Annotated in this window: 55 protein-coding genes and 1 pseudogene (2 of these 56 cut by a window edge); 34 read left to right on the top strand and 22 right to left on the bottom strand. The window is 70.9% G+C overall.

Going from position 1 to position 55,829, the window contains the following annotated elements:
• On the bottom strand, nt 1-112 hold the 5' end (the start) of the coding sequence (locus OG430_RS04530) for an AraC family transcriptional regulator (RefSeq protein ID WP_327351087.1). The gene continues 653 nt to the left of window position 1, outside the view; 112 of the gene's 765 nt are visible here — the first part of the coding sequence; the start codon lies at nt 110-112; its stop codon lies off the left edge, out of view.
• A 55-nt stretch (nt 113-167) separates the two neighbouring features.
• Between OG430_RS04530 and OG430_RS04525 the strand changes: the two genes are divergently transcribed.
• A complete protein-coding gene (locus tag OG430_RS04525; RefSeq protein ID WP_327351086.1) occupies nt 168-752 on the top strand; it encodes a class I SAM-dependent methyltransferase in 585 nt (194 codons plus the stop codon).
• A gap of 12 nt (nt 753-764) precedes the next feature.
• Here the strand turns inward: OG430_RS04525 and OG430_RS04520 are convergent, their stop codons facing one another.
• The 5 genes from OG430_RS04520 to OG430_RS04500 all read right to left on the bottom strand — a co-directional run bounded on the left by OG430_RS04520 (nt 765) and on the right by OG430_RS04500 (nt 5,525).
• Nucleotides 765-2,120 carry a tetratricopeptide repeat protein gene (locus OG430_RS04520; RefSeq protein WP_327351085.1) on the bottom strand — a complete coding sequence of 452 codons (1,356 nt, stop codon included), beginning with the start codon at nt 2,118-2,120 and terminating at the stop codon, nt 765-767.
• Nucleotides 2,121-2,203: 83 nt separating this feature from the next.
• Nucleotides 2,204-2,410: a cold shock domain-containing protein gene (locus OG430_RS04515; protein WP_327351084.1), complete on the bottom strand. Its 207-nt coding sequence runs from the start codon at nt 2,408-2,410 to the stop codon at nt 2,204-2,206.
• A 219-nt stretch (nt 2,411-2,629) separates the two neighbouring features.
• Complete coding sequence (locus OG430_RS04510) at nt 2,630-3,661, bottom strand: ABC transporter substrate-binding protein (protein WP_327351083.1); 1,032 nt, start codon at nt 3,659-3,661, stop codon at nt 2,630-2,632.
• Between the two features lie 131 nt (nt 3,662-3,792).
• Nucleotides 3,793-4,809: a D-alanyl-D-alanine carboxypeptidase family protein gene (locus OG430_RS04505; RefSeq protein WP_327351082.1), complete on the bottom strand. Its 1,017-nt coding sequence runs from the start codon at nt 4,807-4,809 to the stop codon at nt 3,793-3,795.
• Nucleotides 4,810-5,096: 287 nt separating this feature from the next.
• Entirely contained in the window at nt 5,097-5,525 is a 429-nt protein-coding gene (locus OG430_RS04500) for a phospholipase (RefSeq protein WP_442816689.1), read from the bottom strand.
• A gap of 188 nt (nt 5,526-5,713) precedes the next feature.
• Between OG430_RS04500 and OG430_RS04495 the strand changes: the two genes are divergently transcribed.
• The 5 genes from OG430_RS04495 to OG430_RS04475 all read left to right on the top strand — a co-directional run bounded on the left by OG430_RS04495 (nt 5,714) and on the right by OG430_RS04475 (nt 9,755).
• Nucleotides 5,714-6,460, top strand: a complete 747-nt coding sequence (locus OG430_RS04495; RefSeq protein ID WP_327351080.1) for a dienelactone hydrolase family protein — start codon at nt 5,714-5,716, stop codon at nt 6,458-6,460.
• A gap of 336 nt (nt 6,461-6,796) precedes the next feature.
• Nucleotides 6,797-6,958, top strand: coding sequence for a hypothetical protein (locus OG430_RS04490; RefSeq protein WP_327351079.1), 162 nt, complete (start codon nt 6,797-6,799; stop codon nt 6,956-6,958).
• Nucleotides 6,946-8,766 (top strand): FUSC family protein, encoded by a 1,821-nt coding sequence (locus tag OG430_RS04485; RefSeq protein ID WP_327351078.1) that lies wholly within the window; start codon nt 6,946-6,948, stop codon nt 8,764-8,766. The genes OG430_RS04490 and OG430_RS04485 overlap by 13 nt, the downstream gene beginning before the upstream one ends.
• Nucleotides 8,767-8,802: 36 nt before the next feature.
• Nucleotides 8,803-9,285, top strand: a complete 483-nt coding sequence (locus OG430_RS04480; RefSeq protein ID WP_327351077.1) for a MarR family winged helix-turn-helix transcriptional regulator — start codon at nt 8,803-8,805, stop codon at nt 9,283-9,285.
• Nucleotides 9,282-9,755: a MarR family winged helix-turn-helix transcriptional regulator gene (locus OG430_RS04475; protein WP_327351076.1), complete on the top strand. Its 474-nt coding sequence runs from the start codon at nt 9,282-9,284 to the stop codon at nt 9,753-9,755. Before OG430_RS04480 ends, OG430_RS04475 begins: the two co-directional genes overlap by 4 nt.
• Nucleotides 9,756-9,829: 74 nt before the next feature.
• On the opposite strand, the gene OG430_RS04470 is transcribed toward OG430_RS04475, so the two are convergent.
• Nucleotides 9,830-10,399 (bottom strand): DinB family protein, encoded by a 570-nt coding sequence (locus OG430_RS04470; protein WP_327351075.1) that lies wholly within the window; start codon nt 10,397-10,399, stop codon nt 9,830-9,832.
• Nucleotides 10,400-10,713: 314 nt separating this feature from the next.
• Between OG430_RS04470 and OG430_RS04465 the strand changes: the two genes are divergently transcribed.
• Nucleotides 10,714-12,321: an MFS transporter gene (locus OG430_RS04465; protein WP_327351074.1), complete on the top strand. Its 1,608-nt coding sequence runs from the start codon at nt 10,714-10,716 to the stop codon at nt 12,319-12,321.
• Here OG430_RS04465 and OG430_RS04460 read toward each other — a convergent pair.
• Complete coding sequence (locus OG430_RS04460) at nt 12,239-13,099, bottom strand: helix-turn-helix transcriptional regulator (protein WP_327351073.1); 861 nt, start codon at nt 13,097-13,099, stop codon at nt 12,239-12,241. The genes OG430_RS04465 and OG430_RS04460 overlap by 83 nt on opposite strands.
• Before the next feature lie 242 nt (nt 13,100-13,341).
• Here OG430_RS04460 and OG430_RS04455 point away from each other — a divergent pair, with 242 nt between their 5' ends.
• The 3 genes from OG430_RS04455 (at nt 13,342) to OG430_RS04445 (ending at nt 15,707) form a co-directional block, all read left to right on the top strand.
• Nucleotides 13,342-13,824: a hypothetical protein gene (locus tag OG430_RS04455; protein WP_327351072.1), complete on the top strand. Its 483-nt coding sequence runs from the start codon at nt 13,342-13,344 to the stop codon at nt 13,822-13,824.
• A gap of 24 nt (nt 13,825-13,848) precedes the next feature.
• Entirely contained in the window at nt 13,849-14,751 is a 903-nt protein-coding gene (locus tag OG430_RS04450; protein ID WP_327358953.1) for an NADP-dependent oxidoreductase, read from the top strand.
• Between the two features lie 185 nt (nt 14,752-14,936).
• Complete coding sequence (locus OG430_RS04445) at nt 14,937-15,707, top strand: NPP1 family protein (protein WP_327351071.1); 771 nt, start codon at nt 14,937-14,939, stop codon at nt 15,705-15,707.
• Nucleotides 15,708-15,817: 110 nt separating this feature from the next.
• On the opposite strand, the gene OG430_RS04440 is transcribed toward OG430_RS04445, so the two are convergent.
• Nucleotides 15,818-16,156: a hypothetical protein gene (locus OG430_RS04440; RefSeq protein WP_327351070.1), complete on the bottom strand. Its 339-nt coding sequence runs from the start codon at nt 16,154-16,156 to the stop codon at nt 15,818-15,820.
• A 156-nt stretch (nt 16,157-16,312) separates the two neighbouring features.
• Between OG430_RS04440 and OG430_RS04435 the strand changes: the two genes are divergently transcribed.
• Genes OG430_RS04435 through OG430_RS04420 form a run of 4 tightly spaced genes read left to right on the top strand, consistent with a single transcriptional unit; the run spans nt 16,313 to nt 19,729 of the window.
• A complete protein-coding gene (locus OG430_RS04435) occupies nt 16,313-16,972 on the top strand; it encodes a hypothetical protein (RefSeq protein ID WP_327351069.1) in 660 nt (219 codons plus the stop codon).
• Complete coding sequence (locus tag OG430_RS04430; RefSeq protein ID WP_327351068.1) at nt 16,972-18,195, top strand: sensor histidine kinase; 1,224 nt, start codon at nt 16,972-16,974, stop codon at nt 18,193-18,195. Before OG430_RS04435 ends, OG430_RS04430 begins: the two co-directional genes overlap by 1 nt.
• 34 nt (nt 18,196-18,229) lie before the next feature.
• A complete protein-coding gene (locus OG430_RS04425; RefSeq protein ID WP_327351067.1) occupies nt 18,230-18,907 on the top strand; it encodes a response regulator transcription factor in 678 nt (225 codons plus the stop codon).
• 48 nt (nt 18,908-18,955) lie between these two features.
• Complete coding sequence (locus OG430_RS04420; protein ID WP_327351066.1) at nt 18,956-19,729, top strand: SDR family NAD(P)-dependent oxidoreductase; 774 nt, start codon at nt 18,956-18,958, stop codon at nt 19,727-19,729.
• A gap of 121 nt (nt 19,730-19,850) precedes the next feature.
• On the opposite strand, the gene OG430_RS04415 is transcribed toward OG430_RS04420, so the two are convergent.
• The 3 genes from OG430_RS04415 to OG430_RS04405 all read right to left on the bottom strand — a co-directional run bounded on the left by OG430_RS04415 (nt 19,851) and on the right by OG430_RS04405 (nt 22,098).
• Nucleotides 19,851-20,603, bottom strand: coding sequence for a glycoside hydrolase family 16 protein (locus OG430_RS04415; RefSeq protein WP_327351065.1), 753 nt, complete (start codon nt 20,601-20,603; stop codon nt 19,851-19,853).
• A gap of 284 nt (nt 20,604-20,887) precedes the next feature.
• Complete coding sequence (locus tag OG430_RS04410; protein WP_327351064.1) at nt 20,888-21,505, bottom strand: dihydrofolate reductase family protein; 618 nt, start codon at nt 21,503-21,505, stop codon at nt 20,888-20,890.
• A gap of 47 nt (nt 21,506-21,552) precedes the next feature.
• Nucleotides 21,553-22,098, bottom strand: coding sequence for a dihydrofolate reductase family protein (locus OG430_RS04405; RefSeq protein WP_327351063.1), 546 nt, complete (start codon nt 22,096-22,098; stop codon nt 21,553-21,555).
• Between the two features lie 558 nt (nt 22,099-22,656).
• On the opposite strand from OG430_RS04405, the gene OG430_RS04395 reads away from it, so the two are divergent.
• From OG430_RS04395 to OG430_RS04385, 3 genes are all read left to right on the top strand, one after another.
• Nucleotides 22,657-23,427 (top strand): GbsR/MarR family transcriptional regulator, encoded by a 771-nt coding sequence (locus OG430_RS04395; protein ID WP_327351062.1) that lies wholly within the window; start codon nt 22,657-22,659, stop codon nt 23,425-23,427.
• A gap of 74 nt (nt 23,428-23,501) precedes the next feature.
• Nucleotides 23,502-24,497, top strand: a complete 996-nt coding sequence (locus OG430_RS04390) for an NAD(P)H-dependent flavin oxidoreductase (protein WP_327351061.1) — start codon at nt 23,502-23,504, stop codon at nt 24,495-24,497.
• 124 nt (nt 24,498-24,621) lie between these two features.
• Nucleotides 24,622-24,912, top strand: coding sequence for a hypothetical protein (locus OG430_RS04385; RefSeq protein WP_327351060.1), 291 nt, complete (start codon nt 24,622-24,624; stop codon nt 24,910-24,912).
• 168 nt (nt 24,913-25,080) lie between these two features.
• On the opposite strand, the gene OG430_RS04380 is transcribed toward OG430_RS04385, so the two are convergent.
• The gene (locus OG430_RS04380) at nt 25,081-26,217 is read right to left on the bottom strand and encodes a PQQ-dependent sugar dehydrogenase (protein WP_327351059.1); all 1,137 of its coding nucleotides are present in this window, start codon (nt 26,215-26,217) and stop codon (nt 25,081-25,083) included.
• A gap of 216 nt (nt 26,218-26,433) precedes the next feature.
• Nucleotides 26,434-27,639, bottom strand: coding sequence for an erythromycin esterase family protein (locus OG430_RS04375; RefSeq protein ID WP_327351058.1), 1,206 nt, complete (start codon nt 27,637-27,639; stop codon nt 26,434-26,436).
• Nucleotides 27,640-27,697: 58 nt separating this feature from the next.
• Here OG430_RS04375 and OG430_RS04370 point away from each other — a divergent pair, with 58 nt between their 5' ends.
• Nucleotides 27,698-28,429: a TioE family transcriptional regulator gene (locus OG430_RS04370; protein ID WP_327351057.1), complete on the top strand. Its 732-nt coding sequence runs from the start codon at nt 27,698-27,700 to the stop codon at nt 28,427-28,429.
• An 82-nt stretch (nt 28,430-28,511) separates the two neighbouring features.
• Here OG430_RS04370 and OG430_RS04365 read toward each other — a convergent pair whose 3' ends face one another.
• Both OG430_RS04365 and OG430_RS04360 read right to left on the bottom strand, forming a co-directional pair.
• Nucleotides 28,512-28,868 (bottom strand): hypothetical protein, encoded by a 357-nt coding sequence (locus OG430_RS04365; protein WP_327351056.1) that lies wholly within the window; start codon nt 28,866-28,868, stop codon nt 28,512-28,514.
• 100 nt (nt 28,869-28,968) lie between these two features.
• The gene (locus OG430_RS04360) at nt 28,969-29,541 is read right to left on the bottom strand and encodes a hypothetical protein (protein ID WP_327351055.1); all 573 of its coding nucleotides are present in this window, start codon (nt 29,539-29,541) and stop codon (nt 28,969-28,971) included.
• A 261-nt stretch (nt 29,542-29,802) separates the two neighbouring features.
• Between OG430_RS04360 and OG430_RS04355 the strand changes: the two genes are divergently transcribed.
• Complete coding sequence (locus OG430_RS04355) at nt 29,803-31,980, top strand: glycoside hydrolase family 3 protein (RefSeq protein ID WP_442816437.1); 2,178 nt, start codon at nt 29,803-29,805, stop codon at nt 31,978-31,980.
• A 209-nt stretch (nt 31,981-32,189) separates the two neighbouring features.
• Complete coding sequence (locus OG430_RS04350; protein ID WP_327351053.1) at nt 32,190-33,482, top strand: MFS transporter; 1,293 nt, start codon at nt 32,190-32,192, stop codon at nt 33,480-33,482.
• 6 nt (nt 33,483-33,488) lie between these two features.
• Here the strand turns inward: OG430_RS04350 and OG430_RS04345 are convergent, their stop codons facing one another.
• A complete protein-coding gene (locus tag OG430_RS04345) occupies nt 33,489-35,606 on the bottom strand; it encodes an FUSC family protein (protein WP_327351052.1) in 2,118 nt (705 codons plus the stop codon).
• Nucleotides 35,607-35,893: 287 nt separating this feature from the next.
• Between OG430_RS04345 and OG430_RS04340 the strand changes: the two genes are divergently transcribed.
• The 7 genes from OG430_RS04340 to OG430_RS04310 all read left to right on the top strand — a co-directional run bounded on the left by OG430_RS04340 (nt 35,894) and on the right by OG430_RS04310 (nt 43,585).
• On the top strand, nt 35,894-36,922 hold the full coding sequence (locus tag OG430_RS04340) for a LacI family DNA-binding transcriptional regulator (protein WP_327351051.1): 1,029 nt from the start codon (nt 35,894-35,896) through the stop codon (nt 36,920-36,922).
• Nucleotides 36,919-38,448 carry a sugar ABC transporter ATP-binding protein gene (locus OG430_RS04335; RefSeq protein ID WP_327351050.1) on the top strand — a complete coding sequence of 510 codons (1,530 nt, stop codon included), beginning with the start codon at nt 36,919-36,921 and terminating at the stop codon, nt 38,446-38,448. The genes OG430_RS04340 and OG430_RS04335 overlap by 4 nt, the downstream gene beginning before the upstream one ends.
• Nucleotides 38,420-40,393, top strand: coding sequence for an ABC transporter permease/substrate-binding protein (locus OG430_RS04330; RefSeq protein ID WP_442816436.1), 1,974 nt, complete (start codon nt 38,420-38,422; stop codon nt 40,391-40,393). Before OG430_RS04335 ends, OG430_RS04330 begins: the two co-directional genes overlap by 29 nt.
• A 64-nt stretch (nt 40,394-40,457) precedes the next feature.
• Nucleotides 40,458-41,357, top strand: coding sequence for a ribokinase (locus OG430_RS04325; protein ID WP_327351048.1), 900 nt, complete (start codon nt 40,458-40,460; stop codon nt 41,355-41,357).
• On the top strand, nt 41,354-41,743 hold the full coding sequence (gene rbsD, locus OG430_RS04320; RefSeq protein ID WP_327351047.1) for a D-ribose pyranase: 390 nt from the start codon (nt 41,354-41,356) through the stop codon (nt 41,741-41,743). Before OG430_RS04325 ends, rbsD begins: the two co-directional genes overlap by 4 nt.
• Nucleotides 41,744-42,089: 346 nt before the next feature.
• Nucleotides 42,090-42,830 carry a GAF and ANTAR domain-containing protein gene (locus tag OG430_RS04315; protein WP_327351046.1) on the top strand — a complete coding sequence of 247 codons (741 nt, stop codon included), beginning with the start codon at nt 42,090-42,092 and terminating at the stop codon, nt 42,828-42,830.
• Between the two features lie 47 nt (nt 42,831-42,877).
• Nucleotides 42,878-43,585: an ANTAR domain-containing protein gene (locus OG430_RS04310; RefSeq protein WP_327351045.1), complete on the top strand. Its 708-nt coding sequence runs from the start codon at nt 42,878-42,880 to the stop codon at nt 43,583-43,585.
• Nucleotides 43,586-44,273: 688 nt separating this feature from the next.
• Here the strand turns inward: OG430_RS04310 and OG430_RS04305 are convergent.
• Both OG430_RS04305 and OG430_RS04300 read right to left on the bottom strand, forming a co-directional pair.
• Entirely contained in the window at nt 44,274-45,671 is a 1,398-nt protein-coding gene (locus tag OG430_RS04305; protein WP_327351044.1) for a GntT/GntP/DsdX family permease, read from the bottom strand.
• A 40-nt stretch (nt 45,672-45,711) separates the two neighbouring features.
• Entirely contained in the window at nt 45,712-46,248 is a 537-nt protein-coding gene (locus tag OG430_RS04300; RefSeq protein WP_327351043.1) for a gluconokinase, read from the bottom strand.
• A gap of 149 nt (nt 46,249-46,397) precedes the next feature.
• Between OG430_RS04300 and OG430_RS04295 the strand changes: the two genes are divergently transcribed.
• Together OG430_RS04295 and OG430_RS04290 are read left to right on the top strand one after the other, a co-directional pair.
• Nucleotides 46,398-47,099, top strand: coding sequence for a FadR/GntR family transcriptional regulator (locus tag OG430_RS04295; protein WP_327351042.1), 702 nt, complete (start codon nt 46,398-46,400; stop codon nt 47,097-47,099).
• Nucleotides 47,100-47,264: 165 nt separating this feature from the next.
• Nucleotides 47,265-49,337 carry an InlB B-repeat-containing protein gene (locus tag OG430_RS04290; RefSeq protein WP_327351041.1) on the top strand — a complete coding sequence of 691 codons (2,073 nt, stop codon included), beginning with the start codon at nt 47,265-47,267 and terminating at the stop codon, nt 49,335-49,337.
• Between the two features lie 286 nt (nt 49,338-49,623).
• Here the strand turns inward: OG430_RS04290 and OG430_RS04285 are convergent, their stop codons facing one another.
• Nucleotides 49,624-50,295 (bottom strand): molybdopterin-dependent oxidoreductase, encoded by a 672-nt coding sequence (locus OG430_RS04285; protein ID WP_327351040.1) that lies wholly within the window; start codon nt 50,293-50,295, stop codon nt 49,624-49,626.
• Nucleotides 50,296-50,613: 318 nt separating this feature from the next.
• Between OG430_RS04285 and OG430_RS04280 the strand changes: the two genes are divergently transcribed.
• Entirely contained in the window at nt 50,614-50,967 is a 354-nt protein-coding gene (locus OG430_RS04280) for a hypothetical protein (protein WP_327351039.1), read from the top strand.
• 15 nt (nt 50,968-50,982) lie between these two features.
• Here the strand turns inward: OG430_RS04280 and OG430_RS04275 are convergent, their stop codons facing one another.
• Both OG430_RS04275 and OG430_RS04270 read right to left on the bottom strand, forming a co-directional pair.
• Complete coding sequence (locus OG430_RS04275; RefSeq protein WP_327351038.1) at nt 50,983-51,546, bottom strand: cysteine hydrolase family protein; 564 nt, start codon at nt 51,544-51,546, stop codon at nt 50,983-50,985.
• Nucleotides 51,547-51,626: 80 nt separating this feature from the next.
• A complete protein-coding gene (locus OG430_RS04270) occupies nt 51,627-53,075 on the bottom strand; it encodes a family 43 glycosylhydrolase (RefSeq protein WP_327351037.1) in 1,449 nt (482 codons plus the stop codon).
• Nucleotides 53,076-53,344: 269 nt separating this feature from the next.
• Here OG430_RS04270 and OG430_RS04265 point away from each other — a divergent pair.
• From OG430_RS04265 to OG430_RS04250, 4 genes and pseudogenes are all read left to right on the top strand, one after another.
• Nucleotides 53,345-53,626 (top strand): annotated as a pseudogene (locus tag OG430_RS04265) (formate dehydrogenase accessory sulfurtransferase FdhD); the annotation flags it as partial.
• 66 nt (nt 53,627-53,692) lie between these two features.
• Nucleotides 53,693-54,259 carry a GNAT family N-acetyltransferase gene (locus OG430_RS04260; protein ID WP_327351036.1) on the top strand — a complete coding sequence of 189 codons (567 nt, stop codon included), beginning with the start codon at nt 53,693-53,695 and terminating at the stop codon, nt 54,257-54,259.
• 85 nt (nt 54,260-54,344) lie between these two features.
• Nucleotides 54,345-55,301, top strand: a complete 957-nt coding sequence (locus OG430_RS04255) for an alpha/beta hydrolase (RefSeq protein WP_327351035.1) — start codon at nt 54,345-54,347, stop codon at nt 55,299-55,301.
• Nucleotides 55,302-55,311: 10 nt separating this feature from the next.
• Nucleotides 55,312-55,829, top strand: partial view of a helix-turn-helix transcriptional regulator gene (locus OG430_RS04250; RefSeq protein WP_327351034.1) — the 5' portion only. Its footprint extends 211 nt past the window's final position; the window shows 518 of its 729 coding nt (coding positions 1-518); its start codon is at nt 55,312-55,314; its stop codon lies beyond the right edge, outside the window.

Genomic DNA, 55,829 nt, shown 5'->3' with positions numbered 1-55,829 from the left:
AGGCCCAGGCGAGCTGGTGCACTCCGTGGGTGTGCCGACCGAACCGGGTCCCCGCCCGCATCGGAAACGTACCGACGAGGGCAAGCGGACCGCCGTGTCCGTTTCTCGACATGAGGTGGAAGCCTACTGCCTTCAGGACGCGGTCGTCGGTCCCTGGCGTTGCCGTCATGAACAACCACCACGCCGAACTGTGCGCGAGTCCGCAATGGGCCGCCCTTCTCCACGACAAAGTGCTGCCGGTCGCGGTCGCCGACGCAGACCTGGGAAAGGAACTCATCGAGGTCGGACCCGGGCCGGGTGCGGCAACGGAGTGGCTGCGCAGCAGAGTTGAGCGCCTGACGGCCGTCGAGATCGACGAAGCGGCCGCCGCGCTGCTCGCCGACCGCTATGCCGGAACCAACGTCGAGGTCCGCCAGGGAAGCGGGGCGGCCCTGGAGTTCGCCGACGACTCCTTCGACTCGGCGGCGTGCTTCACGATGCTCCACCACGTGCCGACGACGGCGCTCCAGAACCGTCTCCTCGCGGAGATCCTGCGCGTCCTGCGGCCGGGCGGCGTGCTCGTCGGCGCCGACAGCCTGGCGAGCAGCCCGCTGCACGAATTCCACGAGGGGGACACCTACAACCCGGTGGAGCCGGCCGCGTTCCTCGTACGCCTGCAGACGTTGGGGTACGTCGACATCACGCTCGGCGTGGGCACCGGCCTGACGTTCTCGGCGCACAAGCCGGAGGCGCGGGAGGAGGGGGAGGCCTGAACCGGGCGACCGCTAGGGAGCCGCCGAGGGGCCGACCACTGCCCGGGAGCGTTCGCGTACGGCCTGGGCCAGGGCATGGCGCGGAAAGCTGGCCAGGCTCGATCGCATCCGGGCGAGGGCCTGGTCGGCCTGGTCGGAGCGGAGTGCCGGGTACTGGTCGAGGAAGGTGTGCCAATGGGCGCAGGCCGCGTCCAAGTGGCCCAGGGCCAGGGTGGTTTCGGCGACCCGTGCCTCGGTCAGCGCGTGCGCCTTGCGCTGGCCGGCGCCGCGTGAGCGCAGGGAATCCTCGAAGGCGCGCAGGGCAGGTCCCGTACGGCCGAGGGCGAACAGGGCCTCGGCGCGCTGGTAGTCGAGTGCCGCGCGCGGGTACGCGGTGAAGGGCCCGGGCGGGCCGCCGGCCTGGTCGTGCCAGCGCTCCGCCGCGGCCAAGTCGGCCTCGGCGCCCCGGACGTGCTGTTGCGTGGCGTGGGTCAGGGCGCGCTGGGCCAGGACGTAGGAGCAGGCGGCCGGGTGGTCCGTGGGGGCCAGGGCGTCGGCGGCGGCCTGGGCGAGGTCCGCGGCATGGCGCCGTCGGCCCAGGGTCAGGGCCTGCACGCTCATGGCGCGCAGTGTGATGGCGAAGTTCGCACGGTCGTCGGCCTCGCGGGCCAGCAGGAGTGCCGTGTGGAAGTAGTGCTGGGCCAGTCCGTGATGGCCCGCGTCAGCCGTCATCGCGGCCAGAAGGTGGGTCAACTCGGCGGCCAAAGTGAACAGTTGGGGACGCAGGACGGCCGGGGCCGGGGCGTGCAGGAGGCGGCCCACGTCGTCGGACAGATAGCAGGCGAGGGCCGAGCGCGCGTGCGCCCCGCCATGGCTCCACGTGAGCAGCGCGAACACCCGCACCATCTCCTGCAGGGCGATGACATCGCTCGCGCCTGCGGGCCGCGCACCGCGGGGCGACGGGGGCACCGCGCTCCCGGTAGCGCGCCACAGCATGGTCTCGCCCGAAGTCAGGGTGTACACGGCACGGGCCAGGGCACCGCGCCGCACCGGGTCGGCGTCGTCCCGGCACAGCGCCACCAGGTGCCCCACGGCGTCGGCGTCACCGGGCGGACCGGGCAGCAACTCCTGCGCGAGCTGCGTCAGGCCCAGGTCCCCGGGTCTCAGTGGACGCCGGGTGCGGTTGCCCAGGACCCGGGCCACCAGATCGGGGACGGGCGCGCGGGGCCGTGAGCCCTGCAGCCAGTGGGCCACCGCGGTCCGGTCGTAGTGCAACTCGATGCCGGAGCGGGCACCTTCGGCGTTCACTGCCCGGGCCAGCTCGCCCGCGCTCCAGCGCGCCTCGGCCAGCACGGCGGCCAGAGCGCGGTTGGGAGTGCGGCGGGGCATGGCGGTTCCTTGCGGTGAGGGGCCTGTTGCGCACGGTAGTTGAAATGCGGTCCGACGTGCGCGCCAGCGCGAGAGGATCCCCCCTACGGGCGTACTTTCCGGGCCTCGAACCGGCCCTGGCCCAACTCCAGGCAGAAGGTGACCTGCTGGCCCTCGGAGAGCACCTGAGGCTGGTGCTCGATGTCCTCGCCGTGTACGAACACGGGATCTCGTTGTCCGACGGGCACGATGAAGCCGTATCCGTCCCGACGGTTGAAGAACTGGACGAACCCCGTGCATCGCGCGCTCACTGGACGGCCTCCTGTAACTCCTGGCGCTGCAGCGCCTGCGTCTGCCCTGTTCAAGTGGGGGTCTGCCCTGTTCAACAGGGGCTGGCAGCGGAGGGAGGCGCCCCGGTGCGTGAACGCGTTGAACGCTTGCGCGCTTGTGAACCCCCGGGGCGGGAGGAGGGGCCGGCCGCAAGCGGGTCCTGTGCGCCCGCGCGCGGTTCGGCGCCGCTGGGAGGAGGGTCAGGCCTTGAGCTTCTTCGACCGCTCGACGGCGGCGGCCAGTTGCTCGACGACAGGGGCGTAACCGGCGTAGCTGTAGCGCTCCTCCATCGACCAGGGGACGGTCTGGCCGGCTTCGACGGCTGCCAGACGGCGCCAAGTGGGCTTGGTCGCGAGCTGCTTGAGGGAGAAGGAGGCGGAGCGGTTGTCGACCATGATGAGGTCGGCGTGGTACTTGTCGGCGTTCTCCCAGCTGAGAAACTCCCAGAAGCCCCACTTGTCGCTCTTCTTGCCCTCGACGAACTCCACGCCGAGGTCCTTGAAGTAGTTGAGGTCGCTGTAGGAGTCCGGCACGGCGACGTAGAACTGGTCGTTGTCACCGGTGATGGCCATGACCTTCAGGCCCTTGTTGGCCTCGGCGGCGCCGCGCAGGGTCTCGACGGCCTTGTCGAAGCGCTTCTTGGCGTCGGTGACCTGCTGCGCGCGGAGGTCGGCGCCGAGGGATTCGGCCAGGGCGGCGGTCCGCTTCAGCGGGTTGAGCAGGGAGGTGCGGGCCACGTTGATGCCGACGGTCGGGGCGAGCGCCTCGACCTTCTTCCGGCTGTCCTCGGGCACGAACCACAGGTCGGGTGCGGGGAACATGTTGCTGATGAGCAGGTCGGGGTCGAGGGTCGCGTACTTCTCGATGTTGAACTGGCCCCATGCCTCGCCGACGCTGGTCAGCTTGGTGACGTCCATCGCGCCGGCCTGCGGGTTGGGCTTGCCGCCGACGGGCTTGCTGGGGCCGAAGATACCGGTGCACTCGATGCCGTAGTCGTAGAGCGCGGCGGCGGTGCTGACGAAGGCGACGATGTTCTGCGGGCGCCGGTCGCGCTCGACCGTACGGTTGCGGTCGTCCTTGAACGACCAGGCGCCGCCGCCCTTCTTGCCCTTGGCGTCCGGGGACTTGCTCTCGCCGCAGGCGGCGATGAGCGGGCCGAGGGCGAGGGCGCCGCCTGCCGCGAACAGGCCCCGGCGGGACAGATCGGGGGAGCGGTGCGGGCCAGAGCGCATGGCGGTGCTTCTCTCGGACAGGGGAGTGGTGGAACCCGGACGGGCAGGAAAGCGAGGTAAGGCTAACCTAATAATCCGTGTTCCGGCAGTCCGGAGGGACCCCTCGCCTGCGGTGATCCGGGCCCTGCCCCTCAAGCGGCGGCGAGGTCCTGGCCGTGCGCCTTACGGGGGTGGCGGGGTGCGACAGGGGTCGACTGTTCGGGCAGTACGGGGCCGTCCACCGACAGGCGTTGAACGGCCTGGACCAGTCGCCGGCTGTGCGCCCAGACCGCCGCCCGCGCCCGCACCGGCGACCGTCCGCTGCGCTGCGCGAGGACGGCGCCCAGGACCAACTGCCGGGCGCCGTACATGTCGGCGTACGCGGCCCACAGGACGTTGCCGCCCGCCGGGGTGCTGGTGCCGGTCTTCAGCCCGACGACGCCGTACTGGCCGAGCAGTCGATTGGTGGTGTGCCCCTCGCCCCGGCCCCCGGGGAGGGGGACGGACGGGGTGCCGACGACGGCCCGGAACACGTCGTCATTCATCGCCGCGCGCGCCAGGACAAGCAGATCGGTCGCCGTGCTGGTGTTCCCGAGGTCCATGCCGCAGGAGCCGGTGAAGGTCGTACGGGTCATGCCGAGATCGGCGGCGGCGTCATTCATCCGGCGCACGAAGGCCGCCTCGGAACCGGCACTCCAGCGGGCGAGGAGCCTGGCGATGTTGTTGCCGGACGGGATCAGCATGAACTCGAGCAGTTGCCGGAGGGGGAACTGCTGTCCCTCCATGACGGGTACGACCGACTCGACGGGCGAGCCCGACTCGTGGGCGGCGTCCCGGTCGATGCGGATCATGGGGCCGGACTCCTGCGGGCCCAGCGGGCAGTCCCGCAGGATCACGTACGCGGTCATCACCTTGGTGAGGCTCGCGATCGGCACCGGTGTCTGCTCGCCGACCGTGCCGAGGCTGCCGACCCCGGCTATCTCGACGCTCGCCTGACCCTCATGCGGCCACGGCAGTACGTTGGTCGACCCGATGCGGTGCGCCCGGGCGAGCGCGGCGTCGCCGAGCCGGCAGGCCGCGAGCCGGAGTCGCTCGGGGAGTTCGGCGGTGCGGCGCAGGAGCGGGCTCGCTTGTGCCCCGACATCATGCGGGTCGTCAGAGATGTTCACGATGTGCTCCTCGAGGGGCGGATGGGCTGCGTCGTTCTGCAACCATCCTTGCGGTCCCCACCTGCGTAAACATCCCCCTGGGAGCTGAACGCCGCCTCTGCCGAAGGGCACAGCCGACGTGTGTCGTCTCTGCCCTTCGGCAGACCCCGCCGCGGCGGGACTCGACTCTTGAGCGGGGGACTCCCCAGCGCCAAGAAGGCCGCATCCTGACAGCAGGGCCGGCATCACGCTCGGGGTCCGCACCGATCGGTGCGGACCCCGCGTCTGTTGAGGCCCCCGCGAGCCGCTCAGCCGAGGTTCTTGACGGCCTGGTAGTAGGTCCACGCCAGTGAGTTGCATGCGGCCTTCTTCGCGATGCTCAGGGGAGCGCAGACCCGCTTGAGGTCGGCGTAGAAGGCGCTGTCGAGCCGTGGCTTGTTGGCGTCGAAGGCGCCCAACGCCTTGTAGTTGCGGTAGCCGAAGTCGTGCCGCGCACAAGAGAGTTCGAACTTGAATCCGAGGGGATTGTCCGGCGACTTCGAGCAGAGGTCGGTGGTCCAGTTGAATCCGTAGGCCGCCCAGGCGCCTTGGTTGTTGCGGGCGGATATGAAGGCGTTGTAGCTGGAAGCGCTGGTCTGGGTCCAGGACGAGAGGACCTGCGCCTTGTCGGCGGGGGCGGCGGTGGCGGGTGAGCCGAGTGCCGTGGCGGCGAGCAGGGCGGTGGCCGAAACGCCGATGCCTCTGGCGATCTGACGATTCACGGGTACCTCCGGAATGAATGCGGCTCCTGACGGAGTTTCAGAAAGCCGCTCCAGTTTCGGAGGGGGGCACACAGGCGGGCCGGAGCGTGACTTGAGAGCCCCGCGGTTCTGCCGACGGTGAAGTCCGGCCCGACCGGCCTCGTAGATCACTACCGTTCGATCCCATGACGACAGTCACCACACGCACGGTCCATTACCCGGCCGACGGCCTGACGATGGTCGGGCACCTCGCGCTCCCCGCCGGCGTCGACCGCCGACCCGCGGTGCTGCTCGGACCAGAGGGCATGGGGCTCAGCGACGTCGAGCGCCGCAGGGCCGATGCTCTCGCCGAGCTGGGATATGTAGCGCTGGCCTTCGACCTTCACGGTGGGCGCTATTTGGCCGACCCCGAGGAAATGCTGGCCCGTTGCATGCCGCTGCTCGCCGACCCCGACCGGATGCGAGGCATCGGCCACGCGGCGCTCGACGTGTTGCACACCGAACCGCGGACCGACCCCGACCGGATAGCCGCCGTCGGCTACGGCACCGGGGGCGCCGTCGGGCTGGAACTCGGGCGCGATGGCGTCAACCTGCGCGCGATCGGGACAGTCAACGCAACCACCACGGGCCGACCGGGCGAGGCGGCGCGCATTCGCTGCCCGGTGTGGGCCGGGGTCGGGTCGGAAGACCCGATCATGTCGCCCGAGCAACGGAACGCGTTCACCGCCGAGATGCAGGCCGCGGGCGTCGACTGGCGCCTCGCGGTCTACGGCGGCGCCTTGCACGGCTTCCACCACCCGCCGGTCGACCACCCCACGGTCCCCGGCGTCGGCTACCACCCGCAGCACGCGGAGCGGGCGTGGCGCGATGTAGTCGGCCTGCTCGCCGAATGCCTGCCCGTGACACCGGCGCCTTTGAGCTCCGTGTCGTAGCCGATCCCGAACTTCGGGCGACGGTGCTGACCGTCAACTGGGCGGCGGGCGGGGCCGGGACGGCCGAACCGGCCCGCCCGCCGGCCTGGATGTTCGATCTCATACGACAGCTCCGGCCATGGCCTCGTGCTCCCGTACGTGACGCGTGCTCCCGTGCGCGATCGCGTACTCCCGTACGAGATCGCGCACTCCGCACCCCCCGACGCGAGGCCATGACCCGCCCCTTGCCGCGGGCGACGTGCCGATGCCGCCGCGCGGCGCCCATGTGAGCATGGCAGGACGGCGTAGGCGACCACCTTCTCCATCGCCCCCCGGACCACACAACAGGGAGCACGCATGGAAAGGGGACCCACCGGCGACCACCCGACGGCCCCGGCGAGCGGCCTGATGTTCACCTGTCCGGTGCGCCAGGACGCGGTCCATCCGGGCGGAACCGCCGAGGCCGCCCTCGACGAGGTGCGTACCGCCAAGGGCAGGGCGTACCGATGGCCGTTCTGAGGGCCCGTCTGCCGGAATGGATGCGGCACACCGCCCGCCTGCGCCCGGTGCCCGTCGACCGGGCGCTGGTAGCGCGCGGCGCCGTGGGCATGCTCGTGCCGCTGGCCATCGGCCAGTTCGCCGGCCGGCCCGACCTGGGGGCCGCAGCCGCCCTCGGCGCCTACGGTGCGGCCGTCGACGACACCGCCGCACCCTGGCGCACCCGCGCGCTGACGCTGGTCCTGCCCCAGTTCGCCGGCGCCATCGGCCTTGCCCTGGGACGGCTGACCGGCGGCGTGGCCTGGGCGCAGATCCTGCTGGTCGCCGTGGTCGCGCTGGCCTCCGGACTGGTGTCCACCATCGGCCGCATCAGTGACATGGCCACCTTGGTGCTGCTCCTTGCCACCGCCATGGGGCTCGGTCTGCCCACGGGACCGCCCTGGTGGCAGGTGCCGGGGCTGTTCCTGCTCGGTGGCCTGCCGCTGATGCTGCTTTCGCTCGCCGATGCCCTACGCCGTCCCGGGCGAGCCGAGCGGCTGGCCGTCGCCGAAGCGGTACGGGCCGTCGGGGGCCTCCTGGGCGCCACCGGCGACACCTGGACCGAGCGCCGCCACGCGTTGACCGCGGTGATGGACGCGGCGTACGACACGGTGCTGGTGAGACGCCTCTCGGCGCCCCGACCGGGCAGTACCGCGGCCCGGCTGACCGGCCACCTGGACCGCCTGATCGAAGTGATCGCCGCCGCCCCCGCCGTCCGAACACCGGGCGCGGAACCGCCCGTTGGATACGCCGACGCGGTCCACCGGATCGCCGACGCCATCGAGGCGGGCGGCGCGCCGCCGCCGATCCCGCTCCCCCCGGCGGCCGCCGGGGATCCGCACCTCCGCGCACTGCGCACGGCGGTCACCGCACTCGCCGCATCGCTCGGCGAGGCGACGGGCGAAGCGATCCGGCACGTCCCGCCGCGCCCTGTACCGAGCCGCCGCCTCGCCGGCGCACTGGCCGACCGGCTGCGCGATCCGGCCGCCCGGCGCTACGCGCTGCGGCTGGCCCTGTGCCTCGGCGCGGCCCAGGTCGTCGCCTCGTACAGCGGACTGCCTCGCTCCGGCTGGCTGGTGCTGACCGTCGCCCTCGTGGTGCGGCCGGGCCTCGGCACGGTGCCGGCCCGACTGCTGCTGCGCGGTGTGGGCACGATCGCGGGTGTCCTGGTCGGCCTGGCCGCGATCACGGTGCTGCCGGCGGGCTGGTGGCGCATCGCCGCGACGGTCGTCCTGACCGGTCTGCTCCAGGCCTACGCACGTCGCAACTACGCCCTGCAGACCTTCTTTCTCACCCCGGTCATGCTGTTGCTCGCCGATCCTCTCGGCCAGGCCGGATCCGCCGTTCCCGAGGCCCGTCTGCTCGACACGGTGATCGGCTGCGCGCTCGCCTTCGTCGTCGGCTATCTGCTGTGGCCCGAGGACACCCGGGCCCGGGTGCCGCACCGGCTGGCCTCCGCCCACGACTCGATCGCCGCCTACGCCGACGCCTTGGAAGGCCCCGGCGACATCACGGCCCTGCACACCCTGCGTCGCCGTATCCACGCTGACCTGGCCGCCGTGCACACCGAACTGGCCCGCCTGCGCACCGACCCCCGCCACCGGCACACGCTCCAGGACTGGCAGGACGACCTGGCCTACGCCGAAGCCGCCATCGCCCGCCTCACCACGCAGGCCGCCGCAGGCCACCACGACGGTCACAAGGTTCCCGAGGCGGCGACCCGCGACCTCTCCGCCCACCTGCGCCGTCGCGCCGCCCACCTGCGCGAGCATGGTGCGTTCAGAAAATAGTAGCCATGTACATAGTAGCTATGTACTGTATCTCTCGTGAGTTCACCAACTGAGCGCGCCACGGCGGGATTTCTGGTCTGGCGCCTGTCGATGAAGTGGCGGGTGGCCGTCGACCGGGCGGTCGCGCCGCTGGGCCTGACCCATGCGCAGTACTCGCTGATGGCATCCCTGAACGGCATGGGGCGCTCCGGGCTGCAACCCAGCCAGCGGCAACTCGCCGACCACACGGGGCTGGAGCCGCTGTACGTCTCCAAGCTCGCCCGCACCCTGGAGACCGCCGGACTCGTCGCCCGCACCCGGGACCCGAACGACCCGCGCGCCATGCAGCTGTCGCTCACCGAGCAGGGGAGCGACGTCACACGCCGCGCCATCAAGGTGGTCCAGGCCCTCCTGGACCAGTTGCTGGAGCCGCTGGGGGGCCAAGACGGCGCGCGCACAAGGCAGTTCACCCGCGAGCTGGCAACCCTGCTCGACGCACCTCTTGATCCGCCCACCGAGAACGACGAGGAGCAGTCATGACCACCACCACCGCACCCGCGACCGTCACCGCACCCGCGGCCACTACAAACGGCCGGGCGATAGCCCTGGCGCACTACTCGGCCCGCGCCCTCTTGGAGCGCGTGCTGACCAGCCACGGCATCACGTTCGAGCAGAGCGTGACGCTCCGGGCCGTCGTGGCCGCCGGCGAGTCCATCGGCTTCGAGGCGCTCGTCGGCGACGTCACCGGCTCGCTGAAGGCTGACGCGCCGGTCGTGCGCGGCGTCATCGAGGAACTGATCACCGCGAAGCTGCTGCAGGAGGACCCCGCGCAGGCGTCCCCGGTCCGGCTCACGGACGCCGGACGCGAGCTGTACGAGCGCACCTCCGCCGAGAGCGCCGAGATCTCCGCCCGGCTCTACGCAGACATCCCGGAAGAGGACCTTGCCGTCGCGGGCCGCGTACTGGCCCTGCTCACGGAGCGCGCGAACGCCGCACTGGCCGGCGTCTGAGGTTCTGCCCGTCGGCTGTCCCGTCCCGGCCGCAACCTGCATGCGCCTTCGGCGGGTTCAGGCTGCGGCCGCCGTCATTGGCCCACCCTGCCGTCGACGCACTCGCGCAGCAGGTCGGCGTGCCCGCAGTGACGCGCGTACTCCTCGATCCTGTGCACCATCAGCTCCCGGACCGAGATCTCGTCCTTCCCGAGGCGCTCGCCGAGATCAGGGTGCTCGGCCAGCGCGGCGTCGGTCGCGGCCTGCTCGCGTGCCAGATCGGCGTACGCGGCGTCGACCACGTCCTGCTCGGCGACAGCGCCGAGGAAGTCCGCGTCGCGCGCGCCGTACAGCTTCGGCAGTGGATCGCTCGCGTCGATCCAGTTGTGCCAGTCCCGTTCCACCTCGACGAGGTGCCGCAGCAGGCCGAGGAGCGACATCGTCGACGGCGGAACCGACCGACGGGCCAACTGCTCCGGATCCAGGCCCTCGCACTTCATCAGGAGGGTCTTGCGGTAGCCCGCCAGGAAGTCGAGGAGCGTCGCAAGCTCGCCCTCGGGACTGCCCTCGTCACTGTGACGGGGGTCGTCGGCCGGGTCTGCCCACATGTCGGGGTAGGTGGTCGCCTGGGTCCATCGCGTGGGTTGGTCGCTCATGCGTCGCATGGTCGTCGGTGCGGATCGGGCCCGCCACTGATTATTCCGACCGGTACGCGAACGGGCCTGTCCGCTACGCGACATCACCCCACCCCCGCGAGCCGAAGTTGTCCGCTGCGCGAAGCCGGCCGTCCTCAAACGCCATTTCTGTGGGGGCTGTTGGGGATCTAGCGTCATCAGTGCGGCATCCCCCGTGCACGGGTTCTCTCTCCGCAGCCGACATCCACGCCTGATTCCAGGGGGTTCCCATGTCCTCTACCGCTTCAACCGCTTCAACCGCTTCAACCGCGACGACTGAGCGCGGCCCGACGCCGGTTGACGCCGTGCCACGCAGACCCGGGCTCGTGCTGTTCATGGTCTGCGTCGCGATCTTCATGCTGATGCTCGACGCGATGGTGGTCTCCGCCGCACTCGGCGAGATCCGCGCGGACTTCGACGCCTCCATCGACGGGCTGCAGTGGGTCGTCGACGCCTACTCGATCCCGCTGGCCGGGGTCCTGCTGACCTTCGCCACGCTCGGCGACCGGTACGGACGCAAGCGCATGTACGTGGCCGGCATGCTCGTGTTCACCGCCGCGTCGCTGGCGATGACCCTGTCCGGCAGCATCGTGCAACTCGACGTCCTACGGGTGGTGCAGGGCATCGGCGCCGCCATGCTCTTCGCGACCGCGCTGCCGCTGCTCGCGGTCGCGTTCCCCGAGGCAAAGGCCCGGGCGAAGGCGATCGGCACCTACGGGGCCGTGATGGCGAGTGCGACCGTCCTCGGGCCGGTCATCGGAGGTGCGCTGGTCACCCAGTTCGGCTGGCGCTCGATCTTCCTCATCAACGTGCCGATCGGCATCGCCATCACCGTACTGGCCGTGATGAAGATGCCCGAGACGGCGAGCACTCCGGACCAACGCGCCGACTGGTCCGGGTCGTTGCTGCTCACCGGGGGCCTCGTGGCCGGGGTGTTCGCCCTGACCCGGAGCCACGCGCTGGGCTGGACATCGGGGACGGTCCTCACCCTGATCGTCACCGCGGTCGTCCTGCTGATCGCCTTCCTGGTCCGGCAGACACGCGCCCGGCACCCGCTCTTCGACCTGTCGATGGCGAAGAAGCCCGGCTTCGCCGGCACCGCGATCGTGTCGGTCGCGCACATGGCCACGCTGATGGCCGCGGCCACCTACCTGGCGCTGTTCCTGATGGGCGCACTCGGCCACACACCGCTGGAGATGGGCCTGCGGCTGCTGCCGATCAGTCTCTGCGCGATGATCGCCGCGCCCGTGACCGCCGTCTTCGCCAGGCGGGTGCCGCTCGCGGTCGGGACGACGGTCACGATGGGAATGGTCACCGCGGGCATGTACCTGCTGGGCAACTTCGGCCGCGACGACAGCTGGACCCACTTCCTGCCCGGCATGATCGTCGGTGGTCTGGGCATCGGCGCGCTCACCGCGCTCAACCAGGCCGCGTCCCTGACCTTCGCCTCGCAGGAGAACGCCGGTATGTCCAGTGCCACCTTCGGCACCCTGCGGCAGGTCGGCATGGCCATGGGCATCGCCGGGCTCGGCGCGATCTTCAGTCAAGTCGCCCAGGACAAGGCGGAGTCCGGGCTCGCGGCGGTCCCCGGCGCCGGTGCGGTGCCGCAGGACCTGAAGGAGCAGTTCGTCGACCAGGTCGGCTCCGGGTCCGGACACCAGGTGGTCGAGGCGGTGCCGGCACAGTTCCACGACGCCGTGCCCGCGCTGACCCGCGTCGCCGACAACGCCTCGATCGACGCGCTGAACGCCCTGGCGAACCTGGGCGCGCTCGTCGGCGCGGTCTCCGTGGTCATCGCGGCGATCGCCTTCGCGGTCGACCGCGGCCGGGTCAGCCGCCGGCGGTCGGCGTCGGAGCAGAAGCAGGAGGTGACGCAGGATCCGGCCCAGGATCCTGCGCCGGTGTCTGTGTGATCACCGATGGGGCACCACTTCCGCGGAAGTACGCCGCGGGAGTGGTGCCCACTTCACGGCGGAACGCGGTGATGAAGGCGCTCGCGTTCTGATAGCCGACCGCGCGGGCGACCCGCGCGACCGGTTGTCCCATGCCCAGCAGGGGCAGCGCCGCGTTGAGCCGTTCGTTGGTCCGCCAACTGCTGAAGCTCACCCCGGTCTCGGCGCGGAAGCGGCGCGAGAGGGTGCGGGGCGAGGCGCCGACCTCCCGGCCCCAGTCCTCCAGGTCCCGGGGGTCGGCGGGGTCCTCCTTGATGGCGAGGGCGATCCGGAGGGCCAGGGGATCGGTGGGCAGGATGGTCGGGATCGTGGCGATCGACAGGGGCTTCATCAGGTCCCACAGCACGGCCGTGGCCCGGACGCGGTGGTCCGCGGAACCTGCGCCGAGTTCGACGAGGTGGGACAGCAGCGGACCCATCAGTCCGGTCGCGTCGACGACGGTCGGGGCGCTCCAGCGCAGTGGGCAGTCGTCCGGTTCGAAGTACAGCGAAAGCATCGAGGTGGACGAACCGGGGACGACGCCGTGATCCACACCGCCGGGAATCCACAGGGCGCGTGAACGCTGCACCACCCAGCGCAAGTTGTCGACCGTGACCGTGAGCGGGCCGTCCGGGGCCCAGGTCAGCTGGTGCTGCGGGTGGCTGTGCGAGGGGATGTCACCCCCTGGCTCCAGCGGGATGACCATGCTCGCCACGGCGAAGGCCGGCGAATCGACTGCGAAGTGCGTTTCCCCCGTCACGGGCCCCAACTCTACTGTCGGTCCTGGCCGATGGGCCGCGACTGCTCGCCGGCCGGTCAGTCGTATCGGTCGTTCCGGTCGCGTACGGCAGCGCACTGCCGGAATCAAAGACAGCAGACCCATCGAACGAAACCAGCAGGCCGTACGTCTGGGCATGGACGGGCCCGCATCTCCTGCGGGCAAGCCCTCAGCACCCGGGTGCACCATCGAACTCGTCAAGCCTGCGACTCATCGGGGGAAGCGTGACGCGCAACGCGAACAGGGCCCGGCGGCTGTTGCTTCTCGCCCTGCCCGGTGTGCTGACCATCAGTTGCGGGAGCGGCATCGGCGACGAGCCGCACCTCTGCACGAAGATCGGCGGCGAGACAGGCGTCTCCGTGAAATGGACCCCGAGCGACTTCACCGACTCGGTCAAGGGCGGCTCGGCCTCGCTCGTCGCGCGACTGTGCGCACAAGGGATCTGCGAGAGCCGGACCACCTCGAAGAACGTGGACACCTCGGAGCAGTTCATGAACGTGGCGCTCGGTGACGACTTCGACAAGAGGACGGCGTCGGTGCGGTTCACCCTCACCGCGCGGGGCGACAGCAAGCGCGTCCTCTTCGACGAGCGTACGGACGTGGACATGCGCAAGATGGTGCCCAACGGGAAAGGCTGCCCGCCCACGTTCTACTACGCCGGTCTCTCGGCAGACCCGGAGCGGGGGCTGACCGACGAGCCCACCTGACGGAATCGAGACCGGAGGTCAATGATGAAGGCAGCCCGCTTCAGCCGGTTCGGGGGCCCGGAGGTCCTTGAGATCGTGGACCTTCCGGATCCGCATCCGGAGCCCGGCCAGATCCGGATCTCGGTGCGCGCGGCCGGCGTCAACCCGAGTGACTGGAAGAAGCGCGCGGGCCTGATGGACGAGGAGCTCCCGCAGACCATGGGCCACGAGGCGGCGGGCGTCGTCGACGAGCTCGGCGAGGGCGTCACGGATGTGGCCGTCGGCGACCGTGTGTTCGGCCTCTCCGCAGAGGGGGCGGCCCAGGCCGAGCTGGCGGTCCTTGACCACTACGCGCCGATCCCGCCTTCCCTCGACTTCGCCGGTGCGGCCGCGCTGCCGGCCGCCATCGAGACGGCCACGCGCGCACTCGACCAACTCGGCGTCGGCAGCGGCAGCTCGCTGCTCGTCAACGGGGCCTCCGGAAGCGTCGGCAGCGCCGCGGTTCAGCTCGCCGTGGCGCGCGGCGCGCACGTGATCGGCACCGCGAGCCCCGCCAACCACGACTACCTGCGCTCGCTGGGGGCCGAGCCGGTTGCCTACGGCGAGGGCATCGTCGAGCGGGTTCGCGCGCTCGCGCCTGAGGGCGTGGGCCTGGCGCTCGACGTCGCGGGGAGCGGCATCCTGCCCGAGCTCATCGGCCTCGCGGGCAGCCCGGAACACGTCGTGACGCTCGCCGACTTCGCCGGCGCCCAGAAGTACGGCGTGCGGTTCAGCCGCGGGGACGCCGGTCGTGCGGTCCACGTGCTCGGCGAGATCGGCGACCTGATCGAGGCCGGGCGCTTCGCGCTCCCGGTCGCGGAGACTTACCCGCTCGCCGAGGTCGCCCAGGCGCACCGGGCCGGCGAGGCCGGGCACGTACGCGGGAAGCTCGTGCTGCTGGTCGGCTGATGCCGCGACAACTGTGGGGCCGGGCACGGACAGTGCCCGGCCCCTTCGCAGGCCCGCCGGTGCCAGACCCCAGAGCAGGTCCGCCGCTCAATGTTCAGCGGGCGGTCGGGCAACGACTGCCAGAGATGTGATCTGGGCATGACACTCCTGGTCGCGTACCCCACACCGCGACGTATCAGGAGGACATGGTGAAGAAGAGATCGCTCACCCGCAGAGCGTCGTTCGTGCTCGGCAGCGCCGTCGTGCTGGTCATCGCCCTTCCGGGCAGTGCCCTCGCGGAACCGCCCAAGGCGCTGCCCGCCAACGCGGACGGACTGGAGCAGACGTTCCAGCCGGCCTTCGACTACGACACGGACGGCTGCTACCCCACGCCCGCCATCGGCCCCGACGGCACCCTCAACGGCGGCCTCAATCCGTCGGGCGCGCTCAACGGCCAGTGCCGGGACTCCTGGGACCTCGACAACACCAACGGGTACGCCCGGTACAAGTGCAACAACGGCTGGTGCGCCATCCTGTACGGCCTGTACTTCGAGAAGGACCAGGCCGTGGCCGGAAGCGGCCTCGGCGGGCACCGGCACGACTGGGAGCACGTGGTGGTGTGGGTGCAGAACAACGAGGCGCGCTACGTCTCCACCTCGGCCCACGGAAACTTCAACGTCTACGGCCGCGACCAGATCCGCTGGGACGGCACGCACCCCAAGGTCGTCTACCACAAGGACGGCATCAGCACGCACTGCTTCCGGCCGGCCAACTCCAACGACGAACCACCGGAGAACCACGACCACACCTGGCAGTTCCCCGCCCTCGTCGGCTGGAACGGCTACCCCGCGGGCGTACGGGACAAGTTGAGCCAGGCCGACTTCGGCAGCGCCGTCTTCGGACTCAAGGACGGCAACTTCAACTACCACCTGGAGAAGGCCAAGCCGGCCGGCATCCCGTTCGACCCCAACGCCTGACCACCGGCCCCGGGGCCGCCGCCACCTGTCGGCGTCCGGGACCGCCGTGGCGGTCCCGGACGCCTGGCGCGACGTACGCGACTTACGCGGCGTGCGCGCGGCGGAACGGCCTACCAATTGTCCGGCCGCACCTCATAGGTGAGGGTGTAGTGGGCACCGTTGTTGCGGAACTCGGCGACCTGCTCACCGCGGCCCGAGACGTTGGGGCTGATGTGGTAGTCGCCCAGGTTGTCGTCCGGGTCGAAGTCGTCCTTGTCCCACATGGAGACGACGTCAGCCCCGCTGTTGACCAGCGAGAACGGCCCGTTGTTGACGTTGATCACCGCGCCGTTGTTGATGTCGCCCCGGCCCCAGACGCGCTGGCCGCGGAAGTCCACCCACAGCTCGTCCTCGCCGTTGTCCTCGGTCTCGATGCAACGCAGTTGGTAGAACTTGACCTGGTATCCCATGACCGTCTCCCGGGTCCCTCGGATCGTCGGACGTGTTTCCGACACCCATGAGAATGCGCGCTTCCGGGCTGCCCCCGCGTCCACTCTGGAGTGGATTAGGAGCGTACGACCCAGGGTGTACGTTTCTGCCTGCTGCCGAGGCGGTTCCATAGAGCCATGAGTGACTCGAGCGACCCCATGGATGAGGCAACCGTGCTGGTCACGGCCGCAGACGTCACCCTTGAACCGATCGGCGCCAGGGCGCTCCTCGTCGACCGGGACGCGCTCCTCGCACCCGACCAGTCGCCCCTTCTCGCCGATCCGCAGGGGGAGTTGACGGCCGTGATCACACCGGTGCCCGCCGGGAGCGGCCCGGTGGAGCGGATCGCCGTGGCCGGCGTGGAGCATCTGGGCTCCGACGATCCCGCGTCGGCCATGACGGCGAACGTGGTCCGGCTCACCGAACGGTCCCGCTACGTGGTGCGCGCCGAGCCCTTCACCCAGCGCCGGCTGACCGAGGCGCTGCTCACCGCGGACGGCGACCTGTGGGCGGCGATGCGCGAACTCGGCTACGACTCGGAGGTGCCCGCCCGGCCGCACAGCGCGGCTCTGACCGGGCTGAGCGAGGAGCGGCTCGACGCTTTCGCGGGCGGTCCCTGCCGAGTGATCCGCACCTGCCTTCCGCACCCGCCGCATCCGCCCCATCCGCCGCACCCCGAGGACCCGGACCCTGAGAATCCGGACCCCCACGACGCGGACCCCGACAGCCCGGACCCTTGCAGCCCGGCCCCCGACACCCCGGACATCGACGACCCGCACCCGCCCGCCGGACCGTGATGGCCAGGCCCAGAGCCGCCCTCGGCAGGCTGTACCGGGCAGCCCCCGCCGTCCAGGACTCGGTCCTTGCCGTCGCGCTGCTGCTGCCCGACCTGTTCCTCTTCTCGGACTTCGCCCTCCCGCACGTCACTCTGGCCGACAGGCTGGTGACCATCGCGTACGCCGTCGTCGGGTATGCGGCGCTCGCCGGCCGGCGGCGGGCGCCCCGAGCGGTGTTCGGCTACCTGTGGGCCCATGCCCTCGGCGGTGAACTCCTCACCGCCGCCGGGGCGTTCGACTACAGCCCGACCCTGGCCCTGCTCGCCGCCCTCTACACCGTCGCCGCTCTGCGCAGTGCCCGCCTCGCCGCACTCGCGCTGGGCTCGGTGGTGGTGCCGGTGGCGCTCTCGGTGCGGGCGGCGCTCGCCGACGTACCCGCCGCGGAGCGCCTGACCTCGCTCATCGGGGTCGCCTGCTTCTACGGACTGCTCAACCTGGAGGTGTGGGCCGTCGGCCGGTGGGTGCAGGCGGGCCGGGCGGCGGCAGCCCGCGACCGGCTCGCACTGGCCCGCGCCCAGGAGGCGGTCCTGGCCGAACGAGCCCGTACCGCACGGGAGTTGCACGACATCGTCGCCAACGCGGTCACCGTCATGGTGCTCCAGGCCGGGGGAGCCCGCCATGTGCTGCGGGCAGACCCGGACCGAGTCGAGGGCGCGCTCGACCAGATCGAGTCGAGCGGCAAGACCGCCGTCGCCGAGCTGCGGCACATGCTCCTGGTGCTGCGCACCGACGGCGAGCGGCTCGCTGCCGAGGGGCCGAGCTTCGGGCTCGCCGACCTGGACCCGCTCCTGAACGGAGTGCGCCAGGCGGGTCTGGACGCCCAAGTCGAGGTGACCGGCGTCCCTGCCCGGCTCGCGAGGAGCGTCGACCTGACCGCGTACCGGCTGGTGCAGGAGGCGCTGACCAACGCGGCCAAGCACGCGGGGCCCGGGGCCGCCACCGTCGTCCGCCTCGACTGGGCGCGGGCCGAGGGTCGGCTGGCGATCGAGGTCGGCGACGACGGGCGGGGCACCCCGGCTACCGCCCGCTCCGAACTGTCCACGGGGCACGGGCTGATCGGGCTCCGCGAGCGGGTGGCGGTCTGCGGCGGCACGTTCGACGCCGGTCCTCTCGGGGACGGTGGCTTCCGGGTCGCCGCCACGTTGCCGACACAGCGGAACTCCCGGCAGGAGGTCGTGTCTTGACGGCTCGCGCCGCGACGCCACAGGGAGGACAACGGTGATCCGGGTGCTGCTCGCGGACGACCAGGCGATGGTGCGTTCCGCGCTCGCCATGCTGCTCACCGGCGAGGACGGCGTCGAGGTCGTGGGTGAGGCCGCCGACGGCCGCGAAGCCGTGGCCCTCGCAGCCGAACTGCGCCCCACGGTCGTCGTCATGGACGTACGGATGCCCGGCATGGACGGGGTCGAGGCCACCCGCCGGATCACCGCCGACGCCTTCCCCGGCGAGGCCCGCGTGCTCGTGCTGACGACGTACAACGTCAGTGAGGCCGTCTATCAGGCGCTGCGTGCCGGGGCCTCCGGGTTTCTGCTCAAGGACGCGGCCCCCGCCGAACTGGTCGGCGCGGTACGGGCGCTCGCCGAAGGGGACGGCTGGCTGGATCCTTCGGTGACCGCCGATCTGCTGGCCGAGTTCGCCGCCCGGCCGGAGCGGATCAGGCCCGCTCCGCAGGAGCTGGCAGCGCTCACCGGCCGGGAGCGCGAGGTCCTCGTCCTGGTCGCGCACGGGCTCTCCAACGCAGAGATCGCCGCCCATCTGTTCATCGGCGAGGCCACGGTCAAGACCCACTTCGGGCGGATCCTGCTGAAGCTCGGCCTGCGGGACCGGGCCCAGGCCGTCGCCGCGGCCTATCAGAGCGGACTGGTCACGCCGGGCTCGTCCCCACCGGGGCCCTGACGTCGGCCGCCGTGAGGGTGCCGTACGTGAGCGGGTTTACTTGCCGACATGACTGACACGAATGGAATGCTCGCAGGCAAGGCCGTAATGATCACCGGGGCGTCCAGCGGTATCGGCGAGGCCGCCGCCCGGCTGTTCGCGGCCGAAGGGGCGGCCGTGCTGCTCATGGCCCGGCGCGAGAAGAACCTGCGGCAACTCGCCGAGGAGATCAAGGAGTCGGGAGGCCGCGCCGAGGTCAGCGTCGGCGACATCTCAGTCGCCGAAGATGTCCGGCGGGCGGTGGCCGCGACGCAGGAGCACTTCGGCGCCCTGGACGCGGCGTTCAACAACGCGGGATACGCCGGTGACGACCTGTCACCCCTGCACGAGCTCGACCAGGCAGTCTTCGATCGCACGATGGACGTGAACGTCCGCGGCACCTGGAACTGTCTGCGCACCCAGATCCCCGTCATGCTCGAGGCGGGGAAGGGCGCCATCGTCAACACGGCCAGCACCGCCGCGATGGTGGCCACCGGCGCCCCGGTGCCCTACGTCGCGGCCAAGCACGCCGTGCTCGGCATGACCCGGGCGGCCGCGGCCGAGTACGCCGCGCACAACATCCGCATCAACACGCTCGTGGTGGGCACCACACGCACCGAGATGATCGAGCAAGTCGTGGACGCCAAGCCGGAGTTGGAGCAGGCATTCGTCGCCCGGCAGATGCAGAAGCGGATGGCCGACCCGGTCGAGATCGCCCAGGCGGCGCTCTGGCTGTGCAGCGACCGCTCCTCGTTCTCGACGGGCTCGGCACTGGCCGTGGACGGCGGGCTGACGTCGAACTGACCTCGAACTGACGCCGATCCGGTGTCGATCTGATGGAGCGGTAATGGAGCGGTAATGGAGCGGTAGGGGCCGGTGCCGGGATCCGCCCGGCACCGGCCCCTACGCGACTACTGCTGCTCGACTACTGCGCTCCGTCATAGGCGTACGCCGCGACCCAGGTGATGTCGAGCTGCGCCGAGGAGCCGGGGGCGGCGTAAGGGCCGTACAGGGCGCTCTCGTTCTGCAGGACCCAGTCCAGGGGCTGGTCGGGAACGCTCCGGGTGTCCTGCCCGACCAGCCGTCCGTCGAGGTAGAACTTGATGCTGTCGGGCGTCCATTCGGTGCTCACGGTGTGCCAGTCGGTCCAGCTCTCGCCGGTGGGGAAGTAGCCCTGCCCTTCGCCGCTGCAGGGGTGGTGGAAGGCGGTGATGGTGTCGGTCCAGTTCTGCTCCGGGAAGTCGGCCTCGCAGCCGTCTCCGTAGTGCAGCCAGGCCGACTTGTATCCGGGTGCCGGCTGTACGACCTTCAGTCGTGCGCTGAACTTGCCGTACCGCTGGTCCATCACGGCGCGTGGCACGACCGCCGCGGAGTGGACGTCGCCGCCGTCCGGCGGACGCCACAGCCGGATGTGCAGGCGGCCGTCACCGCTGCCGTCGTCGGCCGGTCCGACGCTGAGGGTGTCCTCGGGGTGGTAGACGCCGCCGACGGCCCGCCCGGTGTTGCCGTCCGCCCCGGACTTGGCGGTGTCCGGCCAGCCGGTGGGGTATGCCCACCAGGCTGCCCGGTAGTCCTCGGGCAGGCCGACGCAGTAGGCCTCCTTGGTGTCGACGTCGTGATCGCAGTCGCTGAACGCGCCGAGCGGCACCACGTCGTCGTTGAAGTCCTCGGCGAACACTTGCCGGAACGGGCCGCAGTCACCCCTCGGCAGGCTGTGGCGCACGCTGCCGCAGGCCTCGTCGGACGGGGGCGTACCGGACGCCCCGGGTACCAGCAGCAGGCCGGCCGCGACGCTTGCCCCAACTGCCGTGCAGACCAAGGGCATTCGCGTACGCCGTGCGTGTCGGGCCGGCCTTGCGTGCTTCGCGTGCCGTGCGTGCGTCGCCATGGAAGCCTCCGAGGAGCGACGCTACTGGTGCGGGCGAGATCAAGTGAAGAGTGAGCGTTTCTGTCCGCCTGGCGTCACGACGGCCGTACGGTCCGATAGCGCAGATGCGTGACGGTCGGCGAACTGATCACTTCGGTCGGCGTCAGGGCCAGACCGGCGAGGTCGTCCCAGAGACGCTCGCCCGCGCCGAGCACCGCGGGCACCAGGTGCAGCACCAACTCGTCGAGCAGCCCCGCGGCCAGGTACTGACGTACTGTCGCCGCGCCGCCCGCGATCTCGATGTTCTTGCCGCCCGCGGCCTTTCCCGCCTGCTCGAGGGCGGTTTCGAAGCCTCCGGTGACGAAGTGGAACGTGGTGCCGCCTGCCATCTCCAGCGGGGCCCGCTCGTGATGGGTGAGGACGAAGACCGGTGCGTGGTACGGCGGTTCGGGTCCCCACCACCCCGTCCAGCTCTCGTCCCATTCGCCGCGGCCGGGACTGAACATGTTCCGCCCCATGATGTGCGCGCCGGTGTTCTCGTGCAGCGCCGCGCGGAGCTGCGCGTCGGCCTCCCGCCCAGGCTGGTCCGTCTCGAACATCCAGGAGGTAAGGGCCTCCTTGCATCCCGTGCCGAAGGGGTGCTCGAGGCTCTGGTCGGGGCCTGCGGTGAATCCGTCCAGTGAAATGGCGAGGTTTGCGGTAACGATGGTCATGGTGTTTCTGCCTTCCCGTATGCAGGTGTCACAGGGGCGGTCTTTGCCTACTTGGGGGTGTAGGTCAGGACGACGACGCCGGATGCGAGTGGTGTGGTCCTCGTGAGTTGCAGGTGCGTGGTGTCGATGCTGGCCAGGAGGCGGTCGCCGCTGCCGGCGATGACGGGGAACATCCAGAAGTGGTACTCGTCGACGAGCTTGTGCGCGAGCAGCGTGCGGTCGAGATCGCCGGTGCTGAACTTCAGGATGTTCTGACCGGGTTGTTCCTTGAGCCGGGCGACCTCCTTGGCGACGTCGCCGTCGATGACCGTGGCGTTCCACGTGACGTCGGCGTTCGTCAGGGTCCGGGATGCGACGTACTTGGGCAGGCTGTTCATCCGTACCGCGTACTCGCCCTCGACCTCTTCCATGTTCGGCCAGACCGGGGCGAAGATCTCGTAGGTTTTCCGCCCCAGCAGCAGGGCGTCCGCGGCGAAGAGCAGCTCCCTCGCGTATTCGGCGTACTCCTCGTCGAAGTAGGGCGCGGCGAACTTCTCCGGCGAGGAGACGACACCGTCCAGCGTGATGAACGTCGTCTCGATGAGCTTTCTCATGTTGCTGTCCTCTCGGAGCTGTAGGAAATGGCCGTCGCCGTATCAGTCGTCGACGGCCTGGTGGAGCGTGGTCCAGAAATCGGTCATGGCACGCGGCGAATCCGGCGTGGACAGCCCGACCTGGGTGAGCAGGACTCCGGTGATCTGGTTGACCGGGTCGGCGTATGCGGCGGTGCCGGTGCCGCCGAACCAGCCGAATTGGGAAGATCGTGTCCCGCCGCATCGACGGGAAGCCGCCGTTGTTCTGACCCATCGTGAATCTCCTCAGCGTGCAGTGCTCGGTCTGCGCGACTCGGTGCCACCCGGGCCCAAGAATCATTCGGGAATCACTGAACGTCGGCGACGCTATATTGCGTTCATCACCCGGTCAACAGGTATTGATGATTCAACTGTCCTGCTCCGAAGGGTAGTTGGAGTCTTTATTGCAATGACAATGACGCTGAATGCAAGGGCGGTTCAGGATCTCCATTGCAATGGACGTCGGCTGAACGCACACTGCTGGGCGAGATGTGCGGGAGCCGAGCTCCGCGCATGCCGACAGATCGGAGGCGGGTACCGATGCCCGGAGACAGGCTCACCCACGAGGACCGTCAGCACATCGCGGCGGATCTGGCCCGGGGGCTCGGATACACGGAGATCGGCCGGCGCCTGGGGCGGCCCGCCTCGACCGTCATGCGGGAGGTCACCCGCAACGGCGGCGCCGACGGCTACGGGGCGGACCGGGCGCACGCCGCCGCCCGGGATCGTGCACGTCGGCGCAAGCAGCCACATCCTCCGGCGCCGCCGGTCACCGACGACGGGCACGGGCGGGACCCCCAGGCGGTCCAGGACGTCACGGAGTCCTTCGCCACTCTCCTCGAACAGCAGGGGCTGCCCCGGATGGCGGCCCGGGTGCTGGTCTGCCTCTACCTCACCGACTCGGGCGCTCTCACCGCCGTCGACCTGGTCCAACGGCTTCGGGTCAGCCCGGCCTCGGTCTCGTATGCCGTCACTTTCCTCGAACAACAGGGAATGATCAGGCGGGAACGGGTTCCCGGCGGGCGCCGCGAATGCTACGTCGTCGACGACGAGATCATGCTCCGGGCCACCCTTGCCACGGTGCACATGAACGAGGCCTTGGCCGCCGCCTTTGAGCGCGCAGCTGAGATCTTCGGTGCCGCAACCCCGGCCGGGGCCCGCTTGGGGGACTCCGCAGAGTTCGTTCTTCTCGTGGGCGAGGCCCTGCGAGGGGTCACGGAGCAATGGCGGCAGAGCCTGGCCGCCCGGAGCGGCGGGCGGGACCACGCTCGATCGGGAGGGCTGGGTCAATCGGGAGGGCTGGGTCAATAGGTGCGTTCCCCCTTCTGCGCGCGGGTGCGGGGAGCGGTGACTCTGTCCGTCGGCCCGGCAGCGAAGATGGAGCCATGGCGTTATTGACGGAGTTGACGGAGTCGCTGGGCATACGACACCCGATTGTGCTGGCGCCGATGGGTGGTTCGGCCGGGGGCGCGCTGGCCGCGGCCGTCTCCCGGGCCGGCGGCCTCGGGATGCTGGGCGGTGGGTACGGGGAACGGGCCTGGCTGGAGCGCGAGTTGGCACTCGTCGCGGAGGGCACCGACGAGCCGTGGGGTGTCGGCTTTCTGAGCTGGGCCATCGACGCCGAAGCGGTGGAGCAGGCACTGGAGTTCAACCCTGCGGCGGTGATGTTGTCCTTCGGTGATCCCGGCCCGTTCGTCGAGCGGATCCGCCGGTCGGACGCGGTGCTGATCGTCCAGGTCACCGATCTGGAGGAGGCGAGACGGGCCGTGGACGTGGGGGCCGATGTCATCGTGGCGCAGGGAACAGAGAGCGGTGGGCATGGTGCCCGGCACGGGCGGTCGACGCTGCCGTTCGTGCCGCTCGTGGTGGATCTCGCGGCGCCGGTACCGGTGTTGGCGGCCGGCGGGATCGCCGACGGCCGGGGCGTGGCCGCCGCGCTGGCCCTGGGCGCGGCCGGAGCGCTCATCGGCACCCGCTTCCAGGCCACCGCCGAGGCCCTGGTCGACCCGTCGGTCAGGCAGGCGATCGTCGAGGGACGTGGTCAGGACACCGAGCGCAGCGCCGTGCTGGACGTCGCCCGCGGCGCGCGCTGGCCGACGCACAAGTACACCGCCCGTACGCTCGGCCACCCCTATCTCGACCGCTGGCGGGGCAGGGAGGCCGAGTTGGCGGGTGACGCGCAGGCCAGGCAGGACTACCAGGACGACGTGGCACGCGGGGCGATCACTTCCCTGCCGGTGTGGGCGGGCGAGGCGGTCGACCTCATCACGGATCTGCCGTCGGCGGCCGATCTCGTCACCACCCTGGCCGTCCAGGCCGAGGAGGCGCTGGCCAGGGCCGGCCGGCACCGGCCGAACGACCGGCGGGGTGAGGGCAGTTGACTGCAACGTATTCGGTATCTGCCCGACGTGTCGGTTGATGCCGACCATGCGCGACACTGCACCCACGAATCGACGCGGGGGCGGTGGGGGCGCAGTGAGTCGAGATTTCGCGAGGGCGCGGCGGGTGGACCAGGGCAGTCGCGTCCCCGGCTGGCTGGTCTGGCTGGTCGTCGCCGTGCTCGGGTCGCTCGCCGTCTCGCTGCTCATGTCCATGATCCTCATGGGCCTGCCGCACGGCTGGGAAACAGCTCTGTCCTTGACCGACGTCCTCTTGCGTACGACGCTGGTCGCCGCAGTCCTCCTGCCCGCCGCCCTGGTCGGCTACCTGGTGCTCAGCTTCCGGGCCCGCCTCCCGCGACGACCGCGCGGTCGCGTGGGCCCGCGTCCCACCAGGCGTGGAGGGCTGCATCGTTGAAGTGCCCGTCACGGTCGCTGCGGAGGAGGAGTGGGCGTCACTTGCCGGACGCCACTGCGGAGACGTTCCCGCAGTGATGCCCGACGGCTGGAAGCTCACTCCTCCGAGCGGCGACCCGGCGGGGCCTTGCCCTTGAGCGGCACAAGGAGCTGTGAGCCCCGCCAGCGGTTACGCCGGGTCGATGCGCGAGACGTTGCCGCCGAGGGCGAGTACGTACAGCTCGCCGTTGCCGCCCTGCGCGAACGAGATGACCTCGCCGCCGTTGACCTTGAGGTCGCTCTGGCCGGTCACCTCTCCGTTCTTCATCTGCAGGGCGCGGAGGGTGCCGTCGCAGTAGTCGCTGAAGACGTACTGCCCCTTGAGGTCCGGGATCGCCTTGCCGCGGTAGACGTATCCGCCGGTCACCGAGCAGCCCAGGCCGGTGCGGTCGTACTCGTGGACCGGTGGCACGTGGTTCGCGGGCTCCGTGCCGTCCCGGAAGGGATGGTTGCCCTCCATCGCGGACCAGCCGTAGTTCTCGCCGCCCTTGCTCTTCGCCGGGGCCCAGTCGATCTCCTCCCAGGCGCTCTGGCCGACGTCACCGATCAGCAGGTCGCCGGTGGCCGCGTCGAAGGAGAACCGCCAAGGGTTGCGCAGGCCGTACGCCCAGATCTCGTCCTTCGCCTTGGGGTCGCCGACGAACGGGTTGTCCGCCGGGATCGCGTACGGCTTGGCGCCGCGCGGGTCGATCCGCAGCAGCTTGCCGAGCAGGGTGTCGAGGTTCTGCCCGTTGCCGTGCGGGTCGCCGCCCGAGCCGCCGTCGCCGAACGCGATGTAGAGGTAGCCGTCGGGGCCGATCTTGATGTCGCCGCCGTTGTGGTTCGCGTACGGCTGGGTCTGGGTGAGGACGGTGCGCCGGGTGGACGGCTGGATCTTGCCGTGCCGTACCGCGAACTCGTCCACCGTGCTGGTGCCTTCGAGATTCGTGTACGAGATGTAGAAGTGCGCGAACTTCTTGTCGAACGCGATGCCGAGCAGCCCGCGTTCGCCGTCGGTGGTGGTCTCGGCGGAGATGTCCAGGACGGGCTTGCCGAGCCCGGATTTGCCCAGGACCCTTACGGTGCCCGCGCGTTCGGCCAGCCAGAGCGTGCCACCGGGGCCGGCGGCCCCGGCGGTCGGATTCTGGGCCGTGGCCACTTGCTTGAGCACGACCTCGGGGGCCTGGCGCGGAGCGGCGGGTTCGTCGGCGTACGCCGCGGTCAGGGCGAGGGAAGCAACGAGGCAGAGGGTGCCGATGATCGCCGAGCTTCTGGTGCGAACTTTCACCGTGAGCCTCCTAGGGGCGGCGAAGTGGGGGTCACCCGGCTGCTCGGGGCAGGGTTGGGTGGGCGTCGCCCGTGCCAGCACGCAACCGGGGTGGGGGAATTGTGTGCCGCTGGCCACGGATGAGGATACTGGGACGGGGGCGTCCTGGCCTAGACCAATGCCCGGCCCAACTGCCCCCGCCCCTTCGGATTCGAGGGCGGGGCCGAGCGAGACGTCCTAGCTCTGCGGAACGTCCTTGACGAACACGATCCCGTCGTACGCCGCCACCTGTGCCGGGTCCAGCGAGGAGTATCCGAACCAGGGGGAGACGCGCGGGGCGGACGGCATCTCGCCCAAGGCGGTGGACAGTTGGCGGGCGTCGACGATGCAGCGGTCCTGCGGGAGCGCGTACAGAAGTCCCTCGAGGGTGTCCGCCGGAGGGGTGTCCACGCCCTGGTGCCGGATCGTGCCGAGAGCCGTGGCCAGGAAGCCGTACCCGTCGCCCAGCCGGGCGGCGACGAGCGCGCCGGCGCTCCACCACTCGAGCAGCGGCTGGTCCCACATGCGCATCGTGCTCTTGTCCCGCTGGAGATGGCTGTTGTGGGCGTGGACCAGTACCGGGCCGCGGTCGGCGAGAGCGAGGAGGTTGTCGGCCATCATCAGGTCCCGCAGGCCGATCAGACGTGCCATGCGGCTCGGCGAGGCGTCGGCCATCCAGAAGTGGTAGCGCAGCAGGCCGGTGGCGGTACGTCCGTACAGGCGCGCCCGGTCCAGGTCCTCTCGCGAGGTCGCCTCGATCAGGTGCGGTGCCTGCGCATCGAGCAATGCCACCAGATCGTCGGAGAGCAGCCGCAGCACCTCGGCCTCGGCCGACTGCCCGGCGGACCGTGAAGGATCCATCATCGCGGCGGGCTCCGTCCATCGGTCGTCGGTGCCGAGCAGCTGGTCGAGCGTGTATGCGCCGCAGGGCAGCAGGCCGGCGTCCACGTGGGCCGCGAGGTAGCCGTGGAGCGCGGTGAGGGACTGCCGGGGGCTCTCCGCGCCGGTGATCTCCAGCGGCCCGTCGAACCCGGCGAAGCGCACCTGGTCGGAGGCGGGTCGGCCGTCGTTGAACGCCCTGAGCCGGCGCACGAGTTCGCGGTTGGCCGCCGAGGCGCCGAATCCGTGGCTGAAACCGCGCTCCATGACCTCGTCGAGGCTGCCGGTGCCCGAGGTGACGTACGCGTCCACGACGAGGCCCTTGATGCAGTCGCTCTCGATCGCGACGGTCCGGTAGCCCTCCTGCTCGATGAGCGGGAAGAAGAGGTCGTTGCGCACCTCGAGCAGCGTGTCCTCGCCGTGGGTGGGCTCGCCCAGGGCGAGCAGCCGCGGGCGGGCCGGGAGCAGCTTCAGGACGGTGGCGGCCTCGACGGAGTGGGTGGTTTGCTGGATGCCAGTAGCCATGCCTTAAACGCTATCGTTGAACCTACAGTTGAAACTTTGCTGCGATCTGGGCAGGACTATGGGACAAAACCTTAAAAGCAGGGAGCGGCTGCGGCCGGTGGACCTCGCGCGCGGGCACGGCCTTTCCACGCAGGCGGTCAGGAACTACGAAGAAGCCGGCATCCTCCCCGCCGCCGGCCGCACCCCGCACGGCTACCGCACCTACACCCCGGTGCACGCGCAGGCCCTGCGCGCGTTCCTCGCCCTGGTACCCGGGCACGGCCATCAAACGGCGACGTCGATCATGCGAGCCGTGAACCAGGGCGAGATCGACGACGCGCTCCGCCTCGTCGACGAGAGCCATCTCCAGCTCCTCGACGACCGGCGAACCCTGCGGGCCGTGGAGAGCGCCCTGCGGGACCTGGATCCCACCCCGGTGACCGCGTCCGACGCCGGATCCGGGCCCGACGGCACCTTCATCGGACCTCTTGCGGGGAGACTCGGCATCCGTCCCGCGACGCTGCGCAAATGGGAGCGCGCCGGTCTGGTGCGCCCGCGCCGCGACCCGCGGACCGGGTACCGCGTGTACGACGCGGCGGACGTGCGCGACGCCCGCCTTGCGCACCAACTCAGGCGCGGCGGCTACCTGTTGGAGCAGATCGCCCCGCTGATCGCCCAGGTGCGGGCGGCCGGCGGCCTCGAACCCCTGGAGGCCGCCCTGAACGACTGGCACGACCGGCTGTCCGCGCGCGGACGGGCGATGCTGGCCGGCGCCGCCGAGTTGGAGGCGTACCTCCGCGAGGCGGGGTGAGAGCGTGGCGGCCGACGTCTGCGCTCCGGCGAGCACTCAGTGCCGCTCCGGCCGGCCGCTCGGTACCGTCTGGCCTCGCCGGTCAGTACCGCTTCAACTCGCCGGGCCGCTCGAAGTAGAAGCCTCGTGGCCCCTGTTGCTCGCCGGTTCCCCCGCACAGACACGGCGTCGGCCGCCCTTCGACCAGCCCGCTGCCGTTCATGACGGGCTTGCCGTCGATGCGGCGGCCCGTGAAGCCGAACAGGTGCGTTCCCCGGCCCAGCCGCATCAGGCCCCCCACGATCCGCGTCGCCGGAACGGGCAGGCCGCCGGACACGAGAGGAACGTAGAGGAAGAGGTTGCTCTTCTCCCGCGCGGCGGGGCCGGTCCACAGGGCGACGGTCACCGCGGCCCGGTCCGGATCAGGGAGGCATCCGCGGACGCGCAACGGCCTGGCCACCGGTGCGTCCGTGTAGTGCCACAGCGCGGCGGCGACGGCTTGCTGCGCCCGGCCAAGGCAGGTCGGAGAGCAGGTCGGTCGTCCCGGAAGGAGGTGCGCGTCATGCCTCGATGCCCCGGACGAGTCCGGCCAGTTGGACCTGGAGGTTCTTGAGTCGTTCAAAGGATTCGATCACGTCCTGCTCGAACTGCCTCGGATAGTTGGCCTTGGCGTGCCAGGAGTAGGCGACGCCTTGTTCCTTCCAGCGCAGATGGGTGACGCGCCAGGAGTTGTGGTAGTCGATGAACGCCATGAAGGAGTCGGGAATGCGGGCGCCGACGATCAGATGTGCCTTGGCGGACAGTAGGTCCTGGACCGCCTTGTTGTGCGGCAGGAATTCGTGATCCACCCAGAAGAGCCACAGCTCCAGCTGCTCCGGGGTGAGTGAGTCGTCGCCCTCGAAGACGACACTTCGGCCCAGCGTGTCGCAGAAGTCGTGGAAGGCCGAGCGCCCCTCCTGGACCAGGAACACCAACGGCCCGTACAGCTGCTCCAACTGCTTCTCCACATGGGCCAGTCGCGCCTCGTGCTCCTTGCGCCTGCGGTCGGCCCGCGTGGCGAGCGCGTGGTTGGCGAGCCATCCGCCGGCCGTGACGACGGCGGCGATCAAGGTGGCGAGCAGGGCCGGATCCATGGCACGGGATTGTGCCGCACCACCCGCGCGGCGCGTGAGCCTGCGTCGAGTCGGGCCTTGCCGCGGCCACGTATGAGGCCTGTCGGTGACCGTGCACGGCAGCGCCCGGTGCGTTCGAAGGTTCAACGCAACTCCTTGACGGGAGCATGCCCGGACAGTTCAATCACGGCTTGAGATAAGCGAGTTGAACGGGAGTGCGTGTTTTGCGCACGGCCTCCCTTCACTTCGTGCCGCGTACGACTTCACGGCGAGGAGCCGCCCATGAGGCATGGCAGAGCCCTGCGAGTCAGACAGAGAACGGTGCTTCTGGCAGGCGGAGTTGCCGCCGCCCTCCTTGGGCAGCTGGTGCCCGCCTGGGCGGCGCCCGCTGCCGCGCCGGCGAAGCCCGACTACCTCGACGCCGGCCGGTCGACCGAGCGCAGGGTCGCCGACCTGCTCGGGCGGATGACGCTCGAGGAGAAGATCGGGCAGATGACCCAGGCCGAGCGGGCCGCGGTCGCCGACGACCCGACGAAGGTCAAGACGCAGCTCCTCGGCTCGCTCCTGTCCGGCGGTGGCTCGACGCCCGCGCAGAACACCCCCGCCGCCTGGGTGGAGATGGTCAACTCCTTCCAGGAGCAGGCGCTGCAGACCCGCCTGAAGATCCCGCTCCTGTACGGCATCGACGCCGTGCACGGCCACGGCAACGTGTACGGCGCCACCCTCTTCCCGCACAACGTCGGCCTCGGCGCCGCCCGCGACCCGAAGCTGACCGAACAGCTCGGCCGGGCCACCGCCGAGGAGGTCCGTGCCACCGGCATCCCCTGGAACTTCGCGCCCTGCCTGTGCGTGTCCCGCGACGAGCGCTGGGGCCGCAGCTACGAGAGCTTCAGCGAGGACCCGGCGCTGGTCGCCCGCATGTCCACGGCGATCGCCGGACTGCAGGGCGACGGCGGCCGCAAGGGCTATGACGACGACGAAGTCCTCGCCACCGCCAAGCACTTCGCAGGTGACGGCGGCACCCGGTACGACACCGCCACCGCCGAGGCGAACAAGGGCAAGCCCTGGTACGAGCAGAAGTACACCATCGACCAGGGCATCACGGTCACCAGCAAGTCCGACTTCGCCCGCCTGCAACTCGCGCCCTACCTGCCCGCCCTCAAGCAGCACGACGTCGGCAGTGTCATGCCGTCGTTCTCCAGCGTCGACTGGACCGAGGACGGCGTCGGCAACCCCACGAAGATGCACGCCAACCGGGACCTCCTGACCGGCACGCTGAAGGGCAAGTTCGACTTCGACGGGTTCGTGATCTCCGACTGGGAGGGCATCCACCAGATACCCGACCCGGACGACCCGGCCAACGCCGGCCTCACCGCGTACAAGGTCCGCACATCCGTGAACGCGGGCATCGACATGTTCATGGAGCCCAACACCTCAGCCCAGTTCCAGGAGTTGCTGCTCGCCGAGGTCAAGGCGGGACGCGTGTCGCAGGCGCGCGTCGATGACGCGGTGGGCCGCATCCTCGCCAAGAAGTTCGAGCTCGGTCTCTTCGAGGACCCGTACGCCTCCACCGACGACCTCGACCAGGTCGGCAGCCGCGCCCACCGCGCGCTGGCCCGCACGGCCGTCGCCAAGTCCCAGGTGTTGCTGAAGAATTCGGGCCGCGCGCTGCCGCTCGGCAAGAAGGACGGCATCTACGTGGCCGGACGCAACGCCGACGACATCGGCAACCAGGCCGGCGGCTGGACCATCAGCTGGCAGGGCGCATCGGGCGACACCGTCCCCGGCACCACGATCCTGGACGGCATCCGCGAGGTCGCCCCACAGGCCGACGTGACGTACAGCGCGGATGCCTCCGCCCCCGTCGGTGACGCGGACACCGCCGTGGTCGTCGTCGGTGAGACCCCGTACGCGGAGGGGTACGGGGACGTCGGCGGTCCCGAGTGCGGCTGGTGCGGCACCTCGCAGCAGGAGGAGAAGTCCCTCACGCTGCAGGCCGCCGACCAGGCCGTGGTCGACAAGGTCTGCGCCGAGGTGGCCACTTGCGTCGTCCTGGTGGTCTCCGGACGCCCGCAGATCGTCGCCGACCCCGACGGCCGGATCGACGCGCTGGTCGCCTCCTGGCTGCCCGGCACCGAAGGCGCGGGCGTCGCGGACGTCCTCTTCGGCAAGAAGGCGTTCACCGGCCGGCTCCCGGTGACCTGGCCGGCCACTGCCGCGCAGGTGCCGATCAACGTCGGGGACAAGGAGTACCGGCCCGCCTACCCCTACGGCTGGGGGCTGCGCACCCGGGCCGCAGGCGGCAACGCGGAGGCGGTGGCCCTGGACCGGGCGCAGGCCGCGGTGGTCGCTGGGAAGGCCCCGGCGAACTGGGCCCGCCTGATCGCGGACGCCGAGCAGGCGCTGCAGGCGGGGGACCGGGCGGCAGCCCGGACTCTGCTGGCGAAGGTGAGCCGCTGAGTCGCACGGAGCCGGTTCGATGAACGGCCCGCTGCCGTGGGGGAGTTGAGCCCCGCGGCAGCGGGCCGCGAGCCCGGTACGCGTCGAACCCTCATGTGGCGGGACCGCCCGGACCAGGGTGCCCCGGAAGTGTGATGCGTGAGAGTGCTGCGGGTACTGACGAAAGTTGGTTGTCCGGAGCATTTGAGGGACGCGAAACTGTGTCCACCATGACTAGTGCTCCCGGGGACATATCCATCGCGCCAGGGGGCCTGTGGTCCCGCAACTTCTCGTTCTTCTTCGCCGCCCGTGGCATCGCCCGGCTCGGCGACACGATGGCGCCGGTGGCGCTGGCCGCCGGGCTGGTGCTGAGCGGATACGGGGCCGGGGTGGTGGGGGCCGTACTGGCCAGCATGACGGCCTGCTTCGCCGGGTTCGTCGTCTTCGGCGGCGTGATCGCCGACCGGGTGAACAACCGGCTGTTGATGATCGGGGCGGACCTGGTACGCGTCGCCGTGCAGGCCGTCATGGCCGGGCTTTTCTTCACCCACCACATCGTCGTCTGGCAGATCTGTCTGCTGTCCGCCGTCAACGGCGTCTGCGCCGCGCTCTTCCAGCCCGGCCTGCCCACCCTCATCCCGCGGATCGCCGTGGACGTACAGGGCGCCAACGGTGCCATCCGCACCATCGAGTCCCTGATGACCATGGCGGGTCCCGCGGTGGCCGGTGCGCTGGTGGGACTCACCGAGCCGGGTGGGGTCTTCGTCGTGTACGCCTGCACGTATCTCGTGAGCGCCGTCTGTCTGGCGCTGCTGCGGCTGCCGCCTGCGGACCGTTCCACGGCGGCGAAGGGGAACTCCTTCCGGTCCGATCTGGTGCAGGGCTGGCAGGAGTTCCGCTCCCGCACCTGGCTCTGGGGCGTCATCGTGATCTGGATGGTCCTCATGATCGCGTCCTGGGGGCCGATGATCCCGCTGATCGCGACCGAGGTCGTCTCCGAGCACGGTCCCCGCACGCTCGGTCTGGTCAACTCGGCCATGGGCGCCGGCATGGTGGTGGGCGCGCTCCTCGCCATGCGGGTGCGGCCGGTGCGGCCCCTGCGGGCCGGTTCCGTCGCGCTGCTCTTGTACTGGCTGCAGCCGGCGTCGGTGGCGCTCGATCTGCCGGTGCCGCTGATCGCCGCGGGGCTCGCGGCCGCCGGTGCGGCCAACGCCTTTTGGGGCGTGATGTGGACGACCAGCATCCTGACCCAGGTGCCGACCGACGTACGCAGCCGGGTGCATGCCTATGACGTGGCCGGGTCGGTGGCGATGCTGCCGGTGGGCCAGGCCCTCGCCGGGCCCGCGTCGGAGCTCTTCGGGGCGCGCGAAGTGCTCGGGTTCAACGCGGTGATGGCGATGGGGGTGGCGGTGGCGCTGCTGTCCGTGCCGGCGATCCGCAATCTGCGCAGGGTGGACGGCCGGGGGACAACCGACGCCGCCCCGGCCGCAGTTGAGGAACCGGCCGGCCGAAAGACCCGATGAGGCCTGTCAGCGCCCGCCCTCGCGACGGGATGCGTGGCTGGTGCCGGTCATGGGTGGTGCGGCGTACTCCAGCGCGGTGGAGAGCTCGTCCAGGCTGGTGAGGAGGAGGTCGCCGGCGCGGTGCACCAACTCGTCCGAGGGGGTGGCGCCGTTCCAGGAAGCGAGGGATGCGCGGACCGGTTCCCAGGTGGGGATGCGGTGGTCGCGTACCGCACGGGCCGCGTCCTGTGCCGACTGCTGCAGGGCGTCGGCCAAGGGAGCCGCGGCCGGCAGCGGGGTGCTGCCGGGGTCCGGGAGGTGTGCTTCCAGGAGCATGGTGATCCGGGCGAACTCGGCGAGGGCGTGCTCGGCTCCTTCGACCGTGGCGTGGGCGATACCGCGGTGGCGTACGGGTTCCTGCTCGGCGAGGGCCACGGCGCTGCGCCAGTCGAGCAGGACGGTACGGGCGGTGAGGAGGGCTTCGCGCGTCTGGCGGGCGGTGCGCTCGGTGGGTTCGGCGTGGTGGCGCACGACGGCGGCCGCGTAGGCGAGGTCGGCCTTGATCCAGTCGGCGAGGCGGGTACGCAGGCGAGGCGTCTCCCAGGACGGGTAGATCGCGTACGCCAGCATCGCCAGGCAGCCGCCGATCAGGGTCAGGACGAGGCGGGCGGGCACCGACTGGTCGAGGCCCACGCCGGCCATGCCGAGCGTGAAGACGGTGTACCCGGACGCCGCGGCCTGCACGGGCGCGTACCCCGTGTACATGAACAGCAGGATCAGTCCGCCACAGATCACTGACATGATTCCGGCCACGAGGGGCCCGGGGTGGGCGAGTTGGACGATCGTGCCCGCGACGATCAGGCCGACGAGGGTGCCGCCGAGGCGGGCCGAGGCCCGGCTGTAGGTCTGGGAGAACCCGGGGCGCATGATCAGGAGGGCGACCAGGGGGACCCAGTAGCTGTGCCCGAAGGGCAGGGCGCGGCCGATGAGGTCGCCCACCACGACGACGACCGTGGCCCGCAGCGCGTGCCGCAACACCGGGGAGTCGCGGTGCAGTTGGCCGCGTACCGTGCGGACGGCGCGCTTGGCCTGGTCGAGCAGGGAAGGGCGTACGAGCGCGTTGCCGACGTCCGCCGGTCGGGGCCCGCCGCCCTGGGTGTGGTCGCCGCGGGCGGTGTCGACGACGTCGTGCAGCAGGGCGCGCAGGCGGGTGGCCGCGTGCTCGGCCGTGCCGGTGAGGACGTGCCCGCTCTCGGGAATCCGGATGGCGGCGAGGGCCTGCGGGGGCAGTCGGACGGGGCGGCCCTGGCGGATCGCCTCGGCCGCGGCGTCCAGGATGTCGGCTGCCGCGTCGAGCAGTTCGTCGACCCGCTCGCGCTCCAAGGTCTGTTCGGGTCCGGTGACCGACGGGTCGGCGAGCGAGCCGAGCACCGGCCGCAGCAGCTCGGCCAGGCCCCGGGCGCCGTGCAGTTCGGCCGGGCGGCGGCGCACCTGGCGGGCGCTGAGCGAGGCCGCGTCGCGGGCCTGGGCGAACGGGCCCGGGGTGAACGGTGCCGCCGGGTCGACCCGCAGCCGGCGGGCGTAGTCGGCCTCGGCGGCCAGGGCGTCGGCGAGCGCGTCGCGGTGGCGCCCCCAGCGCCGGATCGGGAAGAGCACCACCAGGGCCGCCTGCACCAGACCGCCTGCGGTCATCAGCGCGGCCTGCCCCAGCGACTGTGTGACGGTGGCCGGCAGCGTGACGGTCACCAGCATCACCGCGGCGTTGGTCGTACCGAGGCTGCCCGCGTTGGCACCCAGCGACCAGGCCATGCCGCCCAGGAACGTCCACAGGGCCACCACGGCGAGGAACAGCGGCAGGTGGCCGCCGGTGAGATAGCTCAGGAAGCTCGTCACGCCGAGGGTCAGCGCGGAGACCACCGGGAGCACCGGGTCCGGCCGCCAGCTGCGCTGGAACACCGCGATCCCGCCGAGCAGCGCGCCGTAGGCGGCACCCGCCGCCGCGGTCCCGCCGAACAGCCACAGGGCGACACACCCCGACAGTGCGAGCCCGGCCGTCGCGCGCAGCGTGACCAGCGGTTCGAGCCTGGTGCGCTCCACTCGTAGGCCGGAGCGGGCGGTGTCCTTCAGCGTGTTCGTCCAGCCCATGGCGCGAGAATACGTGCCAAACACGGGCGAATCTCCAAGAATCGGCCCGAACAGTGCCATCTCTAGGCGCATTTCACTGCGCTTCCCCGGGTCGAGCGATCCGTTGGCTGCCACGCCCCGCGGTGATCGACTCCATCACGATCAGGTCACGACATCCGGATCGGTCCAGGTAAGGGGTTGTCAGGCGCCCATGTAATCGATTCCAATCCCTCGTGTAATCGATTCCACGCACATGTGCGCCGAGCACCTTGCACATGAGCCCCGCAGCCACAAGGAGGTGGCTCGCGATGGCGAGCATCAAGGACGTCGCGGCCGCGGCAGGCGTCTCCGTCGCCACGGTCTCCCGCGCCCTCAACGGACATCCGTCCGTCAGCCCGGACGCCCGGGCCCGGGTCATGGCCGCCGTGGAGTCGCTCGGCTACCGGCCCAACGCCGTGGCCCGCTCCCTGCGCACCGACCAGACCCGCACGCTCGGCCTGGTCATCAGCGACGTACTCAATCCGTACTTCACCGAACTGGCCCGCTCCGTCGAGGAGGAGGCCCGCGCCCTCGGCTACAGCGTCATCATCGGGAACGCCGACGAACAGCAGGAGCTCCAGGACCACCACGTACGGACCCTCCTGGACCGGCGCATCGACGGGCTGCTGGTCTCGCCCACCGACGGCGGCTCCCCGCTGATCCTCGACGCGGTGCGGGCCGGGACGCCGATGGTGTTCGTGGACCGGTGGATCCCCGGCGTCGACGTGCCCGTGGTGCGCTCCGACGGGCGGGCGGCCGTACGGGACCTCGTCGCGCATCTGCACCGGCTCGGGCACCGCCGGCTCGCGATCATCGCGGGTCCCGCCGCCACCACGACCGGCAGTGAGCGCGTCGCCGCGTTCCGGGAGGCGCTCGCCTCGTACGCGATCGAGCTGCCCGACGCCTACATCGGCCAGGGCGACTTCCAGGCCGACAGCGGGCGCCGGGTCACCGACGGCTTCCTCGACCTGCCCGAGCCGCCCCAAGTGGTGTTCGCCGCCGACAACTTGATGGCCCTGGGCGCCCTGGACGCGATCCGCGCGCGTGGGCTGCGGGTGCCGGACGACATCGCGCTCGCGGCGTTCGACGACATCGCCTGGTTCGTGCACACCGATCCGCCGATCACCGCGATCGCCCAGCCGACGAAGGACCTCGGACGGGCCGCCGTACGCGCCCTCGTCGACCGCATCGAGGGCAGAGAGCCGCAGTCGGTGACCCTGCCCGCCCACCTCGTCGTACGCCGTTCCTGCGGCGAGCCCCCACAACCGCCCGCCTCGACGGAGAGGAGCACCCGATGAAACGGCAGAGCGAACCGGACGAATTGCTGCGTATCGAAGGGATACGCAAGACCTTCCCGGGCGTGGTCGCGCTCGACAGTGTCGACTTCGACCTGCGCCGCGGCGAGGTGCACGTCCTGCTCGGTGAGAACGGGGCCGGCAAGAGCACGCTGATCAAGATGCTCTCCGGCGCCTACACGCCCGACGAGGGCCGCATCACCGTCGACGGCGAGCAGGTCCGCATCCATGGTGCGCAGGACGCCGAGCGGCTCGGGATCGCCACGATCTACCAGGAGTTCAACCTGGTCCCCGATCTGACGGTCGCCGAGAACATCTTCCTGGGCCGCCAGCCGCGCCGCTTCGGGATGATCGACCGCAAGAAGATGGAGGTGGACGCCGAGGAGCTGCTTGCGCGGGTGGGCGTCGCGGTGTCGCCCCGCGCGCTCGTGCGCGAACTCGGCATCGCCCGGCTGCAGATGGTCGAGATCGCCAAGGCGCTGAGCCTGCGCGCCCGCGTGCTGATCATGGACGAGCCGACGGCCGTCCTCACCTCAGAGGAGGTCGACAAGCTCTTCGCCATCGTGCGCTCGCTGCGCGCGGACGGCGTCGGGATCGTCTTCATCACCCACCACCTGGAGGAGATCGCGGCACTCGGCGACCGGGTGACCGTCATCCGCGACGGCCGCAGTGTCGGACAGGTCCCGGCATCGACGCCCGAGGACGAGCTCGTACGCCTCATGGTGGGGCGCAGCATCGAGCAGCAGTACCCGCGCGAACGCCCCGACACGGGCGGCGCGTTGCTGAAGGTCGAGGGGCTGACCCGGGACGGCGTCTTCCACGACGTGAGCTTTGAGGTCCGCTCCGGCGAGGTCGTGGGCATCGCGGGCCTCGTGGGCGCGGGACGTACCGAGGTCGTACGCGCGGTCTTCGGCGCCGATCCCTACGACGCCGGCAGCGTGGAGGTCGCCGGGGCCCGGCTGCCGCGCCACGACGTGAACGCCGCCATGGCCGCGGGCGTCGGCCTGGTGCCCGAGGACCGCAAGGGCCAGGGCCTCGTCCTCGACCAGTCGGTGGAGGAGAACCTGGGCCTGGTCACGATGCGGACCGCGACCCGCGCCGGGTTCGTCGACCGCAAGGGGCAGCACACCGCCGCCGCCGGGATCGCCGAGCAACTGGGCGTACGCATGGCGGGACTTGGCCAGCACGTGCGCACGCTCTCCGGCGGCAACCAGCAGAAGGTCGTCATCGGCAAGTGGCTGCTCGCCGACATCAAGGTGCTCATCCTCGACGAGCCGACCCGCGGCATCGACGTCGGCGCGAAGGTCGAGATCTACCAGCTCGTCAACGAGCTCACCGCGGCCGGGCACGCCGTGCTCATGATCTCCAGCGATCTGCCCGAAGTGCTCGGCATGAGCGACCGGGTCCTCGTCATGGCGCAGGGCCGGATCGCCGGTGAACTCGCCGCCGACGAAGCCACCCAGGACTCCGTGATGGCCCTCGCGGTCACCAACACCACACATGAGGAGGAGGGCTCCCGTGACCACTGACGCGCAACCGATCGGCAAGAGCACGACCACCAAGGGCGGGGGCCTGCTGCGGCTGCTCCTCGACAACGGCGCACTCACCGCGCTCGTCGCCCTCGTCGTGGCGATGTCGCTGCTCTCCGGCGACTTCCTGACCACCCAGAACCTGCTGAACGTCGGCGTACAGGCCGCCGTCACCGCGATCCTCGCGTTCGGCGTCACCTTCGTCATCGTCTCGGCGGGCATCGACCTGTCCGTCGGCTCGGTGGCGGCCCTGTCGGCGACCGTCCTCGCATGGGCGGCCACCAACGAGGGAGTGCCGGTCGCGATAGCCGTGCTCCTCGCCGTCGCCACCGGTCTGGCCTGCGGGTTCGTCAACGGCGCGCTGATCTCGTACGGCAAACTCCCGCCGTTCATCGCCACCTTGGCGATGCTGTCGATCGGCCGCGGTCTCTCCCTCGTCATCTCGCAGGGCAGCCCGATCGCGTTCCCCGAGTCGGTCTCGAAGCTGGGGGACACCCTGGGCGGCTGGCTGCCGGTGCCGGTCATCGTCATGGTCGTGATGGGGCTCATCACGGCGGTCGTTCTCGGGCGTACGTTCATCGGGCGTTCCATGTACGCGATCGGCGGCAACGAGGAGGCGGCCCGCCTTTCCGGGCTGCGCGTGAAGCGGCAGAAGCTCGTCATCTACGGCCTGTCGGGTCTGTTCGCGGCCGTCGCGGGCATCGTGCTCGCCTCCCGGCTCACCTCCGCGCAGCCGCAGGCCGCACAGGGCTACGAGCTGGACGCCATCGCCGCCGTCGTCATCGGCGGTGCCTCGCTGGCCGGTGGTGTGGGCAAGGCGTCGGGCACGCTGATCGGTGCGCTGATCCTCGCCGTGCTCCGCAACGGCCTCAACCTCCTTTCCGTGTCCGCCTTCTGGCAGCAGGTCGTCATCGGTGTCGTGATCGCCCTGGCGGTGCTGCTCGACACGGTGCGCCGCAAGGCCGGTGCCACGCCGGTCGCCGCGGGTGCTTCGTCCGGTGGTCCGCGTGGCAAACAGGCACTGCAGTACGTGATCGCCGCCGTGGTCGCCGCGGCGATGGTCGGCGGACTCGCCCTGTGGAACAGCACCTCCTCGTCCGGCGGCAAGGACCTCAAGCTGGGCATGGCCGTCTCCACGCTCAACAACCCGTTCTTCACCGAGATGCGGGCCGGCGCCCAGGCCGAGGCCAAGAAGCAGGGCATCGACCTGACCGTCACCGACGCGCAGAACGACGCCTCCCAACAAGCCAACCAGCTGCAGAACTTCACCAGCGGCTCCATGAGCGCCGTCATCGTCAACCCGGTCGACTCCGACGCGGTGGGCCCCTCCGTGCGCGGCGCCAACAAGGCGGGCATCCCGGTCGTCGCCGCCGACCGCGGTGTCAACAAGGCCGAGACGGCCACCCTCGTCGCCTCCGACAACGTCGCGGGCGGCCGGCAGGCCGCGAAGACCCTCGCCGACAAGCTGGGCGGCAAGGGCAAGATCGTGATCCTGCAGGGGCAGGCCGGCACCTCCGCCAGCCGCGAGCGCGGCCAGGGCTTCGCCGAGGGCATCAAGGAGTATCCGGGCATCGAGGTGGTCGCCAAGCAGCCCGCGGACTTCGACCGCACCAAGGGCCTGGACGTCATGACGAACCTGCTCCAGTCGCACGCCGACGTCGACGGCGTCTTCGCCGAGAACGACGAGATGGCGCTCGGCGCGGTCAAGGCGCTGGGCGCCAAGGCCGGCAAGCAGGTCGCGGTCGTCGGCTTCGACGGCACGCCGGACGGACTCAAGGCGGTCGAGGCGGGCACGCTGTACGCGTCGGTGGCGCAGCAGCCGCGCGAACTCGGCAGGATGGCCGTGCAGAACGCGATCAAGGCGGCACAGGACAAGAAGATCGCGGCAGTCGTGAAGGTGCCGGTGAAGGTCGTGACGGCCAAGAACGTGGCCGACTTCCAGTGAGCGGCGCCCTCATCGGCTGACCCCGCCCCGAGCGACGTACGACATGCGAAAGAGGCACGACAGGATGTACGACTACGAGCTGTTGGTCGTCGGTTCGGCCAACGCCGATCTGGTGGTGGGCGTCGAGCGGCGCCCCGCCGCCGGGGAGACCGTGCTCGGCTCCGACCTGGTGGTCCACCCCGGCGGCAAGGGCGCCAACCAGGCGGTCGCCGCCGCCCGGCTCGGGGCCCGCACGGCGCTGCTGGCGCGGGTCGGCGACGACGGACACGGGGCGCTGCTCCGGCAGTCCCTGGAATCGGCGGGTGTCGACACCTCGGCGGTCCTGGTCGGCGGGGCGCCCACCGGGGTCGCGCTGATCACCGTGGATCCGTCCGGGGACAACAGCATCGTGGTGTCCCCGGGGGCCAACGGTCGGCTGACGCCGGCCGATGTGCGGGCTGCGGCCCCGCTCTTCGCGCGGGCCCAGGTGGTGTCCACGCTGTTGGAGATCCCGCTGGAGACGGTCGCGGAGGTCGCGCGGGTACTTGCCCCGGGAGCGCGCCTGGTGCTCAATCCGTCGCCGCCCGCCCCGTTGCCGGACGAGGTTCTCGCGGCCTGCGACCCGCTGATCGTCAATGAGCACGAGGCCAAGGCCATCCTCGGTGCGGATTTCGGCGGCGAGCCCGAGGACTGGGCACAGGCCCTGCGCGCGCTCGGCCCGCGCTCGGTCGTCATCACGCTGGGCTCCCAAGGCGCGCTCGTCGCGGACGCGGCAGGCTCGGCGCGGGTGCCGTCCGTGAAGGTCGACGCCGTGGACACCACGGGCGCCGGCGACGCGTTCACGGCGGCCCTCGCCTGGCGGCTCGGAGCCGGTGACCCGCTCGCCGACGCCGCGGCGTACGCGGCCCGGGTCGGTGCCGCCGCCGTCACGAAGGAGGGCGCGCAGGCGTCGTATCCGACCGCCGAGGAGGTCGCGGCGCTGTGAAGAGGTCCGGGATTCTCAATCGTCATCTGGCGGGCGCCGTCGCCGAGTTGGGGCACGGGGACGGGGTCCTGGTGTGCGACGCCGGGATGCCGATCCCGGCGGGGCCGCGCATCGTGGACCTCGCCTTCCGGGCCGGGGTGCCGTCGTTCGCCGAGGTGCTCGACGGGCTGCTCGACGAGCTGGTGGTGGAGGCGGGGACCGCGGCGCGCGAGGTGCGGGCCGCCAACGCCGAGGCGGCGAGCCTGCTGCAGGCGCGGGTGCCGTCGCTCTCCTTCGTCACCCACGAGGAGCTCAAGGCGCTGTCGACGGGCGCGCGGCTGGTCGTACGGACCGGGGAGGCGCGGCCCTTCGCCAACGTGTTGCTGCGCTGCGGGGTCTTCTTCTGACGCATGAATGCCGGATTCCGCGGCCGCCGACGAGTCCGGCCGTCGAGGCCCGGAAGTCGGCGGGAGACAGGCGCTCCGGGGAGGTACCAGCGGTAGCCTGAGGGGGACTCCGTTGATACCTCCACCAACGTGCGCTTCCGTGTGATGCCGGTGTTCGGCGACGATGCGCTCGGGGAGGAAACGGACTTTCGTCAGCGGACGTACCCGGCCCCGTGCGGACGACCCACACCTACACACCGCTGCCCGCTGCCCGCTGCCCGCTGCCCGCTGTCTGACTGGCGTGCGCAGCTCGTGACTGGCGGCATCCCGCGGAGTGTTTCCTTGAAGAAGGGGCGGTGCGACCGTCATGCCCGAGACGCCGCGTGAGGAGCGGCTTGCGTCCGCCTTCGTCGAACTCACCAACACCCTGGTGCGCGACTTCGACGTGATCGGATTCCTCCACACACTCAGCGAACACTGTGTGGACCTGCTGGATGTGGCGGCGGCCGGTGTGCTGCTCGGCATCCCGCTCGGCCGGGCGGTGGAGGCCGCCGCGTCCGACGAACGTAACTACGCGCTGGAGTTGGCGGGCGCCGAATGGGACGAGGGTCCGTGCCGGGACTGCTTCCATGCCCGCACGCCCATCGACGACGTCCGCCTGGACACGGAGGATGCCCGCATCCGCTGGCCCCATTTCGCCCCGCACGCCCTGCAGTTGGGCTTCACCTCCGTGGTCGCGGCTCCACTGCGCTGGCAGGAGCAGGTGATCGGCGCGCTCAACCTGTTCCGCAGCGAGCCCGGTCCGCTCGACGCCGGTCAGCTGCACCTGGCTCAGGCTCTGGCGGACACGGCCACTATCGGCATCCTCCAACAACGCGCGGCGCACGAGCAGATGACCGTGATCGCACAGCTGCAGCAGGCACTGGACTCGCGGATCATCATCGAACAGGCCAAGGGATACCTCGCCCACCGCCGGCAGAGCAACGTGGACGAGGCATTCACGCGCATGCGCAACCACGCCCGCACCCAAGGGGTCAAACTCATCGACGTGGCCCGCCAGGTCCTGAACGGCACCGCAGGGATCAGCCTGCTGGATTCCGAGGGATGAAGCCGCTGCCGGGCCCGGCCCGGTAGCAGGTGAGGACGGGACACGCCATGCCGTACCCGATCACGGCTTCCTTAATGCTTGCCCTGGACAACCACAGGGGTCCGGGCCTGCCCACCCTGCCGCTCCGGCAAGCCGGCCGGGAACTCGGCCTCGACGGGCTGGCCTTTGTGCTGGCCCCGGGCGGCAGGCCCGGTGAACTCGTGCAGGCCTTCGGCGAGTTCACCGTGTCCCTGGAAGACCTGCAGCTGACCCAGGGTCAGGGACCCAGCCCCGACGCGGCCCTGCGCGGCACCATCATCCTCGTCCCCGAGATGGCCCTGCTCGACGCCACCCGCTGGCCCGGGCTGCCCGGCCCGGTCCTGGCGCTCGGCGTGCGCGCCGTGTTCGCCTTCCCGTTGCGCATCGGGATCATCGCGATCGGCGTCCTGACCGGCCACCGCACCAGCCCTGGCCCGATGACCACGGACCAGTTGACCGCCGCGTTGACCGTGGCCGACCTGCTCGCCCAGTACCTCGTCAGCCGCGTTTCCGATCCCGCTGACGCGTACAGAATTCTGGACGGCACCAGCCTGCACTTCGCCGAGGTGCACCAGGCCACCGGCATGCTCGCCGCCCAACTCGGCGTCGACTGCGCACAGGCGCTGGCCCGGCTGCGCGGCCACGCCTTCCGCCACGACCAGCTGCTGCTCACCATCGCCCGTCAGGTCCTTGCGCACCGGGTTCACCTGGACGCCGACGACGCCAAGGGCAATTGACGTCATGCCCTATCGGGCTTCGCACTTGAGTACTAGCGTGGGCCGTGCGGCCCCGGTCCCCGGTCGACCCACTGCCTCCTGATACGCCTTCCGGGCTCTTGTTCCGCAGCCCGCTGCTTCGGTCGAGGCACCTCCCCGCTGACCCAGCGGCGAGCACGCATCACACCCGGCACGGCCGGGCACGATGATCTCAGGGATCAACGGGTGTGGAACGCCCAAAGAAGCGCCCGTTGTGAGACGGCCGCCGCCGGAGGAATACGCCAACATCGGCGGCGGCCTCAGGCGCGGGAACCGCGTGGCTCCCCTTCCACGCGGTCCTCGCACCCCACCGTCCTCACCGGCATCCGGAGTGCGCGGGAGTACACCCCGGCTCAAACAGGCCGGGAGGACGGTAGGCCGGAACCGCCGTGAGTCGGCGCATGCGCGGCTCCGGCCGCCCTGACGTGCGGAGTGTGGTGGGGCCCGGGTCCAGGGGCCGAAGCAGACGGGGGACATGGCGGCCGACGGACTGGCACGGCCCGCATGCCCCGGTACTTCGCATGTTAGAGACGGGCTGGCAATAAGCAACACCGCGCGAGCGGCCACCTGTTGGCAACAGGCGGCGCCGCACCCGGAGCATGCGAAATCCCCGGCCGTACGGACGACGACGGCCGGGGATCCTCGTGCTCTGCGCGCTCTGCGTAAGGCGCTAGATCACCAAGGACAGCAGCAGCACCAGGCCGCCGGCCACGACCGAGATGATCGTCTCCATCACCGACCAAGTCTTGATCGTCTGGCCGACGTTCATGCCGAAGTACTCCTTCACCAGCCAGAACCCCGCGTCGTTCACATGGCTGAAGAAGAGCGAACCGGCACCGATCGCGAGGACGAGGAGCGCCGCGTGGGCGGTCGACATGTCGGCCGCGAGCGGAGCCACCAGACCGGCGGCCGACACCGTCGCGACGGTCGCCGAACCCGTGGCGAGGCGGATCACCACGGCGATCAGCCAGGCGAGCAGGAGCGCCGGGATCGACCAGTCCTCGGAGATGTCCAGGACCATCTTCCCCACGCCGGAGTCGATGAGCGTCTGCTTGAAGCCGCCGCCCGCGCCGACGATCAGGAGGATGCCTGCGATGGGGGCGAGGGACTTCTCGACGGTCGTGGACAGCCGCCCCTTGCTGAACCCGGCGGCGCGGCCGAGCGTGAACATGCCCACGAGCACCGCGGCGAGCAGCGCGATCAGCGGAGAGCCGATGACGTCGAAGACCCGCTGCACGCTGTGCTCGGGGTCGTCCACGACGATGTCCACCAGTGCCTTGGCCAGCATCAGGACGACGGGCAGCAGCACCGTGGCGATGGTGGCGCCGAAACCCGGGCGCTTGTCCAGGTCCTCGGACGGGCGCTGCGGCACCATCTTCTCCGGCACCGGGATGTCGACCCAGCGGGCCGCGACCTTCGAGAACAGCGGACCCGCGATGATCACCGTCGGGATCGCGACGAGCACGCCGAGGGCCAGGGTGACGCCCAGGTTGGCGCCGACGGCATCGATCGCGACCAGCGGGCCGGGGTGCGGCGGGATGAGCCCGTGCATCACGGAGAGGCCGGCCAGCGCCGGGATGCCGATCCGCATCAGCGAGTAGTTGCCGCGCTTGGCGACCATCAGCACGACCGGGATCAGCAGCACGATGCCGACCTCGAAGAAGAGCGGCAGGCCGATCACGCTCGCGATCAGCACGATCGCCCACGGCATGGACCGCCCGCCGGCCTTGGCGAGGATCGTGTCGACGATCTGGTCGGCGCCTCCGGAGTCGGCGAGCAGCTTGCCGAGGATCGCGCCGAGCGCGATCAGCACACCCACGCCCGCGACGGTGGCGCCGAGACCGGTGGTGAAGCTGGCGATGGCCTTGTCGAGCGGCGCGCCCGCGAAGGCCCCGAGCGCGAGCGAGCCGATGGTCAGCGCCAGGAAGGCGTGCACCTTGAACTTCGTGATGAGCAGGACGATGACGGCGATGCCCGCGAGGACGGCGATCCCCAGCTGGGCGTGGCCCGCCGAGGTGATCGGCTCGACGGGGTCCGCTGCCAGCATCTCGACGCTGAGTCTGGTCACGGTCTTTTCCCTTGTACGTGGTGGCAGGTGGGGGAGAGCGTTACTGCGAGGTCAGCTGTCCGCGCGGCTTTGCCCCGAGCTCACGCAGGGCGGCTGCGGCCCGCCCGGCGATCTCCTCGGGGCCGCCCGACACGTCGACGGCGACGCCCGCCTCGTCCGGGCCGAGCGGCTGGAGCGTGGCGAACTGCGAGTCGAGCAGGGCGGTGGGCATGAAGTGGCCGTGCCGGTGCGACATCCGGTCCTCGATGAGGCCCCGCTCACCGGTGAGATGGACGAAGACGAGGCCGGGGGCGGCGGAGCGCAGCCGGTCCCGGTAGCTCCGCTTCAGCGCCGAGCTGCTGACCACTCCGCCGAGCCCGCCTCGGCCGAGGGCCCAGGCGCCGATGGAGTCGAGCCAGGGCCACCGGTCCTCGTCGGTCAGCGGCGTACCGGCCGACATCTTGGCGATGTTCGCCTCGGGGTGGAAGTCGTCGCCCTCGGCGTAGGGAACGCCGAGATGTGCGGCGAGCAGGGGGCCGATCGTGGTCTTGCCCGTGCCGGCCACGCCCATGACTACGACGACGTGGGGGGTGTTCATCGCTGCCTCGCTGTCTTCTTTGACATCGGTCCGCACGGCGCCGGGCCGTGCGTCACGCCACTGAAACCCATTAGGTCTGATGAATTCAAGACCCTGTGACTTAAAAGTCAGACTTATTGCTTACGGAGGTCGCCTCGTAGGCTGACCCCATGACTGCACAGGCCCGAGGGCTGCACGCCCGCGTACTGGAAAGCCTCGGGCCCGCGATCACCGCGGGCGAGTACCCGCCCGGCAGCGTCCTGCGGACGGACGAGCTGTCCCAGGAGTTCGCGGTCTCGCGCTCCGTGATGCGCGAGGCCGTACGCGTACTGGAATCCATGCACCTGGTGGAGTCACGGCGCCGCGTCGGTGTCACCGTCCGGCCCACCGCCGAGTGGAACGTCTACGACCCGCAGGTCATCCGGTGGCGCCTGGCCGGGGCCGACCGGCCGCGCCAGCTGCGCTCGCTCACCGTGCTGCGCTCCGCCGTCGAACCGGCCGCCGCGGCCCTCGCCGCCAAGCACGCCACCGCCGCCCAGTGCGCGGCCCTCACCGAGTGCGCCATCGGCATGGTCGCCACCTCGCGCGGACAGCGGCTCGAGGAGTACCTGCGGCACGACGTCGAGTTCCACCGCATCGTCCTGAACGCCTCCGGCAACGAGATGTTCGCCCGGCTCGGCGACGTGGTCGCCGAAGTGCTCACCGGCCGCACCCACCACCAGGTGATGTTCGAGGACCCGGATCCGGCGGCGGTCACCCTGCACGTCAAGGTCGCCGAAGCGGTCCGCGAGGGCGACGCGGCCCGCGCCGAGGAACTGACCCGCGAGATCACGCTCGGCGCACTGGAGGAACTGGACGTGCTGGCGCCCTAGCTGTATTGACCTGTATCGGTTCGCCGGCCCGTGACCCGTATACAGGTCCTGGTCCACGTCGACCGGGTTCGGCCCAGGGAGTGACGTCCGGGTCGCTGCCGTGATCGACAGGCCCTTTCGAGGAACCCTCCTTGCGTTCTGATGGCCGATCAGGTGGAGGCTCGGATGGTCCGCTACAGGTGGACCGGCGCCTTGGTGCTGGGTGCGTTGGTGCTCGGTGCGGGCGTCGTGGTGGATCCCGCGTCGGCGCACGACAGCGGGCCGACGCCGCCGACGGGTGGCGTCATCACCCCCGAGACGGACGCCCGCCCCGCGGCAACTGCCGATGAGGGAACGGGAGTTGAGGTCGTCCGCTCGCGCACCGCACGCGTGGAGCCCGAGATGCTCGACCCGCTGTGCGGAGTCGGCGCGGGCCGGGAGGTGGTCTTCCCGCTCTTCGACGACGTCACCGTGCAGGCCGTGGAGGAGGGTCGGCGGAGGTCCGACGGGCGCATCGAGTGGAGCGGCACGGTGGACGGCGCCGTCGGCCAGGACGTGCTCGTCACGCTGGAAGGCGGCTGCGACCGCACCTCGGGCAACGAACACCTGAGCGCGCACTTCATGCTCGGCGGCGATGTGTACGCCATCGAGCCGGCCGCCCCCGGGCAGGTGACGGTCAGTCAACTCACGCCCATGGCCGAGGAGGACGAACCCCCGCTGAGCCCGCCCCCGGCCGGCCCACCGGCAGCCCGGCCCGCACCAGGCGCACCGCCGCTCGCCAAACCGCCCTGCAAGGGCGGCCGGCGCGTTTCCATGGTCGACGTGCTGGTCGGCTACACCCCCAAGGCGGTCAAGGAAGCGCGCGGCGACAAGCAGATGCGCGCCCAGGTGTCCCGCGCGGTGGCGCTGGCCAACGACGCCTTCGCGGACAGCGGCATCCGGGTGCGGCTGCGCCTGGTGCGCGCCACCCCGGTGAGCGTGCCCGCAGGCGTGGACGCCGCCGGCGAGAAGCTGCTGCGCGCCGTCGCCGACCCGAAGGACGGCATCGCCGACGGCCTGCACGCGCTGCGCGACCGGCACGGCGCGGACCTGGTGTCGGTGATCACGGGCGGACGCAACGCCGGCGGCATCGGCTACGTGCCCTCCGATCCCGGTCCGCGTACCGCCAACTACGGATTCACCGTGGTCGCCCAGAACGCGATCGGCCACTACTCCTTCGCCCACGAGATCGGGCACAACCTCGGCGCCTCGCACGACCGCGTCACCCAGCCCGTGCAGCCCCCGCCCTACGGGGCCAACGGCTACTTCCCGGCCGACGGCGACTGGTCGACGATCATGGCGTACGAGTCGGGCTGCCGAAAGGCCACCAAGGGCCGCTGCAACCGCATCAACCACTTCGAGACCCCCCACCGCACCTATCGCGGCACGGCCCTGGGCGTACCCCTCGGCAAACGCCAGGAGGCGGACACCGCCGACGTGTTCAACACCACCGGCAAGGCCGTGGCCGCGTACCGCCCGGCCAAGAGCGCCGCCGCACTGTGCGCCGTCGCCACCACCGTGTCGCCCAAGCGCGCGGGCACTGTCGAGGCGGCCCGGTCGGGCCCCTACCCGCACGGTTCGAGCAGCGTCTTCACCGCCACCGCCCGCAAGGGGTACGTCTTCCACCACTGGCTCCTGGACGGCCGCAAGGTCCCCGGCGGCGCGCACGGCGTACGCGTCGCGGTGAACGGCGACCGCACGCTCACCGCCGTCTTCCGCAAGGGCGCCACCCCCAAGTCGAAGGTGACCGTGAAGGCGGGCCGCGGCGGCACCGTGAAGAAGCGGCCGGCCAAGCGCGCCGAGGCCGAGGGAGCCGACCTGCTGTACGAGGCCGAGGCGGCCCCCGGCTGGCGGTTCGCGGGCTGGCAGCTGGACGGCTCGTACGCGGGCGAGGACGACACCATCGCCCTCGACGTCGGGCAGGACGACATGCGCCTGACCGCGCTGTTCGAACGCCGCAGGCACCACCTGGCATTGAGCACCGAGGGCGGCAAGGGCACCTTGTCCCTCTCCGAACCGGGCCCCTACGCCGACGGCGACACCGTCCACGTCACCGCCACCCCCGAGCCCGGCTACGTCTTCGCCGACTGGCTCCTCGACGGCAAGTCGTACGGCGGCGACGAGGAGCGGGCCAAGGGCGAGACGTCCTTCCTCTTCGACGAGCATTCGCACACCTTGACGGCCGTCTTCCGGTGCGGCTGCGAGGGCGGCGGCACCTGATCGTGAGGTCGCGGCACGGCGGGGGAGCCGACGCGCTCCACCGCCGGTTGACCGGTTGCCGAGTGGATCTGGAGACAGTGTGGGGGATCGCTCCAGCGGATCGGTCGGGTCAATGAAGCCCCGCACGGACCGGCACCACTTGGTCAGCCGGGATCCGCATGTCGCGCGTCCCCCTGCGCGGTGGCGATCGACGGCCGGGCCCCGCACCTCCCCCTGCGGGGCACCGGCCGCGCTTGCGCACCCCGGACCGCAGGCCGTCCGGCCGAGCGCACCGCGGGGATCGGTGTCACCGCGGTCGTACGCGACTGCCCCGGGCGCTCAGTGCGCGGATCGGCCCGATCAGTGCGCGGTAGACGGGCCGCACCGCACGGCCGGGGAGGAGGCGGTGGCGTTCCTCGTGCCAGACCCTGGCCCTGGGGTGCGACGCGATGGGCGACCAGCGGTCGGGGACCGGGGGTGCGGACGTGTGGAGTTCGATGCGGCAGAGGTGCTTCGTATTGATGAAGCCGTACTGGCGGGGGCTGACCAGCCGCACCGGAGCGCCATGGTCGCTGTCCAGCGGCCGGCCGTCGAGACGGTCGGCGATGAGCACGTCGCCGGCCAGCGCGTCCTCCAGCAACACGATCGACTGGAATCCGTCGAGGCCTTCGAAGACGAGATGGCTGATCGTCGTGTCCGGTGCGATCAGCGGTGCGACCTGGGCGCGGTAGAGGGTCTCGAACTTGACTCCTGCCCACCGCAGGCCGGTCGCCGACCAACCGGCGACACAGTGGAAGTCGGCTTCGATCTCCTGTTGCGGCAGTTTGGCGAGGTCGGTCACGTGCAGGGTGACGGCTTCGGTGACCGCCCCGCCGATCTCGATGACCGGGTCTGCGGGGACCGGCGGGGGCGGGTGGTGCAGGTGGGTGCCGAAGCGGGGGAAACCGACCACGGCACGTTGGCCTGGGGGGAGCGTCATGTCGATCCTCCGTCGAGCGTGTGACGATCACGGCTGCCATCGCCTGGTTCCACCGTGCCGCGCCCCGGAGGTCGAGACGTCACACCTGGGTCCCGACTCCGCGGTGCCTTCTCCGCCGTGCGGGGGAGAAGGCGTCCGCTTCGGCCGGCTCCGACCCGCGAGCCCGTTGCCCCGCACGCACTTTCCGCTGCCGCCGATGAGGCAGTCGGACGCTCCCGTACAGCCGGCGCGGTAGCGGCAGTTGAGGCAAGCACCCCAGTCCCAGGTGAGTACGCGCACGGATGTCCCGCCCCGCCCGCCGATGGTCGACTACGGCACATGACGAGAATTCCGCACGCCCGGGCCCGGATGACCGCCGTGCCGCGTGCCCGGCACCTGAGGCACGCCGCCCGTACGGGCTCCGCCCTCGCGGCGACGCTCGCGCCGTTGGTGGTCGGCGCCTTGCTGGCCAGGGCGTGTGCCACCGACCCGCTCACCTCGGTCAACGCGCTGATGACGAGCACCGGTGAGCGCGCCCGGCTGTCGCGGGCCGAGGCCCGCGCCTGCCTGAAGTCGGCCGGCAGGCACGGGCGTTCGGGACGAGGCGAGGGAGGGCTCGCGGGACGGTTCACGGGACGACGCGCGGGACGGTTCACCGGACGACGCGCGGGACGGAAGCCACCTCTGCTCTGACGGCAGTTGCTCCCGCTAGTGCGGCCCGATGGCTTTGACCCAGTCCTCGACGGCGAGGACGTCCGCCCACTGCGGGAACAGCTTCTCGGTGAGCATCGTGTGTACTTCGGGGTCGGTGTCGAGGCAGGCGTCCGCCAGGACGGTGAGGCCGAAGTCCAGGTCGACGGCGTGCCACAGGGTGGACAGCACCACCGCGCTGGTGGCGATGCCGGTGAGAACGAGACTGTCGATGTCGCGAGCCCTCAGCACCAGGTCGAGGTCGCTGCCGGAGAACGCGCTGCCCCGCCTCTTGGTGACCACGATGTCGCGCTCCTGCGGCGCGACTTCATCATGGATCTCGGTGCCGGGGGCACCCTCGCGGAACAGGCCGGCCCGCAGGACGTTGGCGAGCACCTTGTTGCGGGGGCCGGCCGCCGCGTCGCCCGGCCGTAACGTCATCACCACGTAGATCACGGGGATGCCTGCGGCCCGGGCCCCGTCGATCGCCCTGCGCAGGCGCGTCAGATATCCGGAACCGTCGTCGGCGATGGCCACGACGTCCCGTTGGACGTCCATCACCAGAAGCGCGCTGTTCGCCATGCGCACCGCCCCTTCTCCATCGGGAAACAAGAGCAAGTCTGGTGGATCGACCGAGACACGGCCGAGGATTCGTGATGTGTTCAGTCCGTGTAGACCTCCGCGCGGTCCACGCTCACGAACGAGGCCTGGGACTGGGAGTTGTGTTCGCCGGTCACGCGGATACGCAGCGTATGGCGGCCGTTCGGGAGCCGGGGGCTGAGGTACTGCAGGGTTTCGCCGGTGCGGATCGCGCCGTGGAAGTCGACGCGCTGCTCGGGTCCGCCGTCGATGCTGAGCGCCGCGATGCCGTTGCCGGTGTCGCGCACGGACAGCAGGGCGATGCGGGTTCCGGTGAAGGTGAACGTCGCCGTGTTCCCGGCCGTCTCGGTCCAGTGGTCGTCGCTCCAGAAGCACTGGGCGGCGCAGCCGGTGCCGGAGTTCCAGGTGCCCGTGTACGCCACGGTCCCGTCCCCGCTGGAGCGGCCGTCGTCATTGATCCAGTGATTGCCCGAGCCCGGATCCCCGGACGGCAGGTCTTGGGTCGCGCCCATCGCGAGCGGGCGCCCCAGGTGAGGACTGCCGTCGGCGTTCCAACTGATCTTCTGGGCGCGGGTGGTGCGGTCGGTGTAGGTGTACGCCGATGTGGTCTTGGCGTGATGGAGGAGCCAGTCCTGTGTGCCGTCGGGCGAGGTGAAGAAGGCGTGGTGGCCGGGGCCGTACACGCCGAGTTCGTCGGCGCGGGAGAAGACCGGGCCGGAGTGCTGGGTCCAGTTGCCGGGCACGAGGGGGTCGGCGGCGTCGGGCAGCGACATCATCCAGAGCTGGTAGTCGGGCTCTCCGGTGTCGCAGGTCGAATACGTCATCCAGGTACGGCCGTTGCGGTTCAGGAACTCCGGGCCCTCGCGGACCTCGGGGCAGCCGCCGGCGGCATTGAGGGCGACGGCGTCGCCCGAGACCGTGTACGGGTTCGACATCGGCGCGATGTTGAGGCCGTTGTGCTGGTACTGGTTGATGCCGCTGTAGGCGAGATAGAGGCGTCCGTCGTGCTGCAGGACGCCCGCGTCGATCGCGAAGTCGTCGGCGTGGTTCGGCGGCGCGAGCTTCGCCTTGAAGTGGTAGGGCCCGGCCGGGTCGTCGCGCTCCGACTCCAGAACGTACAGCCGGTGGTGGTCGTCGATGCCGTCGTCGGCGGTGTAGTAGAGGTACCAGCGGTCGCCGAAGCGGTAGAACTCCGGTGCCCAGATGTGCTGGTTGCGGGACGCGTCGGTGTCCGTCCACACCGTGATCGGTTCGGCGTCGAGCAGGGTGCCGAGCGACGGGGACCGCCACATCTTGATGCTGTCGCCCTGGGTGGTGGTCAGGTGGTAGGCGCCGTTCGCGTACGTCATGAACGGGTCGGGGCCCGTGTTGAGCGGATTGCGGAACGTGCCCGCGGCGGCAGGCGCGGGTGCGGGTCCCGCAGCGGTGGCCCGCGGGACCCAGACGAGGCCGGCCAGGAGGGCCAGGAGTGCGATGAGCAGCGCGCTTCGGGGACGGGAGCGGGTCTGCATGAGCGGCTCCTTACAACGATGTAAGTTCCACGGCTGAGGCGGACGGTAAGGAAGCCGCTGCGAGGTGTCAACGGGGCGTACACGAAAGCCCGTTGACCGATGGCCGCCCCGTCTGCTGAACGCCAGGCCGCCGTTGACCGGGTCCTGGTCGCCGACCAGGACGTGGACCGGCAGTTCGGACCAGATGCCCTGCGGGTCAGCCGGCGGCCCGAACGCGGCGGCCGCCAGCAGGCCCATCGACCCCTCGGTCAGCCCGAAACCGGACAGCGGGTCCGCGATTGCGCAACGGTCAGCTGCCCCTGCGCGGCCGGGTGCTGATGGTCAGCGGACGTGCGTCGTTCGAACTGACCCAGAAGGCCGCCATGGCCGGCGTCCCGGTCCTCGCGGCCGTGTCGGCCCCCTCGACCCTGGCCGTCGATCTCGCCTCGGAACTCGGGGTGACGCTCGTGGGCTTCCTGCGCGGGCGGCAGGCCAATGTGTACGCGGGGCAGGCGCGCCCGCGTACCCGAAGAGCACGAGGCCCGGGGAAGCGGCGTGAGGTGGTCAACTAGTCTGTCCGAGCAGGTCAGTGGGCAGATCAGTGGGCAGATCAGTCGTCAGATCATGGGGGAGAGTCAATGACGTCCGTCTCGCAGCGCGTCCCGGAATCCATCGCCACCGAACGGTTGGTACTGCGGCCCTTCGCCTCGGGCGACGTCGACGACCGGTACGCGTACCAGCGCCTGCCGGAGGTCGCGCGCTACCTCTACCGGCCGCCGCTCACCCGCGAGGGCTGTGCCGAGTCCATCGCCGCGCGGGCCGGCGGGACCGCCTGGAACGCCGAGGGCGATGTGGTCCTGCTGGCCGTGTGCCGGGCGGACGAGCCGGGAGTCATCGGCGAGGTGGCCCTCACCCTCAGAGGCGCGCACACCCGGCAGGCCGAGATCGGCTGGATCTTCGACCCGCGCTGCAGCGGCCGGGGCTACGCCACCGAAGCGGCACACGCCCTGGTCTCCCTGGCCTTCGACGGTCTGGGAGTGCACCGGATCTTCGCCCGGCTCGACGTCCTCAACACCGGATCGGTGCGCGTGTGCGAGCGCCTCGGCATGCGCCGCGAGGCGCATCTGGTCGAGAACGACCTGGACGGCGAGCGTTGGGGCAGCGAGTACGTCTACGCGATGCTCGCCCATGAGTGGCAGGACTGAACCCCACTCAGCTGCGGCGAGCGTGGCGCAGGTCACAGGGAAAGGGTGACAGTACGTTGTCGCGGGCCGCTGCGAGGGTCGACGCATGACGTTCACCGATGAGGACTGCCTCGCCGAGACCCTGGCGTTCAACGAGCAATTCGAGGCCGCCGCCGCGAGCCGGCCGCCTCGCGGGCCGGCGCCCGGCGCGGCCGCGCTTGCGCTGATGCGGCGCAACCGGCTCGGCGGCGACACTCCACCCGTAAGGCTCCCGCAGGGCCAGGACCGCACCGTTGAGGGCGGGGCGAAGGTGCGGGTCTTCGTGCCGGACCACGTCGACGGCGTACATCTGCACATTCATGGCGGCGGCTGGGCGTTCGGGTCCGCGGACGGACAGGACGAGCGGCTCTGGCGCCTCGCCCAGCAGGCCCGGCTGGCCGTGGTGAGCGTGGAGTACCGACTCGCGCCGGAGCACCCCTTCCCCGCCGGGCCCGACGACTGCGAAGCCGCCGCCCGATGGCTGGTGAAGAACGCCGCTGCCGAGTTCGGTACGGACCGGCTGCTGATCGGTGGCGAATCGGCGGGCGCCCACCTCGGCGTGGTGACCCTGCTGCGCCTGCGCGACCGGCACGGCATCACCGGCGCCTTCCGGGCGGCGCACCTGCTGTTCGGCCCGTACGACCTGTCGATGACGCCGAGCCAGCGGAGGTTCGGCTCCCGGCGGCTGCTGAGCAACACCGACTCGCTCAGGGGCAGTTATGAGCTGTTCACGCCGGGGATGGGGGAGGACCGGCGCCGCGACCCGGAGGTCTCGCCCCTGTTCGCGGACCTGACCGGGCTGCCGCCGGCCCGGATCGTCGTCGGGACGGAGGACCCGCTCCTTGACGACTCGCTGTTCCTGGCCGCTCGGTGGCAGGCGGCGGGGGCGCCCGTGGAGCTCGGCGTCGTCGCCGGCGCGATGCACGGCTTCACCCTGTTCCCGCTGACCGTCACCGAGCGGGAACTGGCCAGGGAGCGCGCCTACTTGGCCGCCGCGTGCGGATCGTCACGGTCCTGCAGGTAGCGTCGCCGGCATGAAGCGAACTGCCCGGCTGTACGCGCTGGTCGAAGAGCTGCGCGCGGCAGCGCCACGGCCGCTGACGGTCGCGGCGCTCGCCTCGCGGTTCGAGGTCGGCGCCCGCACCGTACAGCGCGATCTGCAGGCGCTGATGGAGACCGGTGTGCCGGTGCGCTCCCAATCCGGGCGCGGCGGCGGCTGGTCGATCGACCCGCAGATGACCCTGCCGCCGATCCATTTCACCGCCGACGAGGCCGCGGCACTGACCGCCGCGCTCGCCGCCGCCGGCGCCGCCACCCCCTACGCGGGCGCGGCCCGCACGGCCGCGCAGAAGATCGTGGCCTCGATGGCGGGACCCGCCTCGGCGGCGGCCCAGGAACTCGCCGCGCGGATCGTCGCCCTGCAGACGCACGGCGACGCGGCGGTCCGTACCGCGGTCGAACGGGCCCTGGCCGAGGGCAGGGTGCTGCGGCTGTCCTACAACGACGCCGCAGGGCGGACGAGCGAGCGGGTCGTGGAGCCGGCCGGACTGCT

This window comes from Streptomyces sp. NBC_01304, assembly GCF_035975855.1.
Lineage (GTDB): Bacteria > Actinomycetota > Actinomycetes > Streptomycetales > Streptomycetaceae > Streptomyces.
This window is presented reverse-complemented; position numbering and strand designations above follow the sequence as displayed.

Coding starts and splice junctions, on each gene's coding strand:
- OG430_RS04475 (WP_327351076.1), top strand. CDS start 9,282: ATGACCACCACCACCGCACCCGCGACCGTCACCGCACCCGCGGCCACT.
- OG430_RS04275 (WP_327351038.1), bottom strand. CDS start 51,546: ATGGCGAACAGCGCGCTTCTGGTGATGGACGTCCAACGGGACGTCGTG.
- OG430_RS04525 (WP_327351086.1), top strand. CDS start 168: ATGAACAACCACCACGCCGAACTGTGCGCGAGTCCGCAATGGGCCGCC.
- OG430_RS04325 (WP_327351048.1), top strand. CDS start 40,458: ATGTACGACTACGAGCTGTTGGTCGTCGGTTCGGCCAACGCCGATCTG.
- OG430_RS04335 (WP_327351050.1), top strand. CDS start 36,919: ATGAAACGGCAGAGCGAACCGGACGAATTGCTGCGTATCGAAGGGATA.
- OG430_RS04375 (WP_327351058.1), bottom strand. CDS start 27,639: ATGGCTACTGGCATCCAGCAAACCACCCACTCCGTCGAGGCCGCCACC.
- OG430_RS04520 (WP_327351085.1), bottom strand. CDS start 2,120: ATGCCCCGCCGCACTCCCAACCGCGCTCTGGCCGCCGTGCTGGCCGAG.
- OG430_RS04435 (WP_327351069.1), top strand. CDS start 16,313: ATGAGTGACTCGAGCGACCCCATGGATGAGGCAACCGTGCTGGTCACG.
- OG430_RS04300 (WP_327351043.1), bottom strand. CDS start 46,248: ATGAACACCCCCCACGTCGTCGTAGTCATGGGCGTGGCCGGCACGGGC.
- OG430_RS04260 (WP_327351036.1), top strand. CDS start 53,693: ATGACGTCCGTCTCGCAGCGCGTCCCGGAATCCATCGCCACCGAACGG.
- OG430_RS04490 (WP_327351079.1), top strand. CDS start 6,797: ATGGAAAGGGGACCCACCGGCGACCACCCGACGGCCCCGGCGAGCGGC.
- OG430_RS04280 (WP_327351039.1), top strand. CDS start 50,614: ATGACGAGAATTCCGCACGCCCGGGCCCGGATGACCGCCGTGCCGCGT.
- OG430_RS04470 (WP_327351075.1), bottom strand. CDS start 10,399: ATGCGACGCATGAGCGACCAACCCACGCGATGGACCCAGGCGACCACC.
- OG430_RS04450 (WP_327358953.1), top strand. CDS start 13,849: ATGAAGGCAGCCCGCTTCAGCCGGTTCGGGGGCCCGGAGGTCCTTGAG.
- OG430_RS04410 (WP_327351064.1), bottom strand. CDS start 21,505: ATGACCATCGTTACCGCAAACCTCGCCATTTCACTGGACGGATTCACC.
- OG430_RS04485 (WP_327351078.1), top strand. CDS start 6,946: ATGGCCGTTCTGAGGGCCCGTCTGCCGGAATGGATGCGGCACACCGCC.
- OG430_RS04390 (WP_327351061.1), top strand. CDS start 23,502: ATGGCGTTATTGACGGAGTTGACGGAGTCGCTGGGCATACGACACCCG.
- OG430_RS04445 (WP_327351071.1), top strand. CDS start 14,937: ATGGTGAAGAAGAGATCGCTCACCCGCAGAGCGTCGTTCGTGCTCGGC.
- OG430_RS04510 (WP_327351083.1), bottom strand. CDS start 3,661: ATGCGCTCTGGCCCGCACCGCTCCCCCGATCTGTCCCGCCGGGGCCTG.
- OG430_RS04350 (WP_327351053.1), top strand. CDS start 32,190: ATGACTAGTGCTCCCGGGGACATATCCATCGCGCCAGGGGGCCTGTGG.
- OG430_RS04360 (WP_327351055.1), bottom strand. CDS start 29,541: ATGGATCCGGCCCTGCTCGCCACCTTGATCGCCGCCGTCGTCACGGCC.
- OG430_RS04270 (WP_327351037.1), bottom strand. CDS start 53,075: ATGCAGACCCGCTCCCGTCCCCGAAGCGCGCTGCTCATCGCACTCCTG.
- OG430_RS04255 (WP_327351035.1), top strand. CDS start 54,345: ATGACGTTCACCGATGAGGACTGCCTCGCCGAGACCCTGGCGTTCAAC.
- OG430_RS04315 (WP_327351046.1), top strand. CDS start 42,090: ATGCCCGAGACGCCGCGTGAGGAGCGGCTTGCGTCCGCCTTCGTCGAA.
- OG430_RS04495 (WP_327351080.1), top strand. CDS start 5,714: ATGACGACAGTCACCACACGCACGGTCCATTACCCGGCCGACGGCCTG.
- OG430_RS04420 (WP_327351066.1), top strand. CDS start 18,956: ATGACTGACACGAATGGAATGCTCGCAGGCAAGGCCGTAATGATCACC.
- OG430_RS04340 (WP_327351051.1), top strand. CDS start 35,894: ATGGCGAGCATCAAGGACGTCGCGGCCGCGGCAGGCGTCTCCGTCGCC.
- OG430_RS04405 (WP_327351063.1), bottom strand. CDS start 22,098: ATGAGAAAGCTCATCGAGACGACGTTCATCACGCTGGACGGTGTCGTC.
- OG430_RS04430 (WP_327351068.1), top strand. CDS start 16,972: ATGGCCAGGCCCAGAGCCGCCCTCGGCAGGCTGTACCGGGCAGCCCCC.
- OG430_RS04345 (WP_327351052.1), bottom strand. CDS start 35,606: ATGGGCTGGACGAACACGCTGAAGGACACCGCCCGCTCCGGCCTACGA.
- OG430_RS04310 (WP_327351045.1), top strand. CDS start 42,878: ATGCCGTACCCGATCACGGCTTCCTTAATGCTTGCCCTGGACAACCAC.
- OG430_RS04290 (WP_327351041.1), top strand. CDS start 47,265: ATGGTCCGCTACAGGTGGACCGGCGCCTTGGTGCTGGGTGCGTTGGTG.
- OG430_RS04440 (WP_327351070.1), bottom strand. CDS start 16,156: ATGGGATACCAGGTCAAGTTCTACCAACTGCGTTGCATCGAGACCGAG.
- OG430_RS04330 (WP_442816436.1), top strand. CDS start 38,420: ATGAGGAGGAGGGCTCCCGTGACCACTGACGCGCAACCGATCGGCAAG.
- OG430_RS04295 (WP_327351042.1), top strand. CDS start 46,398: ATGACTGCACAGGCCCGAGGGCTGCACGCCCGCGTACTGGAAAGCCTC.
- OG430_RS04370 (WP_327351057.1), top strand. CDS start 27,698: ATGGGACAAAACCTTAAAAGCAGGGAGCGGCTGCGGCCGGTGGACCTC.
- OG430_RS04285 (WP_327351040.1), bottom strand. CDS start 50,295: ATGACGCTCCCCCCAGGCCAACGTGCCGTGGTCGGTTTCCCCCGCTTC.
- OG430_RS04395 (WP_327351062.1), top strand. CDS start 22,657: ATGCCCGGAGACAGGCTCACCCACGAGGACCGTCAGCACATCGCGGCG.
- OG430_RS04355 (WP_442816437.1), top strand. CDS start 29,803: ATGAGGCATGGCAGAGCCCTGCGAGTCAGACAGAGAACGGTGCTTCTG.